The 57,671-nt window shown below is 33.2% G+C and carries 39 protein-coding genes and 1 pseudogene (2 of these 40 running past the window's edge); 18 read left to right on the top strand and 22 right to left on the bottom strand.

Going from position 1 to position 57,671, the window contains the following annotated elements:
* The 9 genes from M4I21_RS09945 to M4I21_RS09905 all read right to left on the bottom strand — a co-directional run.
* A protein-coding gene (locus M4I21_RS09945; protein WP_249558987.1) for an aminotransferase class V-fold PLP-dependent enzyme crosses the window boundary here: on the bottom strand, window positions 1–585 show its beginning. The gene continues 903 nt to the left of window position 1, outside the view; 585 of the gene's 1,488 nt are visible here — the first part of the coding sequence; its start codon is at window positions 583–585; its stop codon lies beyond the left edge, outside the window.
* A 530-nt stretch (window positions 586–1,115) separates the two neighbouring features.
* Window positions 1,116–2,498, bottom strand: coding sequence for a TlpA family protein disulfide reductase (locus M4I21_RS09940; RefSeq protein ID WP_249558986.1), 1,383 nt, complete (start codon window positions 2,496–2,498; stop codon window positions 1,116–1,118).
* Between the two features lie 14 nt (window positions 2,499–2,512).
* Window positions 2,513–3,703: a TlpA family protein disulfide reductase gene (locus tag M4I21_RS09935; protein ID WP_249558985.1), complete on the bottom strand. Its 1,191-nt coding sequence runs from the start codon at window positions 3,701–3,703 to the stop codon at window positions 2,513–2,515.
* 7 nt (window positions 3,704–3,710) lie between these two features.
* Window positions 3,711–4,871, bottom strand: a complete 1,161-nt coding sequence (locus tag M4I21_RS09930) for a TlpA disulfide reductase family protein (RefSeq protein ID WP_249558984.1) — start codon at window positions 4,869–4,871, stop codon at window positions 3,711–3,713.
* 49 nt (window positions 4,872–4,920) lie between these two features.
* Window positions 4,921–5,601: a hypothetical protein gene (locus tag M4I21_RS09925; protein ID WP_249558983.1), complete on the bottom strand. Its 681-nt coding sequence runs from the start codon at window positions 5,599–5,601 to the stop codon at window positions 4,921–4,923.
* A gap of 56 nt (window positions 5,602–5,657) precedes the next feature.
* A complete protein-coding gene (locus M4I21_RS09920) occupies window positions 5,658–7,139 on the bottom strand; it encodes a RagB/SusD family nutrient uptake outer membrane protein (RefSeq protein WP_249558982.1) in 1,482 nt (493 codons plus the stop codon).
* A gap of 12 nt (window positions 7,140–7,151) precedes the next feature.
* Window positions 7,152–10,655 (bottom strand): SusC/RagA family TonB-linked outer membrane protein, encoded by a 3,504-nt coding sequence (locus M4I21_RS09915; protein ID WP_249558981.1) that lies wholly within the window; start codon window positions 10,653–10,655, stop codon window positions 7,152–7,154.
* Window positions 10,656–10,758: 103 nt separating this feature from the next.
* A complete protein-coding gene (locus M4I21_RS09910) occupies window positions 10,759–11,958 on the bottom strand; it encodes a FecR family protein (protein WP_249558980.1) in 1,200 nt (399 codons plus the stop codon).
* Window positions 11,959–12,025: 67 nt separating this feature from the next.
* A complete protein-coding gene (locus M4I21_RS09905; protein WP_249558979.1) occupies window positions 12,026–12,583 on the bottom strand; it encodes an RNA polymerase sigma factor in 558 nt (185 codons plus the stop codon).
* 463 nt (window positions 12,584–13,046) lie between these two features.
* On the opposite strand from M4I21_RS09905, the gene M4I21_RS09900 reads away from it, so the two are divergent.
* From M4I21_RS09900 to M4I21_RS09890, 3 genes are read left to right on the top strand one after another with little or no spacing between them, the layout of a single operon-like run.
* A complete protein-coding gene (locus M4I21_RS09900; RefSeq protein ID WP_249558978.1) occupies window positions 13,047–21,422 on the top strand; it encodes an Ig-like domain-containing protein in 8,376 nt (2,791 codons plus the stop codon).
* A 9-nt stretch (window positions 21,423–21,431) separates the two neighbouring features.
* Window positions 21,432–22,385 carry a PorP/SprF family type IX secretion system membrane protein gene (locus M4I21_RS09895; RefSeq protein ID WP_249558977.1) on the top strand — a complete coding sequence of 318 codons (954 nt, stop codon included), beginning with the start codon at window positions 21,432–21,434 and terminating at the stop codon, window positions 22,383–22,385.
* Between the two features lies 1 nt (window position 22,386).
* Complete coding sequence (locus M4I21_RS09890; RefSeq protein WP_249558976.1) at window positions 22,387–24,330, top strand: OmpA family protein; 1,944 nt, start codon at window positions 22,387–22,389, stop codon at window positions 24,328–24,330.
* Window positions 24,331–24,407: 77 nt separating this feature from the next.
* Here M4I21_RS09890 and M4I21_RS09885 read toward each other — a convergent pair whose 3' ends face one another.
* Window positions 24,408–25,571 carry a THUMP domain-containing class I SAM-dependent RNA methyltransferase gene (locus tag M4I21_RS09885; RefSeq protein WP_249558975.1) on the bottom strand — a complete coding sequence of 388 codons (1,164 nt, stop codon included), beginning with the start codon at window positions 25,569–25,571 and terminating at the stop codon, window positions 24,408–24,410.
* A gap of 86 nt (window positions 25,572–25,657) precedes the next feature.
* Here M4I21_RS09885 and M4I21_RS09880 point away from each other — a divergent pair, with 86 nt between their 5' ends.
* Window positions 25,658–26,335 carry a ZIP family metal transporter gene (locus M4I21_RS09880; protein WP_249558974.1) on the top strand — a complete coding sequence of 226 codons (678 nt, stop codon included), beginning with the start codon at window positions 25,658–25,660 and terminating at the stop codon, window positions 26,333–26,335.
* Between the two features lies 1 nt (window position 26,336).
* Entirely contained in the window at window positions 26,337–26,765 is a 429-nt protein-coding gene (locus M4I21_RS09875) for a DUF4268 domain-containing protein (RefSeq protein ID WP_249558973.1), read from the top strand.
* 24 nt (window positions 26,766–26,789) lie between these two features.
* Here the strand turns inward: M4I21_RS09875 and trhA are convergent, their stop codons facing one another.
* The 3 genes from trhA to M4I21_RS09860 form a co-directional block, all read right to left on the bottom strand.
* Entirely contained in the window at window positions 26,790–27,398 is a 609-nt protein-coding gene (trhA, locus tag M4I21_RS09870) for a PAQR family membrane homeostasis protein TrhA (RefSeq protein WP_249558972.1), read from the bottom strand.
* Window positions 27,399–27,490: 92 nt separating this feature from the next.
* The gene (locus tag M4I21_RS09865) at window positions 27,491–35,917 is read right to left on the bottom strand and encodes a T9SS type B sorting domain-containing protein (RefSeq protein WP_249558970.1); all 8,427 of its coding nucleotides are present in this window, start codon (window positions 35,915–35,917) and stop codon (window positions 27,491–27,493) included.
* Window positions 35,918–36,358: 441 nt separating this feature from the next.
* Window positions 36,359–37,174, bottom strand: coding sequence for an N-acetylmuramic acid 6-phosphate etherase (locus tag M4I21_RS09860; protein ID WP_249558969.1), 816 nt, complete (start codon window positions 37,172–37,174; stop codon window positions 36,359–36,361).
* 131 nt (window positions 37,175–37,305) lie between these two features.
* Here M4I21_RS09860 and M4I21_RS09855 point away from each other — a divergent pair, with 131 nt between their 5' ends.
* Entirely contained in the window at window positions 37,306–39,039 is a 1,734-nt protein-coding gene (locus M4I21_RS09855) for a glycoside hydrolase family 3 protein (protein ID WP_349628861.1), read from the top strand.
* Between the two features lie 3 nt (window positions 39,040–39,042).
* Entirely contained in the window at window positions 39,043–40,119 is a 1,077-nt protein-coding gene (locus M4I21_RS09850; protein WP_249558967.1) for an anhydro-N-acetylmuramic acid kinase, read from the top strand.
* A gap of 8 nt (window positions 40,120–40,127) precedes the next feature.
* On the opposite strand, the gene M4I21_RS09845 is transcribed toward M4I21_RS09850, so the two are convergent.
* Entirely contained in the window at window positions 40,128–41,336 is a 1,209-nt protein-coding gene (locus tag M4I21_RS09845) for a multidrug effflux MFS transporter (RefSeq protein ID WP_249558966.1), read from the bottom strand.
* Between the two features lie 157 nt (window positions 41,337–41,493).
* On the opposite strand from M4I21_RS09845, the gene udk reads away from it, so the two are divergent.
* From udk to M4I21_RS09790, 11 genes are all read left to right on the top strand, one after another.
* The gene (gene udk / locus M4I21_RS09840) at window positions 41,494–42,102 is read left to right on the top strand and encodes a uridine kinase (RefSeq protein WP_249558965.1); all 609 of its coding nucleotides are present in this window, start codon (window positions 41,494–41,496) and stop codon (window positions 42,100–42,102) included.
* Window positions 42,103–42,109: 7 nt separating this feature from the next.
* Window positions 42,110–42,442: an FtsB family cell division protein gene (locus M4I21_RS09835; RefSeq protein WP_249558963.1), complete on the top strand. Its 333-nt coding sequence runs from the start codon at window positions 42,110–42,112 to the stop codon at window positions 42,440–42,442.
* Window positions 42,435–43,799, top strand: coding sequence for a methylmalonyl-CoA mutase subunit beta (locus M4I21_RS09830; protein WP_249558962.1), 1,365 nt, complete (start codon window positions 42,435–42,437; stop codon window positions 43,797–43,799). The genes M4I21_RS09835 and M4I21_RS09830 overlap by 8 nt, the downstream gene beginning before the upstream one ends.
* Window positions 43,792–45,939: a methylmalonyl-CoA mutase gene (gene scpA / locus M4I21_RS09825; protein WP_249558961.1), complete on the top strand. Its 2,148-nt coding sequence runs from the start codon at window positions 43,792–43,794 to the stop codon at window positions 45,937–45,939. The genes M4I21_RS09830 and scpA overlap by 8 nt, the downstream gene beginning before the upstream one ends.
* A 190-nt stretch (window positions 45,940–46,129) precedes the next feature.
* Window positions 46,130–46,903, top strand: a complete 774-nt coding sequence (locus tag M4I21_RS09820) for a ParA family protein (protein ID WP_249558960.1) — start codon at window positions 46,130–46,132, stop codon at window positions 46,901–46,903.
* 2 nt (window positions 46,904–46,905) lie between these two features.
* A complete protein-coding gene (locus M4I21_RS09815) occupies window positions 46,906–47,811 on the top strand; it encodes a ParB/RepB/Spo0J family partition protein (RefSeq protein WP_249558959.1) in 906 nt (301 codons plus the stop codon).
* Entirely contained in the window at window positions 47,804–48,451 is a 648-nt protein-coding gene (locus tag M4I21_RS09810; protein WP_249558958.1) for a DUF5683 domain-containing protein, read from the top strand. The genes M4I21_RS09815 and M4I21_RS09810 overlap by 8 nt, the downstream gene beginning before the upstream one ends.
* A gap of 2 nt (window positions 48,452–48,453) precedes the next feature.
* Entirely contained in the window at window positions 48,454–49,155 is a 702-nt protein-coding gene (gene dapB, locus M4I21_RS09805) for a 4-hydroxy-tetrahydrodipicolinate reductase (RefSeq protein ID WP_249558957.1), read from the top strand.
* A gap of 102 nt (window positions 49,156–49,257) precedes the next feature.
* Complete coding sequence (gene lepB, locus M4I21_RS09800; protein WP_249558956.1) at window positions 49,258–50,952, top strand: signal peptidase I; 1,695 nt, start codon at window positions 49,258–49,260, stop codon at window positions 50,950–50,952.
* Window positions 50,953–51,055: 103 nt separating this feature from the next.
* Window positions 51,056–51,688 (top strand): WbqC family protein, encoded by a 633-nt coding sequence (locus tag M4I21_RS09795; protein WP_249558955.1) that lies wholly within the window; start codon window positions 51,056–51,058, stop codon window positions 51,686–51,688.
* Window positions 51,681–51,995 carry a DUF6122 family protein gene (locus tag M4I21_RS09790; protein ID WP_249558954.1) on the top strand — a complete coding sequence of 105 codons (315 nt, stop codon included), beginning with the start codon at window positions 51,681–51,683 and terminating at the stop codon, window positions 51,993–51,995. Before M4I21_RS09795 ends, M4I21_RS09790 begins: the two co-directional genes overlap by 8 nt.
* On the opposite strand, the gene M4I21_RS09785 is transcribed toward M4I21_RS09790, so the two are convergent.
* The 8 genes and pseudogenes from M4I21_RS09785 to M4I21_RS09755 all read right to left on the bottom strand — a co-directional run.
* Window positions 51,978–52,769, bottom strand: coding sequence for an endonuclease/exonuclease/phosphatase family protein (locus tag M4I21_RS09785; RefSeq protein ID WP_249558953.1), 792 nt, complete (start codon window positions 52,767–52,769; stop codon window positions 51,978–51,980). The two genes, M4I21_RS09790 and M4I21_RS09785, sit on opposite strands and share 18 nt — an antisense overlap.
* A 3-nt stretch (window positions 52,770–52,772) precedes the next feature.
* A pseudogene (locus tag M4I21_RS18685) lies at window positions 52,773–53,012 on the bottom strand (endonuclease/exonuclease/phosphatase family protein); the annotation flags it as partial.
* Entirely contained in the window at window positions 53,012–53,890 is an 879-nt protein-coding gene (locus M4I21_RS09780; protein WP_283771775.1) for a rhomboid family intramembrane serine protease, read from the bottom strand. The gene M4I21_RS09780 and the pseudogene M4I21_RS18685, both read right to left, overlap by 1 nt.
* 2 nt (window positions 53,891–53,892) lie before the next feature.
* Window positions 53,893–54,636, bottom strand: a complete 744-nt coding sequence (locus M4I21_RS09775) for a rhomboid family intramembrane serine protease (RefSeq protein WP_249558951.1) — start codon at window positions 54,634–54,636, stop codon at window positions 53,893–53,895.
* Complete coding sequence (mutL, locus tag M4I21_RS09770) at window positions 54,636–56,513, bottom strand: DNA mismatch repair endonuclease MutL (protein WP_249558950.1); 1,878 nt, start codon at window positions 56,511–56,513, stop codon at window positions 54,636–54,638. The genes M4I21_RS09775 and mutL overlap by 1 nt, the downstream gene beginning before the upstream one ends.
* Complete coding sequence (locus M4I21_RS09765; RefSeq protein WP_249558949.1) at window positions 56,513–56,803, bottom strand: riboflavin synthase subunit beta; 291 nt, start codon at window positions 56,801–56,803, stop codon at window positions 56,513–56,515. Before M4I21_RS09765 ends, mutL begins: the two co-directional genes overlap by 1 nt.
* A gap of 185 nt (window positions 56,804–56,988) precedes the next feature.
* Entirely contained in the window at window positions 56,989–57,471 is a 483-nt protein-coding gene (gene ribH, locus M4I21_RS09760) for a 6,7-dimethyl-8-ribityllumazine synthase (protein WP_249558948.1), read from the bottom strand.
* A gap of 7 nt (window positions 57,472–57,478) precedes the next feature.
* A protein-coding gene (locus tag M4I21_RS09755; protein WP_249558947.1) for a tetratricopeptide repeat protein crosses the window boundary here: on the bottom strand, window positions 57,479–57,671 show its 3' end. 569 nt of this gene lie beyond the right edge of the window; 193 of the gene's 762 nt are visible here — the last part of the coding sequence; the start codon falls outside the window, past its right edge — the gene reads right to left on this strand; it ends in the stop codon at window positions 57,479–57,481.

The raw sequence follows: 57,671 nt of genomic DNA, 5'->3' as shown, positions 1-57,671 counted from the left end.
TGTAAATGCTCCTATTTTCATAGGGCGATCTGCATATTCTAATAATTTTTGTTCTAAATTATTTACAGCTACAAGTTTATTTTCATCGCACTCTAAAATAACAACATCTGCTAAGGTTTCCATCCAAGAAACGTGGTTAGAGTGGTGCTCCATATGTGTAATAAAAACAACTGGCCTGTCTACTCTATTTGGTTTGTGTTTAAAACTTTTACGTAACCCTATTAAACGTTGAAGCTTAACAATTGCCCCAGTCATACCAGTACCAGTTGTTACTAAAATATCATCATCATTAGCATTAACATGCTCTTTAATTACTTTACGAGCTAATTTATATGCATATGTAGATGCCTTACCTGTTTCACTAGAGAAAGAATGCGTATTAGCAACCATTGGCCCTATTTTATGCTGCATTTTTTCTTCAATAGGAGCATATAATCTTCCACTAGCTATCCAATCTGCATAGACTAATTTTTGTTCGCCATATAATGTTTTAAAATAATGATTGCTACCAATTACTCCGTTCGAAAATTGCTGAAAATAATTCTCTAAATTTTCTTGTACTAAAACTTCTTCTTTAACATTCACAACGTTTATATTTTAATCGTTCTTTAGTCCGATTTTTCCAATTACTTAAAAAGGGCTACCCACTAATAAATAGCCCTTTAAACAACATTCTTTCATTTTTTATTGATTGACTAATTCAAAAATTTATACTGAAAACAAAGCATAAAGAAAGGTGTTGTTAAAAACTTACTTTACATAAAAAAATGCAAAGTTTTATATTTTCATTTTAGAAATTACACTCTATACTATTAAGACGATTAATATTCCTTTAACCCTTACTTTTGTATTGTTAATTTTATATTATTGTTAAATTAAATAGAATAAAATACTTCTGTAACTCTTAGACTTAATAGATAAGTTGATGTTTTTTTTTTTAAATAAAAGTTATAAAATGACATAAATACTTATTCTATTACAAAGAAAATAGCAGTTAACAAAAGTGTGTATTGGAGTCTTATCTTTATATAATTATTTCTACTAATTTATAGCTATAGTTTTTTAACCCTCCTTAGAAAAAGAGGGTCAAAAACTTGTAATCATTAAGCTTTATTTTAGATTTCTAATTGATTAAATAAATCAATTAATTTAGAATCTGAAGGTCTAGGTGCACTAGAATTAACAATGTTTCCGTTTGGATCTAGTAAAATAAATTTAGGAATACCCATAACAAAATAGTCTTCAATAAATTTAGTTTTAAACGCATCACCTGTAAATAATTGCGTTCCGCCTAACTCTTCATCTTTAACCATAGATTTCCACTTATCATGGTCTTCTTTATTATCTACAGAAATGCTAACAAATTCTATGTTTTTACCATGATATTCTTTTTCTACTTTCTGTAAAAAAGGAATTTCTGCTTTACATGGTCCACACCAAGTTGCCCAAACATCTATATACACATACTTACCTTTTAAATCATCTAAAGAAGTAGTACCTCCTGCATAATTTTCGTAATCTACAAACTTAGGAGATGGTTGCCCTGGAGCTATAGTTTTTAACTCATTATACTTAGCTGTAAGTATTTTTTTATGTTCATCATTAGTAGATTCTTTCATAAAAAAGTCATAGTATTTTTTAACATCACCAGTAAAAGTAATACCAGTATTGGCAGCTTTAAAAAGAAGGTCATTTTTAATATAATTATCCTTTACCTCTGCAGCTGCAACAACATTTGCCATATCAAAAGAAATAGAATCCCTTTTCATTATTTTTTGGGCCTCTTCCATAATATGTCCGTTCACCAATTGCTTATAATTAGATGATGCTAAATAATGCTCTTTATTGTCATAATCTATATTTTTAAGTTCTGCCAATAAAGATTCTGAAGCAACATAGTCTGGTTTTTCTGCATAAAATGCATGGTAGTTACTGTAATTATTTAAACTAGATAAATATTCATAATGCAGGTCTAATTTTTCATTTGCTGCAAATTTTTCAGAAATACCTTTTGTCTCAGAAAGTAATTTTGTTAATGTACTTTCAACTTCTATTACTTTAGCCTTAAAACTAGGCTCTTCTAATGCAAAAAAGCTTTTTTGATCCCCAGTTAACTCACTCCTTGTTTTTTCTTTAGCAGTTATGTACGTACTAGCCTCAGCTCCTTTTCCTTTAAAAGAAAGCGTTTCATCAAATTTAGAAGCATCTGCCGAAACTATTATATTACTACCTTGCTCTATATATAGTTTAGTAACATTACTATCTTTAAACATCATATACACTGCATCATCTAACCTAAGAGTATCTAAAAAACTACCATCATCAGCTAGTTTAATACTATATTTAAAAGAACGATCTGCGGGATTTGACAAAGTAAAGTCCCCGTTACTATTTGTTATTTTACCCGATAAAATTGCGTAATCTATAGGTGTTTCTACTTTATCCTTACAAGAAGTAAAAAGTACCGTTAATGCTAATAATCCTAAAATATTTTTCATTTTATTTTCTTTATTTATTTATTACCTAGTAATTCATCTAACTTAACAAAAGCATCTTCAGAACTTCCAATATGTTTTTCTAGAATAATACCTTCTGGACTAATAATAAATTTTGTTGGAAAACCGCTAATATTAAATTTTGAAACTAAATCATTCTGATTATTTCCTTTTTTAGACATTAATTGTATCCAATTATATCCTTTAGATGTAATAAAATCAATCATTACTTGTTTTTTATCTCCGCTGTTAATACCAACTACTACCAAATTATTTTTATAGTTTTCTTGGTATTTTTTTACAGTTGGCATTTCTGCAATACATGGACCACACCAAGTTCCCCAAAAGTCAATAAGCACGTATTTACCTCGTAAAGATTTTAAGTCAAATTCTTTACCATCAATAGTAGTATTTGTAACAAGTTCTGGTACCCTATTACCAACTTTAGTAGCATCTACTGCTTTTAACCTAGTAGCAGCTTCTATATAGTATTGATTGGCCATAACCGTATCATCAAAATTAGTAAGTAATTCTAATGCTTCTTCTTCAGATATTGTCTTCCTTGTTAACAAACCAGATAAATAATAGGCAGCCACTTCTGAGTTTGGATGCTCTTTAATAAAGTTTTTCTTAATTGTATTTATTTCTACTTCAACTGGCGCTACTTTGGCTGTTAAAGATTTGTACAACTCATCAGCTTTAGGGTCATTATATTTTAATGATTCTAAAGGTTTCATGATCTTGGCTATCTTTTTATTTAATGGAATAATACTTTTGTCATAAGCATTCATATCATCACACAATGTTGTACCAGTAGGTATAGCATTAAAAGTTTCTGTAACATTACCCTTAAAAACAATTTTATCTCCTGGTCTTGCCAAGAACTCTACATTAGCATTTTTACCCATTGCTTGAGATTTAGATCTTCTTGCCAATAATGGCCAAATAGCTATACGTTTGGTCTTATTAATTTTAGTTATATAAGAAAATTTTTCATTTTTAACATAAATAGTATCCCAAACTCTGTCTCCTGTTTTATCATCTGTATAGTCTATAAAGAGATAAGGAACATCTAAGCCTTTTAAATGTCCAGAAACTATTGTTTCTGAATTACTAGACTCTTGTGAATATCCAAAGTTTACTACCGATAAAAGAAGTGTAAGACTCAAAAAAGTTAGTCTTAAGCCGTGTTTGTTTTTATTTTTCATTTCTATATTATTTTAGTAGTTCTTCTAATTTATTGTCTAAAGCCTCTTGTCTTAAGTCCTTTGCAACAATAGTACCTGTTTTGTCTACCAGAAAGTTAGCTGGTATACCTTGTACGCCATACATTTTTACAACCGGACTTTGGTGCGCTTTTAAATCTCCTGTATTTATCCAAGGTAATTCTTCTTCTTTAGATGCTTTTTGCCATCGCTCCATTTCATGATCTAATGAAAAAGAAACAATTTGAAAACCTTTACCCTTATAATTCTCATATGCTTTTTTCATATGAGGAATTTCTGCTCTACAAGGACCACACCAGCTTGCCCAAAACTCTACCAAAACATAATCGTTATCTTTTAATACATTAGATAGCTTAAATTCTTTACCCTCAATATTTTTGGCAGTAAAGTCTTTTATAGCACTACCAACACCAACTACGCTTATTTTAGATCTTTCTTTTATCGATTTATATACACCTCTTAGGTTATCTATCTCTGGATTATCTTTTCCAAATTTAGCTTCAAACATATCTAGGTCTTTCTCCAACTCCTCTGGAAAACGAAGTTTAGAAAAAACCAATAAGCTAGCTAATGTATCTTGGCCATTATACGTTTCTAAATATTTACTTTTAGTGTAATCTCCAAAAGATTTATTAAGTTCTTGATATTTTTTTGCAATACTATCTACCTCATAACTTTCTGCTGTAACAGCGGCTGCATAATCAGAAAATTGCTTCTTTTTACTTTTATAAGTAGCATCATCTGTAATAAAACCATATATCAATTTATTATACTTACCTCCGGTTACTACTGCTTTGGATAACTTATCTTGTAATGTAAAATTTAAAGTTCCTGGCTCTAAAATAAATTCTTGCTTGTAAACAAAATCTCCTTTAGGGTTATACAAGCCAAAAAAGGCATTTCTAACATTTTTTAAAGTATCAGAAACCTTAAATGTACCATCCTTAATTATTACTTTTTCTGTTACAGAATGTGTTCTGGCAACAGAATTATCTAAAACAACTATATCTAAGGTATGACCGTTATATTTATCCCAGTTTGTGCCTGTTATTGTAAAAGAAAGGTCTTCTTTTTGTGCTTTTTTATCGGTACAACTTACAATTGTGAGCAATACCACTAAAGCCGCAAGTATTAATTTATTTAATTTCATTATTGTATATTTTTAATTTTTTATGAAGTAATTTATAGAAGTCTATACTCTAATTTCCTGTATTAAGTCCGTTTATCTCTGTAATTTCTATTCTAATATTCCAAGAACCTGCATTAAACAACTCAAACTCTACATACTCTTGCTTATATTGTACTCTTGCTTTAAATGGATAGGTAACATGTACCAACTCATAATATTCTCTTCCCTTGTTTACACTTGTAAAATTACCATGGTGTGGTACAATATTTAGTTGTGGATTAGTTACCATTGTCTGATTTTCTTTAATATAAAAACGTATTGCATTTACATCCTGTGAAGCTTCCTTTAAGGTGTAAGAGGATACATTTGAAGATTTATCAATCTTTTTTGAAGAAAATTGATATTGTCCTAAATATTTATCTTCTTTCCAAAAGCCTTTAACAGTTACTTGCTTTTCTTCTTCAATGTTGATTAAAGTTCCCTTACCCTCTTTTTTTCCTTTTTTAAACTCACCAGTATATACACTTCCGTTTTCCCAAGTATATACACCATTACCCTCTGGATAACCTTTTTTAAATTCACCTTTATAAGAGTCTTTACCTACTGCGAGACCATTGCCATTTGCCTTGCCTTTTTTGCACTCACCACTATAGCTTTTGTCAATACTTTTAAGTAAAACGCTACAATCTTGCGCACTAATTTTAGAAGAAAAAAACACCAAGGTTATGTACAAAAAAAATAATTTTCTCATAATAAATAAGTAAAAAAAACCAACTCTATAACGAGTTGGTTTTTTTATTTAAATTTTTAGTAACTAGGGTTTTGTAGAACAACATTGTTGCTTACTTCTACTGACTGTAAAGGTATTGGAAGTATAAATTTATCAGGATTTGTAGCTGTAGGTTTATGGTCAGATACTTTAAAACCGGCATCAAAACCATCTATATAATCGTAACGAATTAGATCAAACCAAGTTTCACCTAACTCCGTAGCTAACTCCATTGCTTTTTCTACACGTACAGCTTCTAAAAATTCTGGTAGTGTTATACTAGCAGGGTAGGTCTCAAAACCATCTGCTCCTGTAGTTGTTGCTCCTGCTCTAACACGTATATCATTTAAAGCATTTAAAGCAGCTGTACTAACACTATTTGTAGCACGTGCATCTGCTTCTGCAAAAATTAAATACACCTCTGCCATTCTCATAAAGTAAACCGTATCAAAAGATTCTCCTAAAAATAAGTTATTGTACTTAGAGTTAAATCCAAAGAAACCTTGCATACCTGCTACTCTATTACCGTCAAAAGAAATTTCTTGTCCTGCTATAGTAGTTGTACCCGCAGCAGCCCAATTAATATAATTTGGAGAAATAGAATTGTACAACCACCACTGAAGGTTATTATCAGTACCTTCTGAAGGATCTGAATAAACCGCAAAAATAGATTCAGAATTGTCTAAGGTTGCAATACTAGAATGATCAAAAAGTTCATTAAAAGTAGGTGTTAATTTAAAATTAGCATCAGAACTATTTATAACCTCACTTGCCAATGTTGCTGCTTCTGCATACCTACCCATAAATAATAATACCTTAGCTTTTAAAGACTTTCCAAATGTTTTATTCATATAATATTTATGTCCATCTCTAAGATCTGGTGCATTAGCTATTACATCATTTAAATCGTTTAAAATTGCCGTATAAGCTTCCATAACAGTACCACGAGGAAGTACTTCTGACGTTTTTGCAGGAGACAAACGAATGTTTACTCCATATTCAGAATTTAAGTCATAAAACTGACCCCATAAACGTAGTAACTCAAAATTAGCTTGAGCTCTAATTGCCTTTGCCTCAGCAACGATACCTAACCTTCTACCTGCTTCAAAACCAGTATCTGGTAATTCCGTTACTTTTTCTATAATCCAATTAGCTCTATTTATTTGCTCGTATAAATGAGTATACATTGATTTAAGGTTAAACCCTTCTTTTAAAGGATTGTTAGCCTCAAAACCAGCTATTTCAACATTTGAAGCAGTTTGAGCTGTGGGAACTGCTGTAAAACTCATTAAAGCAGGAACCGTTGTTAACCAAGGTCGTCCATCAAAACCAGATGACATTTTAGAATAAGCACCTGTTAAGGCCAGTTCTGCAGATACAGGACTATTAATAGCTTCTTCTGCTTCCAGTACGTATAAAGGATCAAAACTATCTAATTCATTAGCTACCTCACAAGATGTTAAACTTACTAGTGCAATACCTAATATACTTGCATAAAATTTTATATATAAAGTTTTCATATTTGTTTCTTTTTAAAATGTAACATTTAAACCTAAAGTAAATGACCTAATCGTTGGATAGCTAGATCCATAATCTTGACCTAATTCTCTTGTTTCACCATTTATAGGAGATGAATTTGAGTCTGGATCTAATCCAGGATAATTAGTTATAACAAATAAATTGTTACCCGATAAGGTTAACCCTAAGCTATTAATGCCTATTTTATCTAAAACGTCTTTAGAAAAATTATAACCAATTGATGCAGATCGTAATCTAATATAAGAACCGTCTAATACCTGTGTAGAATTTGTAAAACTTAATTGCTGAGCATTATGGTTTAAATTACCAATACGTGCATATTTTGCATCTGTATTTGTTGGTGTCCACAAAATATCTTGTATAAAAGTTGGATTATTAATTGTAAAAGAACGTTGCGTTAAATCATAAGAAACAAACTCATGCCAAGCTTTATCTACACCACCCACATATTGAAAATTGAAAGATGCATTCCAATTTTTATAATTAATATTGTTATTCCATCCTCCAAAATAATCTGGGTTTGTATTTCCTAAAATCTTTCGATCCTGATCTATTCCGCTAGCTATATCACCACTGTTATCTACATCTTCCATAATGTAGTCTCCAGGCTGATTTAAATTACGATCGTAAACACCAGTTGGAGCACTTGCATTTAAAGCGTCTATTTCTGCTTGTGTTTGTGAAATACCAACAACATTATACCCCTCTATTATACCTATAGGATACCCTTCTCTTAAACCTGTACCAAATGCAGTACCTCCATTTAAGGCATCTAATTTGTTTGTAATAAATGATATATTAAATGAAGAATTCCAACTAAAGTCTTTGTTTCTAAAAACATCTCCTCCTATTGTAATTTCCCATCCTTTAGTTGTAACATCTGCTAAGTTTGAATTAAAAGTATTAAAACCCGTTTCTAAAGGTGCAGGAGCATTAAGAATAATGTTGCTTGTGTTTTTCTCAAAGTAAACTACTTCCCCAGTTAGTCTATTATTAAACAATCCAAATTCTAAACCTAAGTCTAATTGGTCTGTAGACTCCCATTGTATATCTCTATTAGGTAATCCTGTAGATGCAATACCGTTTACGCCTGCATAATCTGAACGTCCAAAAGTACCCGCTGCAATATAATTTCTAAAGGTAAATGCTGCAAGGTTATCTGCTCCTGTACGTCCTATACTAGCACGCAATTTTAACTGACTTAGTGCTTTATTATCTTCTAAAAAGCTTTCGTTATGCATGTTCCAAGCAACAGCACCAGAAGGGAAAAAACCATATTGTTTTCCAGGTCCAAACTTAATAGAACCATCTCTTCTCCCTGTAAAAGTTACTAAATACCTATTGTCATAGTTATAATTAACTCTACCAAAAATAGAGTTTAAAGCATTATTAATAGATTGACTATCTTGATTGTAAACATTACTAGCAGATCTAATATCTGTTAAAAATTCATCATCAGGAAAACCATAATAACTATGCTCTTCCAAATCAATTCTAGATTGATCCCAAGAAAGCCCAGCAACAGCATCTATAGTATGCTTATTTGCTATTACTGTATTATAATTTAATGTATTTGTAAAAGTAGAACTACGACTATTTGTTCTGTTAACGCGTAAAGCTCCACTTAAAGATGCCGTTGGGTAGTAACTATCTCTAGTTCTGTATGCAACTTCTGTAAAAGAAGGCGAAAAGTTATCTGTTTTATTATTACTTACATTAACACTAATGCTTGATCTAAACTTTAAACCATCTAGAATCTTGTACTCAGCAAAAATGTTAGCCAATAAATTATTGCTTATTGCCTCATTAGTAATTTTAGAATCACCTAAAACAGGGTTTCTTAAAAAAACATCAGAACTAAAACCAGTCCCTACAGGCAATGCATATCCAGAAGGGTTACCATTTGCATCATAAAGTCCTAAATCTGGTCTAAATAACACCCCGTCAGTAAGAGAAGTTATTCCGTTACTATTATTAATTACATAATTATAATTAATAGACATACCGGCACTTAGCTTATCTGTAACTCTAGAACTTATGTTAGAGTTTAATGAATACCTTTTTAACTTATGCCCCTTAATAACACCTTCTTGGTTAGACGATCTTACAGATAAAGAATAACTTGTTGTATTAGATCCTCCATTAACACCTAAATTATGCTCTGTCCAAATGGCATCTTTATTTCTTAAAAGATCTTGCCAGTCTGTATTCGCATTTCCAAAGTAAGCATCAGGGTTTGTAAGTATTGTATTTATTGGCTCTTGTGTAGGATCTGTTGCCAAATTAGCATTTGTAATTACACGAGCTCTAAACTCATCTGCACTCTGTGCTTTTCTAAGCTTTGTAGGATTCTGAATTGTAGTATTTAAAGAATAAGTAAATTTTGCTTCTTGGTTAAGCTTTCCTTTTTTTGTAGTTACCAAAATAACACCATTAGCAGCTCTTGAGCCATAAATTGCAGCAGATGATGCATCTTTTAAAACATCTATCCTTTCTATATCTTCTGGGTTAATAGACAATAGCGGATTTTCTCTTGGGGCTCTTCTTCCTAAACCATCCTCAAATTGAGGGTTCATTATAATAGGAACACCATCTATAACGTATAACGGTTGGTTATCTCCGTTAATTTGACTTAATCCACGTATATTAACATAACCAGCATCTCCAAGTCCACCACCAGAAGTACCAACAAATACTCCAGATATTTTACCCGTAAGTGCTTGGTCTATAGACTGTGTTTTTATCTGCACAATATCTTTACTCTCTACAGAACCAACTGTACCGGTTAAATCCCTTTTTTTAGTAGTACCATAACCTACTACCATTACCTCGTCTAATTCTGAAGCTCGTTCCTCTAAAACAATTTTTATTGATGTATGATTTAATGATACTTTCTGAGAATAAAAACTATACCCAATACCAGAAGCTCCTATATAATTACCTACCTCTGCTTTTATGGTAAAATTACCATCAAAATCTGTAGCTGTACCTCTAACAAAAAAATCTGCTGAAGAATTAATACTTTTAGGTTCCCTATCTGTAACCATTATTGTTATACCTGGCAAAGGAACTCCGTTTGTATCTGTAACTACACCAGTAATTGTAATTTGCTCCTGAATCTTTTGTTTAGGTGAAGCCTTTCTTATAACAATATTATTTTTATTTACATCTATAACGTAATCATCACTAGTTAAACTATTTGCTAAAAGAGTATTTATTTTAATATCCCCTCTTTTTAAAGATACTTTAGGTGTGTTTTTAAACATATCTACCTGGTAGACAAAGTTATAGTTGGTTTGTTCCATTATAAGGTTAAAAACCTCATCTACGGTCATTTCCCTATCCTCCAAAATACTGACTTTAGCATTTTGAGATAAGACATCATTGGACGTTAGTCCAAATACGGTGGTACAAAAGAAAATAATAAAAACTCTCATAATGTTTAGTAGCAGCTCCTTCTTTAAAAAAGAGCAGCCGTTCATAAGTTTAATTTTCATAAATTAGCGTGTTTTTGGTTGATTAAAATTTTAATTGATCATTAATTGTAATAAGGGAGGACGTTAGATGCTACTTTGGTCGGTGTATACTATGTCCTCTTTATTAGTTTATTAGCACTGTTTTTTCATGTATTGTAAATTGATTTATAAAGTTTGTATTTTTTATTAGAGTTAAAACTTCTTCTATAGTTTGGTCTTTACCAAAAACACCTTTAAATTCTATATTTTCTAATTCTTTGTTTACAATAACAACATCTACATCATACCAACGAGATAGTGTTTTCATAATATCCTTTAAAGATTCTCTTTTAAAGCTAAACAATCCTTTTTTCCACGAAATTTCTGCTGCTACATCTACTTTATGTACAGAAAAGTCATCATTATTATTTTTACCGGTAATAGATTGGTAACCTGGCATCAGGTAAGATTTAAAACCTTCTTTTTGTAGCGCAACTTTACCCTCTACTAAAGTTGTATATAGGTTTTCATCGTCTTCATATGCTTTTACATTAAATTCTGTTCCTAAAACTTCTATATTCTGGTATTTAGAAAGCACCTTAAAAGTTGCTCCTTTATGTGCTGTACTCGGAGACACATCAAAATAAGCTTCACCATAAACCAATTCTACGCTTCTAGCTTCGCCCTCAATAAAACTCTGTGGATATTTTAATTTTGAGTCAGAATTTAGCCAAACTTTAGTACCGTCTGCTAATTGTATAAAAAACTGTCCGCCTCGTGGCACCGTTAAATAATTAAATACTATTTCTGTAACGTTCTCATCGGTATAAACTAATTCCTCACCGTTACTATTAAGGTTTTCTTTTTTATAGTTTTCACCTTTTTCCAAAGCAATAGAAGTTCCATTTGCTAAAGTTAAAATAGCCTTATCAGTTCCTGGTAAAATAGGGTCTTGAATTACAACCTCTGTTGGTGTTATGTCAACATCCGTTTTATTAATTGAGTTTTTATAAAATAACCCTGCTATAAAAATAATTGAAGCTGCTACAGCATATTTTATAAATGGCTTCAGTGTATTCGTTTTTTTCTTTTTAGAATTTGCAGCGAACTCTGCTACATTATCTAATTTAGCAACTATAGCTTCCCAAGCTGTATCTGTATTTACATTTTCTAAAAATGTAGCTCCTTTAGCTTTTTTGTATATAGCAACGTAAGAATTAAAAATTGCTTTATGCTCTTGATCTGCATTTACCCAATCTTCAAGTTCTTTTAACTCTTTTAGACTAATTTCTTTAGACGTATAGTCTGCAATTAGTCGTAAAATATGCTCATTAGTTTTATCCATTAAATACCTATTATATTATAGAGATAGATAAAAACTACATATGGGTGACAAAAAAATTAATTATTTTTTAATACAAAAGCAACAGTATAATAACATCTAAAGATTTTCTTAGCTTTTTAAGTGCTCTAGAATAATGCGTTTTTACTGTATTTACAGTAATACCAAGCTGCTCGGCAACTTCTTTATACTTTAAATTATCTAATACAATAGCTTTAAAAACTTCTTTGCTTTTTTCTGGTAAGGAATCTATTTCTTGCAGTAATTTCCGTCTTTCCTTTTCAATTGTTAAAGTATCATATTCTTTTTCTTCCGTAATAAAACTTTCTACTATTACATCTAGTTTTTCAAAACTAAAACGATCTTTCTTTTTTAAAGCCTGCAGTGTATTATTCTTAACAGCCTTAAAAAGATAACTACTAACAGAGCCTTCTATTTTTAAATATGTCTTTTTGTTCCAAAAGCTAACAAAAAGTTCTTGCACAACATCTTCAGAAAAATCATATGAATCTGAAAACTTTAGAGAATAAACGCATAAAGGCATATAAAACATATCAAATAAATCTTTGAATGCTTTAGGGTCTTCTTTCTTTAAGCGTTGTATTATTTCTTGTTCTCTAAGGTTCATTAATTTTTTGGGATTACCTCAGTTATACTTTATAACAACTACTATTATTATGATATAAAATAAGAGGTATATTTCTAATAATAAAGCTATATAAAAAACCAAATATAGAGGAATGCTAAATAAAAAGGACCAAATCCCTAAATTTTTAATGTAATTAATATGTTATATTTTTTCATATATTTTAAACGTATGAAAGCCCCTACTTCTAGTAAAAAAAAGTACTAAGTAATAATATCATAAAAATTTAATAACTGTTAACTCTATAAAAAACAAGTGTTAATATTTAATTCTTAGAATAATATCTATTACATAAATAAAATAGCAACAAACTCTATTACGCATACAAAAGACTAGTATTCACAACATTAATACACTGTTCGGTATTTTTCCGCCTAATTTAGCTTTTAGATATTGAATAACTTTTTTAACCAACCATTAGCTTATTCATAAAATATATTTTTTTATGATAAAATTGAATCAAAAATTCACTCTCATAAATAGGGTAAAACTTATAAAATATTTTACTCTTTTAGCTTTCTTATTTTTTACACAGTTATTTTTTGCTCAGACTTCTGGAGTATGGACAGATGCTGGTAGTGGAAAATGGGTATCTACAAGTTCTGACGGTTTAGTTAGAATTGAGATAACCGTTACTGGCTACGTCGATATTCTTGGCGGTGATACTATGCTTTGTTCTCCTGATGCTTTTAGTGACCCTACAATAACCGGGACTCCTTCTTTAGAAGTAGCAATTACTGGTGATGAAAATGCTGGCTTAATTACTTTTGAGTTTTACGATACAAGAACAAATGCATTAGCAGACATACAAAACCCTATTTTACACGTGGATAAAGTTGGTGAAACAAAGCCAGGTCTATTGGGTCCTAACTCCAAAGGTTATTTTGATTTAGTAGGCGGCAACCAATGGAATAAATTAAGCTCAAATGATAATTTTGAAGCTTCAAATACACATTTTTCAGGAACTAGTAACCCAACTTTGATAACTTTATTTGATGTTGAAGAATGTGATAATAAGGCTGGAGGGAGCTTACAACTTAATACTTTCGTTCATGCTTTTAGTTTAGAAACAAAGTTGCAACGATTTTCTTTTTTTCCTCTTAATAATGCTCCAACACAAGATAAAGTAGAATTCGCTTTTTCTAACCTAGTAATAAACCCGTGTACCTCTGGTGCTACTGTTGGCACACCTACAGATAACGACACAGATGGTGATGGTATAAATAATAGTTGCGATTTAGATGATGATAACGATGGTATTTTAGACACAGAAGAAGGTATTTGTACTCCTCTACAGTCTGCTGCTTGGACAATTGCTGGCACTACTGCTTCTTTTGACTATGGTAACGGAGTTATTGCTAAGGTTACCACAACAAACTCTACCAACTTTGTAAGCGGTAATTTTACAAGTCCAGCTTCAAATTTCTGGACAAAAAATTTAGCAGGAAATACATCTCTAGAAGCTAGTTATGACGAAGGTAGCATTGTTACCGTTACTTTTGTTGATGCCTCTAATAACCCTGTTTTTGTAGATAAACCTACGCTTCATTTTGATAGAATTGGCGGTAACGATGGCAGCGATCAAACCTCAGCAGAAATAACCCTTTTAAATAGTTTAACCTGGTCAAAACTTGCCGGTACATTCGATTTTGTTTCTACAGGAACCACTGTAAGAGATGGCGGAACAAGTTTACCATCAGATGGTTATGGCCCCGAAAGTTCTTTAAAAGATAGTGATGGTTCTGCCGCTGGAACATTACAAATTAACCAAAGGGTATCTACTTTTACTTTACAATTAGCTCAGACTTCTGCAACAGGAGTAGAAGATGAAATAGAACTTATCCTTTTTGCTTGTAAGGACAGAGATTCTGATACAGATGGCGTTCCAGACTTATTAGATTTAGATTCTGATAACGATGGCATTTTTGATGTTATTGAAGCCGGACATAAACAACCGCATACAAATGGAATACTTGGCACGACTGTTAGTGACGATGGTATTTTTGATGCCTTGCAAACAACTAGTGGTGTTAATAGTGGCACTGTAGATTATACTTTAGCTGACTCAGAAACCACACCAAACGGAACACCCGATTATTTAGAATTAGATGCAGATGGCGATGGTTGTAATGACGTTTTAGAAGCAGGATTTACAGATCAGAATAACGACGGATTACTGGGTAATTTACCAACGATTATTGCAGCAAATGGTACTGTTATTACTAGTATGGTTGTAGATGGTTATACCACGCCTAAAAATGAAGATAGTGGTTCTGGAAATACAGTGTTAGATTTTCAACAAGTCGGAGAAGCACCTACAATTGTAAATACTACAGACCAACCACAAGATATTTTAACCAATGGTACAAACCCAGAAACTTTTGTGGTTACAGCAACCGGACAGGCTTTAACTTACCAATGGCAAGTAGATATTTTAGATGGTAATGGTTTTCTAGATATAGACAATACCAATACGTCTGACATTTACACTGGAAGTACAACTAACACACTTACACTAACTGGAATTACAGCTAGTTATGATGGGTTTTTATATCAGGTTATTATTAATGATGAAACTTTTTCTTGTGACAATCTTACTTCTGATGATGCTACAATTACTTTTGATGATACTCCGCCTGGAGACCCTACAGTTGTAATTACAGAAGACACAAACAACAATGGTTACTTAACTTCAACTGAATTAATAGGAGATATAGATGTTACTATCACTTTACCAACTGATGCTGTTGCCGGTGATATTTTAACTATAAACGGAACAGACCAAACCTTAACTGCTGCAAATATTACCGCAGGTGAGGTTACAACTACTTTTACTAGTCCTGGTGAAGGAAATACACTAACTGTTACTGCAACTGTAAAAGACACTTTAGGAAACACAAGTAACCCTAGTACAGACGAGGTAATTGTAGATACCAATGCAGCTGGTCCGCCTACTGTTTTAATTACAGAAGACACAAACAACGATGCTATTATAAATAGTACCGAATTAGTTGGCGATATTAATGTAACTATTGGCTTACCTACAAACGCCGTTATTGGTGATGTTTTAACCATAAATGGGACAGGCCGAAATTTGACCGCTGCTGAAATTACGCCTGGTGAAGTTTTAGTCACTTTCCCTAGTCCTGGTGAAGGAAACACACTAACTGTTACTGCATTTGTTACAGATATTGCTGGTAATACAAGTACAACAGCAAGTGATGCTGCAACTATAGAAACTATTGCTCCTTCTACTCCAACTGTTACTATAACTGAGGATGCAAACAATGATGCAATTATAAATAGCACAGAATTATCTGGTGATATTAATGTAACAATTGATTTGCCTGGTGATGCCGTTGCTGGTGACATTTTAACCATAAACGGAACAGATCAAACTTTGACCACAGCAGAAATTACAGCTGGTGAAGTACTAGTAACTTTTCCAGATCCAGGAGAAGATAATACAATTACTGTTACTGCAACAATTACAGACATATCTGGAAATATAAGCGCTGAAGGAAGCGATTCTGCTACGGTTAACACAACAGCAACCTCAGCTCCTACAGTATTAATTACTGAAGACGCAAACAATGATGCTATTATAAATAATACAGAACTAGTAGGAGATATTAATGCAACGATTACATTACCTTCTGAAGCTGTTGCTGGTGATATATTAACCATAAACGGAACAGATCAAACTTTGACTACTGCAGATATTACAGCAACAGAAGTAACAACTACATTCCCTAGTCCAGGCGAAGGAAATACACTAACAGTTACTGCTACTGTAACTGATGCTGCTGGTAATACAAGTGCTAATGGTACAGATGCTGCCTTAATTGATACTACTACTCCTACTGCACCAACAGTTACAATTACTGAAGATACAAACAACGACGCTATTATAAATAGTACTGAATTAACGGGAGATATTAATGTAACAATTGATTTACCTGGTGATGCCGCTGCTGGTGATATTTTAACCATAAACGGAACAAATCAAACGTTAAATGTTGCTGAAATTACAGCTGGTGAAGTGCTAACAACTTTCCCAAATCCAGGTGAAGGAAATACAATTACGATTACTACATCAATTACAAATACATCAGGAAATACAAGTCTTGAAGACAGTGATGCTGCTCTAATTGATACCACAGCAACCTCTGAGCCAACAGTTACAATTACTGAAGATGCAAACAATGATGCTATTATAAATAATACAGAACTAGTAGGTGCTATTGATGTAACTATTATATTACCTGCTGAAGCCCTTGCTGGTGACATATTAACCATAAACGGAACAGATCAAACTTTAAGTGCTGCAGATATTACAGCGGGTACGGTAACAACAAGTTTTACAAGTCCTGGTGAAGGAAATACACTAACAGTTACTACTACTGTAACTGATGCTGCTGGTAATACAAGTACTAATGGTACAGATGCTGCCTTAATTGATACTACTGCTCCTACTGCACTAATAGTTACAATTACTGAAGATACAAACAACGACGCTATTATAAATAGTACCGAATTAACGGGAGATATTAATGTAACAATTGATTTACCTGGTGATGCCGCTGCTGGTCACATTTTAGCCATAAACGGAACAGATCAAACTTTGACTCCTGCCCAAATTGCAGCTGGTGAAGTGCTAGTAACTTTCCCAAGTCCTGGTGAAGGAAATACAATTACGATTACTGCATCAATTACAAATGCATCAGGAAATACAAGTCTTGAAGACAGTGATGCTGCTCTAATTGATACCACAGCAACCTCTGCGCCAACAGTTACAATTACTGAAGATGCAAACAATGATGCTATTATAAATAATACTGAATTGGTAGGTGCTATTGATGTAACTATTACGTTACCTACTGAAGCCGTTGCTGGTGACGTATTAACTATAAACGGAACCGATCAAACTTTAACTGCTGCGGACATTACCGCTGGTGAAGTAACAACTACATTCCCTAATCCTGGAGAAGGAAATACACTAACAGTTACTGCTACTGTAACTGATGCTGCTAGTAACACAAGTATTAATGGTACAGATGCTGCCTTAATTGATACTACGGCACCAACTTCAACAATAACAATTAATGATGTTACTGCAGATAATATTGTGAACTCAACAGAGGCGGCTGGTAACATTACAATTACTGGTACTGTTGGCGGCGAGTTTACTACTGGCGATACAGTTACGCTTTTAATAAACGGTGTTTCTATTACTGGTAACGTAGATGCTACGGGTAACTTTAGCATTGCTGTAATTGGTAGTGATTTGGCAACTGATACAGATACGACTATAAACGGTAGTGTTAGTACAACTGATGCAGCTGGGAATATAGGAACAGCTACAACAACAAAACCGTATAATGTAGATACTACGCCACCTACTCCTGTTCTAACAGTTAATGATGTTACTGCTGATAATATTGTGAATAGTACGGAAGCAACAGCAACCATAAACATAACTGGTACTGTTACGGGAGAATTTAATCCTGGTGATACAGTTACACTTGTAATAAATGGAGTTTCTACTACTGGTAATGTAGACGCTACGGGTAACTTTAATATTGTTGTAAATGGTAGTGATTTAGCTACTGATACAAATTCTATTATAGACGCTTCAGTTACAACTACAGATGCTTCTGGTAATACAAATACAGTAGCAACAACTAAAGTATACAACGTAGATATTACTGCTCCTACTCCAACTCTAGTTATTGATAATGTTACTGCTGACAATACTGTGAATGCAACAGAAGCAACAGGAAATATTACAATTACGGGTACTGTTACAGGCGAATTTAATACTGGCGATACAGTTACACTCGTAATAAATGGTGTTTCTAGTCCTGGAACTATAGATGCTTCTGGTAACTTTAGTATTGTTGTAACTGGCAGTAATCTAGTTGCTGATGCCAATACAACAATAGATGGTAGTATTAGTACAACAGATACGTCTGGTAATACAAATACCGTAACTGCTATTAAGGCATATAATGTAGATACCACTGCACCTGTTCCTACTTTAACAATTGATGATGTGACATCTGATAATGTTGTTAATGCAACGGAAGCGGTATCAACAATAAATATTACGGGTACTGTTACGGGAGAATATACTACTGGCGATACAGTTACACTTGTAATAAATGGTGTTTCTACTACTGGTAACGTAGATGCTTCTGGTAACTTTAATATTGCTGTAAATGGTAGTGATTTAGCCTCTGACTCCGCCTCTACTATAGATGGAAACTTTACTACAACTGATGCGGCAGGTAATACAAATACTGTAGTTACAATTAAGGCTTACAATATAGATACTACTGCTCCTATTCCAACACTAACAATTAATGATGTCACAGCAGATAATACTGTGAATACAACGGAAGCTGCAGCAACTATAATTATTACGGGCACTGTAGCGGGCGAATTTAATACAGGCGATATAGTAACACTTGTTGTTAACGGTAATTCGTTTTCTACTACAGTAAATGCTTCTGGTAATTTTAGTATTTCTGTTCCAGGTAGTGATCTTGCTGCTGATTCTGATACAACAGTAGATGGTAGCGTTAGTTCTACTGATATCGCTGGTAATATTAGTACGGCTACTGCTACTAAAATTTATACTGTAGATACAACTGCACCTACTCCAATACTTACTATAAATGATATAACACTAGATAATATTATAAATAGCACAGAAGCTACAGCCACCATAAATATAACTGGTACTGTTAGTGGTGAATTTAACACAGGCGACACTGTAACACTTGTTATTAATGGCAATGCATTTTCTAATACAGTTGATGCTTCTGGTAATTACACTATTAATGTTCCTGGTAGTGCTCTTGTTGCTGATTCTGATACAATTATAGACGGTAGTGTTAGTTCTACTGATAACGTTGGTAATATTGGTACAGCTACAGCTACTAAAAATTATACTGTAGATACCACTGCTCCTGCTCCAATACTAACAATTAGTAATGTAACAATAGACAATATTGTAAATAGCATAGAAGCTACAGCAACCATAAATATAACGGGAAATGTTACAGGCCAATTTAATACAGGTGATACAGTAAACCTTACGGTGAATGGTACTTTATACACAGACACTGTAGACGCTTCTGGCAATTACTCAATTTCTATTCCTGGTAGCGAACTAGTTATAGATACAGATTTAACTATAGATGGTAGTGTTAGTTCAACCGATACCGCCGGCAATATTGGTACAGTTACTGCCGCTAAAATTTATACTGTAGATACTACTTTACCAATACCTACATTAATTATAGACGACATTACAACCGACAATACCATAAATGCTATTGAAGCCTCCGGAACTATTACAATTACGGGTACTGTTGCTGGCGAATTTAATACCGGAGATACTGTTTCTCTTTTAATTAACGGAGTTACTACTACTGGAACTGTAAACAATACCGGTATTTTTAGCATTGTAGTTTCTGGAAATAATCTTGCCTTAGATACAGATACAACTGTAGATGCAAGTCTTACAACTACAGACGTTGCTGGCAATACAAATACAGTTTTAACTACCAAGGTATATAACGTACAAACGGCTACCATTGCAACCCCCGTAATTACAGCTATTAGTACAGATACAAATGTTCCTGATGACGGAATTACATCTGATAATTCCTTAACAATTTTTGGAACATCTGAACCTAGCAGAACAATTGATGTATATATTGATGGTGCCTTAGTTGGAACTACAACGGCAAACGCATCTGGTAACTGGTCTCTAGATTATACTGCTACTATTTTAGTAGACGGTACTTACGATATTACTGCCATTGCTAGTGATACTTTTGGCAATATTAGTTTTGGTTCTTTGGTTTTTAAAGCTGAAATAGATACACTGTCGCCTATAGTAAATGATGCTATTACAGACAATCTTACGCCAACAATAACAGGTGAAGGTTCTCCTAATGAAACATTAATTGTTCGTATAGATTCTGATGGCGATGGTACACCAGAAGTTACATACACTGTTAAAACAGATGCATCTGGCAATTATAGCTTAGATACAACTACGGCTACACCAGATAGTGGCTCTTTACCTGTGTTGACTTTTCCTAGTACATTAGATGTTACTGCTACAGACATAGCTGGTAATACAAGTACTGCTATTATTTCTATTACAAATGATTTTGATAATGATGGATTAACTAATGACGATGAAGCTGCACTTGGTACAGATCCTAACGATGCCGATACAGATGATGATGGCGTTACAGACGGACAAGAAGTCATTGATAATACAAATCCTTTAGACGATTGTGATTCTCTAAACGGTACGCCTTTAAGTACATCTGACTGTGATGACGACGGATTAACTAATGCTGAAGAAAATGCTATTGGTACAGATCCAGAAGATCCAGACACAGATAAAGACGGAATTTTAGATGGTAAAGAAGTTATAGACAACACAGACCCATTAGACGCTTGTGATTCTATTGGTGGTACGCCGCCATTGGGTGTTGCCTGCGATATTAAAATTCAGAATGAAAACATTACACCTGGTACAGCAGACGGCACATTTGTAATTGTAAACATTGAAGCCTTCCCAGAAAATACTGTAGAAATTTTTAACCGATGGGGTGTAAAAGTTTACAGTGCTAAATCTTATGATAATGCATCTAGAGCATTTACAGGAGTTTCTAATGGTAGAGCCGTTGTTAAGTCTAGTAGTACATTACCAGCTGGTGTGTATTACTACATCATTAACTATGTAAAAAAGGGAGAACCAAAAACTAAAAACGGCTACTTATACCTTAATTAATTGTATAAAATGATATCAATTTTAAAACATAAAAAACACGTATTTAGCCTTATTGGGCTGCTGTTATTTGCTCTTGGAGTAAACGCTCAGCAAGATGCGCAGTATACGCAATATATGTACAATACAATTTCTATAAATCCGGCTTATGCTGGTTCTAGAGGTGCGTTAAGTATTGCTGCATTACACCGCTCACAATGGGTAGGGTTAGATGGTGCACCAGTTACTCAGACTTTTAATATTCACGCTCCGGTTTCAGCTAAATCTGGTTTGGGCTTGACTGTTATTAATGATGAAATTGGTAACGGCACCAATCAAGACACCTACATAGATGCCTTATACTCCTACACTATTAAAGCATCAGAAAAAGGTAAAATCTCATTTGGATTAAAAGCAGGTGGGCATTTTTTAAATATAGATCATAATAAATTACGTGCTAACAACCCTACAGTTGCCGCACCAGATAATGGTGTAGACAAACAATTTTCTCCTAATTTTGGCGCTGGTATTTATTACCACGAAGATCAGTTTTATGCAGGTATTTCTATTCCTAATTTTTTACAGACTAAACATTTTGATGAATCTTCTACAAGTACATCTTACATTTCTGAAGAACAAGTAAACTGGTACTTAATTACAGGGTATGTTTTTAATTTAAATAGCGATTTAAAAATGAAACCTGCCACATTACTTAAAACAACTTATGGCGCGCCATTACAAGTAGATATATCTACTACATTTTTATACAAAGACAAGTTTTCTATGGGTGTCGCTTACAGATGGGATGCTGCTTTAAGTGCCCTTATTGGCATACAAGCTACAGAAAGATTAATGCTTGGTTTGGCGTACGACAAAGAAACTACTGCTTTAGGAGGAACCAATTTTAATGATGGTTCTTTTGAGGTTTTCCTTAGATATGATTTTAAATCTAAGACTAGAAATGCACTAACACCAAGATTCTTTTAATATGAAAATAGATAAAATTATAATTGGTATGTTTTTGTTTGTAATTGCACATTTTTCTGCTGTTGCACAAACAAAACAGTTAGCAGAAGCAGACAGACTTTTTAACACTAAGGCCTATGCCCTTGCAATTAAAGAATACAATAAATTAATTAGCAAAGGAGAAACCTCTTTAGATATTTATAAAAAATTAGGTGATGCCTACTACTTAAATGCCAATTATAAAGACGCTGCCACTTGTTATGCAAAATTAATGAGTCCTACTATTAAAAATTCTGATTCCGAATACTTATTTAAGTACGCACAAACGCTGAGGTCTAACGGTAATTATGAAGAAGCAGAAAAAATAATGCTTCAATTTAATAAAATAAAAAACCAAGATTTAAGAGCTTCTAAGTTTACTGAAAAATCGAATTACTTAGAAAGCATTAAAAATATCAAACAAAAATATATTTTAACTAATTTAGAGTCTAACTCAGCAGAGTCGGACTTTGCACCATCATTCTATAAAGACACACTGGTTTTTTCTAGTGCAAGAGATACTGGTTTTCTTGTAAATAATGTGCACGAGTGGAACAACAGACCTTTTCTAAATTTACATACTGCCGTTAAAAAAGACAGTTCTAGTTTTATCTATGAAGGTAAATTTGCAAAAGAATTAAATACTAAAACTCACGAGTCTTCTACCGCTTTTACTAAAGACGGCAAAACGGTTTACTTTACCAGAAACAACTCTGAAAAGGGTAAGTTTTCTCCAGATAAAAACGGTTTAAGTCGACTTAAAATTTACAGAGCTACGCTAGAAAATGGAAAGTGGACAAACGTAACCGAATTGCCTTTTAATAATGATGAATATTCTGTTGCTAACCCTAGTTTAAACTATGCAGAAGATAAACTTTATTTTGCTTCTGATATGCCTGGTACACTAGGTGCATCAGACATTTTTGTAGTAGCTATTAATACAGATGGTAGTTTTGGAACCCCTGAAAATTTAGGAGCTGAAATTAATACAGAAGGTAGAGAAACTTTTCCTTTTATATCTGAATTCGAGACATTGTACTTTGCTTCGGACGGGCACCCAGGATTGGGTGGTTTAGATATTTTTTATATCGATCTAACAAAAAAAGATGGTGTACATAATATGGGAAAAGGTATTAATAGTAGGCAAGACGATTTTTCTATAGTAATAGATGAAACAAAAAATGAAGGTTTTTTAGCATCTAACAGACCTAATGGTAAAGGAAGCGATGACATTTACAGTTTTATTGGCGATCCAAATTTAATGCTAAAAACAAGTACCATAAAAGGTACCGTAATAGACAAAGAATCTAACAATGTTATACCAAATGCAGCTATAACAGTTTATAATTATACCACAAATGCTGTAGTTGGCACAGCAACTAATAAAAATGGATATTTTACATCAAAAATAGAACTTCCCGAAAAAAAATATAAAATAACCGCAAAAGTTCCTGGATATGCGAATACTGTTATTTATGTAACCACACCTGGAATTAAGGACCCAATTGAAGATTTAGTATTAGAAATGGAAAAATCTAAAGCAGATACCTCCGTCGGATCAGATTTAACAAATTACTTAAAATTAGAGTCAATTTATTTTGATACAAACAGCTCCTATTTACGAGTAGCATCCTACCCAGATTTAGACAAGGTTGCTAACTTTATGAAAGAAAACCCAACTGTTGCCATTGAAGTTGGTGCGCATACAGATAGTACAGAAAGTGACACCTATAATTTATGGCTATCTAAAAGAAGAGCAAAATCTACCGTAAATTATTTAATTTCTAAAGGTGTAGATTCTAGTAAAATTACGGGAGTTGGTTTTGGAGAATCTCAGCTACTTAACAAATGTAGTAATGGTGTTACGTGCTCTAGTACAGAACACGCAATAAACAGAAGATCAGAATTTATTATTATAAATAAGTAAAACACTAAAAACTGTTTTACTAAAAAAAAGGTCAAAAACAGAAGTTTTTGACCTTTTTTACGTTATAATTCGTAGTTTTATTGCATATCCTTGTTATACTTGGCTTTTTTACTACCCTCGTACATTACATATTTTACCAATCTAGATTCTAAGTGACTATTAAACACTTTAATTTTTCTAGAAGGTCTTAAACCAACGTATTTTAATGCTTCTAAATTAGAGGTTATAAACCAAGAATCTGTTCCTGGGTAATTCTTCTTTAATGTATCCCCTATACTAGCATAAAACTCTTCCATTTCTATATTAAGTCGTTCTCCATATGGCGGATTAAAAACCATATGCAACTGACCTTCAGTTTCCTTTTCTGTTTCAAAGAAGTTTTTACGCTCTACAGAGATATAGTCTGTTAGGTTAGCATTTTCAACATTGTCTATTGCTTTTTTAACAGCAGACGGAGCTTTATCAAACCCTTTAATTTCAAATTTAAAATCTCTAGTTTTACTTAAACTGCTATCTACGATTTTTTCAAATAAATCTTCATCAAAATCAGACCACTTTTCAAAGGCAAATTCTTTTCTATTTATGTTAGCCGGTATATTACAAGCAATCATTGCTGCTTCCGTTAAAAAAGTACCACTACCACACATAGGATCTATAAAGTTACATTGACCATCCCATCCGCTTAATAACAAACAACCAGCTGCTAAAACTTCGTTAATAGGCGCTATGTTTGTTGCTGTTCTATAACCTCGTTGGTGTAAAGATCTACCAGAAGTATCTATGGCAACATTACAAGTTTCATTTTGTATATGTATGTTAAAACGCATGTCTGGGAATTTAACATCGACACTAGGTCTTTCTCCTTCTGTATCTCTAAATTTATCTACAATAGCATCTTTTACCTTTTGTGATACATATAAAGAGTGCGTAAACATATCAGACTTTATGGTCGTATCTATAGCAAAAGTAGTATCCGTAGTTAAATACTCTCCCCAATCTATTGCATAAATTTTTCTATACAAATCTTGTTCGTTATAAACCTGAAAAGACTTTACTGGTTTTATAATTTTTATTGCTGTACGTAAACACAGGTTAGCTTTGTACATAAACCCCTTATCGCCTTCAAAAAAGACACAACGTACCCCTTCTTTTACATTTACTGCGCCTAAGTTGCGCAATTCTTTTGCTAAAATCTCTTCAAAACCAAATAAGGTTTTGGCTATCATTTTATAATTATCCATAGGTATATTAAAGAATACGCAAAAATACATTAATTTTGCCCCTTATTACATTTTGTCGACAAAATTGTGTAACATCCATATTTAATATGATCTACATTTTACCCATTCTTGGTGTATTACTTAGTTTTATTTTTGTTTATATAACTAAGCCTAAAAATAAAGAAATATTTAAATTGCTACTCGCTTTTAGCGGTGCTTTTTTATTAGCTATTACCGTTTTTGAACTTTTCCCGGAAGTCTATGAACACGGAGATTCTAAAGAAATTGGAGTCTTTATTATGTTGGGGATTCTTTTACAAATATTTTTAGAGTTTTTCTCTAAAGGCGCAGAGCACGGCCATGTACATTTAAACACCGAGAGTGTTAATTTACCTTGGATGCTTTTTTTAAGCTTATCTATACATTCTTTACTAGAAGGTATGCCGTTAGGGCATCACCACAACCATAATTTTATTTATGGTATTCTGGTACATAAAATTCCAATTGCAATTATCTTAAGTATCTTTTTACTTAACTCTAAAATAAAGTTAGCACAAGCAATATTATTTATTAGTTTATTTGCAATAATGACTCCATTAGGAAGTTTATTAGCTAATAGCCTGACTTTTTTACAAACGTACCATATACAAATAACAGCTTTAGTTATTGGTGTTTTATTACACATATCTACTGTTATTTTGTTTGAGAGTTCTGAAGGTCACAAATTTAACCTTAGAAAACTAGTTGTTATTATACTAGGCATAACCATAGCTTATTTTATCTAATATGTTTAGTAGAGAAGAGTCTAAAAGGCTAAGAGAAGAGTTCTGGATTTCTTTTGGAAAGTCTTTTCCTAGAAAATGGATTTTGTACAATACCAAAATCAAGAATTTATCTTTTAAGTTTTATTTTGATAAAAATACCGCAATGGTATCTTTAGATTTAGAACATACAGATTTAGAAAAACAAATAGATACTTGGGAGAAATTAATTTCTTTAAAAACAGTAGTTACATCTAGCTTTTTACCCAATGCAATTTTTGAAGATTCTTATGTTTTAGAAAACAAAAAAGAGATTTCTAGAATTTATGTGATAAAAGAAAACGTAAGCATACACAACAAAAATACGTGGCAAGAAACTATGGTTTTTTTTAAAGAAAATATGCTACAGTTTGAAGCTTTCTTTGAAGATTATAGTGATGTAATTAGATACTAATCTCTATTTTTATTTAGATAAACGTTATATTAAACGTAGAATAAAAAAGAAATGAGCAATACTACCGCCCAGCACAAATAAATGCCATATAAAATGATTGTAAGGTATTTTTTTAACAGCATAAAAAATTATACCTACAGTATAGAACATACCGCCTATCATTAACAGGTTTAATGAAGTAGCACTAATACTTGCTACCAAATTAGCATAGTCTAGTATAATTAGCCAACCCATTGCTAAATACAGTAATAACGAAACAGCCTCATATTTACCTGTAAAAAAAAGCTTTAAAATAATACCTACCAAGGCAATACCCCAAACAACCCAAAAGATAAGCCAACCATTACCATTCTCTAGCGTAATTAGTGCAACTGGCGTATATGTACCTGCTATTAAAACATAAATACTACTGTGATCTAAAATTCTATACTTCTCTTTTAAAACAAGATCTGTAGCTGCGTGGTATAAGGTAGATGCTGTGTAAAGCAAAATAATAGAAATACCATAAACTATAAGACTAAATACTGCAAATGTTGTTTTATTAGTATTAAAAAACAATAGTAAAAACAGCCCTATTATTCCTAAAATAACACCAATAGCATGCGATGCTGTATTTAACTTTTCTTCTTTCATAATTTCTTTAAAGTGAATTGCAAAATTACCATATTGTTTAATGTTATAAAATGAAAAAGGCGCTAAAAGCGCCTTTTTTTTTATTTTATTGTTTATCTATACAATGTAAAGTGACCAACATAACGTTGTTTCTCTTTATCATTTGCATTAATTACATACCAGTAATCTCCTGTTGGTACCTCTTTACCTTCATAAGTACCATCCCAAGCAGTAACATCATCTAACCTAGCTACTACCCTACCATATCTATCATAAATAATAATTTCTATGTCAGGGAAAAATTCTCGGTTCGTTGGTGCCCATTTATCATTTTCATTATCTCCGTTAGGAGTAAAGAAATTAGGAATTTCAATTCTTCCTGTAAATTTAAATTCTAATACCACCTCTGCTACACAACCTTGTGCATCTTCTACACGTATAGTAACTGCATCATCTTCATTTAAAGTGTATATATTATCATTTCCTTGTGAGTTTCCTTGGAAGAAAAATGTATATCCTCCATAACCACCTTCTGCTAAAGCAGTAATCTCATTTGGACCTGTTTTAATTGCTGATAATGATAATGGGTTATAAGCATCTAATGTAAAATCTACAGAAGTAGAACAACCATTACTATGGTATATATAAACCGTATGCGTAGTATCTGGCGCTAAGTCTCCGAACACATTTTGCGTTGTCGCTAAAGTTAAATCATCTACATCTAAAGAAAACATTAGGTTAGACATTAAGCTCTTATCTGCCATATCTATAGTTACAGTACTAAAAGGGAAAATACCTCTACACCCGTATTCTATAATAGGAGTTGCACTTAAATCTACACCATAATCTATATTAATTATAGCATTGGTATCACATAAATTAGCGTCTCTTATAAATACTACATACGTTTCTCCACCAACCAAATTATCAAAGAACAAACTATCATTTCTTACAAAATCTGCATCATCAGATGAATTTAAACTAGTTTCATAATACGTATCTCCAGTTACTGGATCTACAAAAGGAGTACCACCATTAATAGTTAAAGTTGCTGTACCATCTGCTGCGTTTATACACAATTCTGGTGTTGTATCTACATCTGCAACTATAAGTGTTTCTGGCTCTGTAACTGTAATTTCTCTAAGTATGCTACAACCAACCTCATCTTGTACTAAAATTGAGTATGTACCTGGTGCTAAATCTCTAAATGTTATTGTATTAGGATCTACATCACCCACAAAAAACTCACTTAATGTATCTGATATAGAGAACTTTATCTCCCCTGTACCACCTCTAGCTTCTATGGTAATAGTACCATCAAAATCACCCGTACAACTAACAGGATTGGTCTCTAAACTTATTAGTTCTAAAGGCACTTTAGGTTCTATTTCTATAATAGAAGATATTGCTGTACAACCACCACTTGTTGCGTATACATAATATGTACCAGGACCAAGGTTTCTAAAAACACCCGATGCTTGTTCTGGTCTAACTATATCTGCTGCTGTTGGAGCTGTTGGCACACCTCCTAAGTCATTATTAACTAACGTATATTTATAGTTACCTATACCACCAAAGGCTTCTGATCTAATAATAGCTGTTGCTTCACCTTGACATTTAATTTCTGCATCTACTAAATCTAGTGCAACAACTAATGGTAAAGCTTTATCTAAACCAATTTCGTTAGATTGTTGTTCTGGACAACCATTTCCATTTTGCACATCGTACTGGAATGGTCCCGGATCTGCATCAATATCTGGAATAGTAATTATTACTGATAAAACATCTGGACCACCAAAGCTAACAAAAGCGTCTGCCGTTCCTGCTCTTCTATAAAAATATTCCATTCCTGCAACCGGGTTTGTAACACTAAGTCGCATTCTTCCTAAGTCTCCACAGCCTGGAGGTGTAACCTCTACTAATTCCGCATCTACTGGTTCTGGATCTACAATATATATTTCTGAAGTAGTGTAATCACAACTCCACCCATCAAAAATAGTAATCGTATAATAACCAGATGGTAAATTAGGGAAGCTTGCCGCCTCTTGTAAACCACTTGTGTTTGTTATAGCGCCTCCTGGACCATCTAATCTATTTAATTGAAATAAATACTCTTCTCCATCTCCGTCTAAATCTTCACCACCACTAACATTAAATGCACGTATAACACCATCATTTGCTCCTGGACAAAGTAAAGGTTGCACAATTTCTATATCGGCATTAATTGCAACAGGTAAACTTAATCGAATATCTTCAAAAATAACACAGCCACCAGAATCTCTGGTACTAACTCTATAATTCCCTTCAGATAAATCACTAAAAATATTAGATGAAGCAAAAGGAACCTCTATAGTAAATGTACCTGCTGTTGCTGTTTCTTTTTCCAATTGATATTCATAAGTACCCCAACCACCATCTGCAGTTGCTGTAATTTCTCCTAATCCTGGTATAGCACAAGTAACATTAGATGTTTGATCTGGCACTAAAGTCAAGCCTCTATCTGGAGATCTAACTGGTGCTGTATTACTTGTTGTATCACAAAACGGAGAAGCTAAAGCTTCTACTCTTACAATTAAATTACCTGCAGGTAAACCTGTTATAATTTCTGGTGTTGCTATTGGTGCAGTAGTATCAAAAGAACCAGTAACACCTGTTGTTACTTCTGTCCCTGTAGCATCTACTAAAAACACTTCGTAATTGTAAGCTCCTGAATAATTATTTACTTCTATACTTATTTCGCCATCACTTGCTCCAAAACAAGATACTGGTTTAACCTCGCCTATTACAGCTTCAATAATATTAAAATCTGGAACATTAAATGTTGGTGTTACAAATAAACAAGCACCTTTATCTATGTCTCTTACTGCAAAAATATAATCTCCGGGAACATCAACATCCCAAACTACACGGTCTGTACCGTTAGATAATTTTGCTGGTTGAGAACCTAAAGGCAATACTTCTACCTCATAATTTCCTGGCCCTTGATCTATAATTATTTCTAATTGACCTGCAGAAGCTCCAGAACCTGTAGCATCACAAGTAATACCATTTAATAAATTAAAATTAAACGTTAAGTCTGTTGGCGCTAGTATTGTTATGGTCTCTGTAGTTTCACACCCCTCGCCATCTCTTACAATTACGTCTATAGTTTGATCTCCTCCACTATCTATAATTTCAAAAGTATTAGAAGACTGAAAATTAGTACCGTCATAAAAAGGAGTACCATCATTTAAACTATAGCTGTAAGAGCCGTTACCTGTTGGTGTTCCAGTACCATCTCCATTATCATCTGTATAAATAGTAATAGTTGTTGTACTAAATGAACTTGCAGAAGGATTACATGTGAAATCTGGCGCTACAGGAGTTACTTCTAAAACTGTAGGTTCTTCCACTAAAATATCTAGAGATCTATCAGAACATCCTCTGTCTGACACTACTTCAACTTGGTATGTGCCTGGTGCTAAATTTTCAAAAGTAGCATCTATTATAGATTGTAATGGTGTTGTGCTACCACCTACATAAATATTATAGGTAAAAGGTGCATCTGTTGCTGACGCAGGATCTAACTCTACTGTTATACTACCATCTGATGCTCCGTTACAAGATACATCTTCAACAAAAGTATTAGCTATATCTGGTGTATTAACTGTAATTATTTCTACCGTTGCTATATCTGAACATAATGGAATTGTGTTAGAATTTAAATCTGTTACAGTAATACTATAGCTCCCTGGTGCCAAACCAGTAAAAATTTCTGGGTCTGTATCAGTTGGTTCATGAGTTGTTGTGGTTGAACCATCATTTAACTCATACCTAAAATTACCACTACCACCTGTAGTCTCTACTTTTACAATGCCATCTGCATTATTACAAGACGGTTCTGATGTTGCACTTGCAGAGATTGAGAAGAAATCGAATACCTCTACAGTAGTAGTACTTGTACATCCATTACCATTACGAACTGTTACTGTGTAAGTACCTGCATTTGGCACTACAAAATTTGGACTATCCTGAAAACCATTACCAATATCATATTGAAACGTAGTTTCTGGTCCGCCAGGTGTTGTTAAAGGCGAAGTAACATCTATGGTATAATTTGCTACAGCATTACATTGGTTGGTAACATCTACAGTTGGATCTGCTAAATCTGGATCTGCATCTATTACAACCCCTGTTAATATGGTACTACAACCTTTACTATCTTCTATATATACATCATAAGTTCCTACAGGTAAATCGTATACATTATTTGTTGTAAGTGTAGGCGCAGGATCTCCTGTTGGCACTACACCAAAAGTATATGCTGGCGAACCACCTACTCCACGTAACACTAATTGTCCATTTAGATTTAAACAGTTTGCATTTGTATTACGCTCAACAACTGGTGTTGGATTATCGTTTGTAATTGAAACTAAAGCACTAGCGTTACAATAGTTTGCTGTACCTGTATCTTCTGTTACTATTACTTGGTAATTACCTATTGGTAAATTTGTAAACGAACCTGTGTATGGGAAGGTTACATTTGTTATAGTTGTAGGGCCACTAATTACGGCTCCTGTATCTGTATTTGTTAAACTGATAATAATATCAGAACCATTTGGTAAACCATCTATTACATAATTAACATCTGCATCGTCTGGCGTTGCACAAGATGCTGCCGAAGATGTAGCCGTTACTGTTAAAGGATCTAATGTTGGTAATGGATCTATTTGTTGTATGTATCTACAACCTAATGCATCTACAACTTCAACAAAATATGTAATTCCGTACTCAACTTGTCCTGTAAAATCGTGCGTATCTGCATCTACATTTGGAGATACTAATGTTTCACCAACCAAACCTATTAAATAAGGTGCTGTACCTCCTGCAATGTCTACCATAAAAGTAAAAGCAGTAGAACAATCTGGTCCTGGTGTTGGTATTGGAGTTATTGTTAAGCTATTTTGTCTTAAAATAACTACATCTCTATCTTCACAACTACTTGCATCTGTAGTTTCTACAACATAATCTCCTTCTGCTAAACCAGGGAAATTAGCTGTTGTAGCTGCTGTAGGGCCAACTACTGCTAGAACGTTACCTGCTGTATCTAATAATGTATATGTAAAAGGTGCAGTTCCGTTAGATACCGCTGTAACATTTATTGCTCCGTCTGCTGGTACAATGCCGCAAGTTGGCGGTGTAAAATCTACCGTAGCATCTACAGCAGGTGCCGCAGGACCTACAGTAAAATTAACTGGTATATTACAACCTCTACTATCTCTTACGTAGTACGTATAATTACCCGGAGATAAGTTACTAAACACAGGCTGATTTGTGTACGTACTATTATCTGTACTATATTCATAAGGAGCAACACCAATTGTTGTATCTGGTATTAACTCAACACTACCTGTGCTATCGTCTCCACAAGTAGGGTCTGTAACATTTGCCGTTGCAGCAATAACTTCTGTAGGGTTAAGCGTTATAACGTTGGTCTCTACTGCACAAGTTTCGTTATCTACAATTCTAAATTGATACGTTCCTGGTAGTGCCGTTGTATATACAAAAGAACTACCAGCAATACTTACAGGAGCCGTATAAGCACCTCCATTATAACTTACTTCGTATGTTTGGTATGGTGTATTTCCATTAGCAATATTTACCCTGATCTCTGCGTCTCCATCTGCTGGAACCAAACTACAGGTTAATTCTTTTTGTATTGCAACTGTTGTAGTTGTCTGTGGTCTAATATTTCTAAAAACCATATCTGTACAACCATTACCATCGCGCACTTGAATTACATAACTTCCTGGACCTGGAGCGGGAATATCCTCTGTAGCAGTACCCGCAAACCAAGCACCATAATTTACACGATATTCATAATTACCATCCCCGCCGGAAGCAGTTACATTTATAGATGCAGCATCTGTACTATCAAAACAAAAATCTGATGCACCACTGTTTATTATTAATGATGGCGAGCTTAAAGATGTTAAAGTAAAGTTGAAAGATGTTGTACATCCTTCACTATCTTCTACAGTTAAAACATAATTACCTGCATCACTTAAACCCGTAAAATTAGGATTACTTCTTGGTCCTATATCCGATAATGTTCCTGGGATGTCTAAAGTATAAGTATAACCTCCCCAACCACCAGTTGCGTTAGCTCTTATAGATCCTCTATTATTATTTGCACAACTCATTGGCGTAAGCGTAGGTGCCATAGCCAAAGCTGTTGTAGGTTCGTTTATTGTTAAAGTTGCAGTTTCTACACAGCTGGTATCATCATCTGTTACCGTAATTGTATAAGTACCCGCAGCTAAACCATTTACATTTATAAATTTACCTGTTTGTCCTGTTACCGCAGGATTTGCATCAATTTGGTAAGTGTACGTAGACGTAAAACCATCTACAACATAGCGTCCACGACCATCTGTACCACCTACACAGGTAACATTATCTTGTAATTGTGCTGTTGCTTTAATAGAACTAATATCGTTTATTGCAAAACTTTCTGTATATGAACAACCACCAGCATCTGTAACTCTAAAAGTATAACTACCTATTCCTAATCCTGTAAAAACATTACTTCCTCCGTTTGCAACTGCACTTGGAGCTAGAATTTCATAATTTGTTATTGTACCACCACCTGTAACCGCTAATGTTACAGAAGCTGTTCCTGTAGCGCAATCTATGCTAGATACGGTAAAATCTATATCTGTTGGTTTATTTAAAGCTGTAAAAGTAATATCTGCTAATGTTTCTACACAACCATTAGCATCTCTAATTTGTGGTGTATATGTACTACCTTGAGAAAGTCCAGGGAAAACCGTAGTTCCTAATATAAAACCAGATCCTATACTATATTCGTAAGGTCCTGTTCCTCCACTTGCTGCTGCAAATGTTATTTCTCCTCCATTTTCATTCGCGCAATTTGGATCTGCGGTTACTGTTGCCGAAGATATTATTGAAGATGGTGTACCTATAGTTACTGCAACTGGAGCTGTAGAACAAACAAAAGTATCTTGTTGGTATCTAATAACTACATTATAAGCACCTGGAGCTAAATTAGAAAATACATTTCCGTTTTTAAAGGTTGCTCCGTTATCATTACTATACTCTAACATGTAACCATTACTATTGGTTACATTAATAGTTAATCTACCATTATCCGCTCCACCACAATTTGCATCTTCTGTAGTTACATTAAAAACTGGAGGCGGAATATTCTGTACTTCTACAGCTGCATTTTTAGAACAACCATTGACATCTTCTATTAAAATATTATATGTTCCTGCTGTACTAACAGCAAAAACTACGGAACTAGCAAAAGTACTGCTGTACGTACCACCACCATCTAGGCTATAACGATAAGGAGATGTACCACCTGCAACATCTAAAGTAACATCTACACTTGTTGCACCACAACCAAAACTGTCAGTTGCAAAAGCCGTTGCATCTATTGGAGCTAAACCATTACCTATTATTATTGGGTCACCTGCTATTTCTGTAACTGTAACATTACAATCGTTAGTTTCTACTTGTACGGTATATGTACCAGAACCTAGATTATTAAAAGTATGACTCGTATTTGCACTTGGACCAAAAGTATCTAATGTAACCCCACCTTTTAAAAGTCGATAACTATAAAAACCAGTAGCTCCAGAAACTGTAACTCCTACATTTCCTTTTTCTCCACTACAAATAATATCTGTTTTGGTAACATCTACCGTCATAGATTCTTCTGATATTGTTATTATCTCAGAAGGAAAAATACAAGAAGTAGCCGGTGCATCTTTTAACTGTGCAAAAACTTGGTAATCTCCTGCTACTGTAATATCAAAAGACGGACTATCTTGAAAAGGTCCGGTTGAAGAATTTAAACTATACTCGTACCCAGCAGGCACATTTGTAACTTCTATATTTCCTGAATTACCACAAATAATATTTTTTGATGTAATCTGAGGATCTAATGGGTTTGAAGATACTTTAAAGTGATAATATACACCAGAATTTACACGAACTCTATATTCTCCTGCAACCCCAGCATTACTAGCATCTAAAAAAAATGTGGAAGAATTACCTACAGTTACCCAATTACTACTACAAGTTGTGCTGTAAGTAGGACAATTGTCTGTGCCAACAAAAGTACAACCAGCTCCCAATTTTTGCCAAACATATGAACTTCCCGATGTGCTTAAAGACACCGTTCTATCATCTCCCGTACCGCACAAGAAAAACTTAGCTAAGGTACTGTTATCTATAGAACAAGTTTCTTCTAGATCTGCCCCATTAATAATTGTTGCAAACATAACTGGTGCAGTCAATGTACTTTGCTCTGAAGTTTGTTCTTTGGGAATTGATGAAAAACTTGTTTTTACATCTTTAGGAATTTCTATTTTATCCTCAGTTGTTAACTCCTTAAACGTTTCATCGTTTAACGATATAACATCTGTAATAAAACCGTAAATCTTAGGGTTCGCTATTGCGGTACTGCACACTACTAATCCAAAAATTAATAGTATAGCATATAACGCAAGTCTTTGTTTACTTGGTTGCATAGGTTAAGTCAATTTGTTTTAAAAGGATAAAGCAACTTGGGGAATTGCAATACACCTAAGGTATTTTATAAAATGGGTCTTTCTTAAAATTAAATAATAACTCTTTAGTCTATTAAAACGTCAAAAAATACAAAATAGTGTCCTCTATATGCTTTTAATCTATAAAGTCAATACATACAACTATTACCAGCGTAACAGACAATACGTTACAATTACAAAACGTACGTAAATCACTACAAAAATAACAAATTAAAATAAAAGAATTTTACTTTAGGTAGTATAAATACATCTTACACAGATAAAATAGTGGTAAATAATAAGAAAAAGGACTCCTCTATTGAGTCCTATAAACACAACTAAAATATGGTATTTATAATGATCCTCTAAACTGATAAATCAATAAATGAATACTTGAGTTCTATAAGGTATTTGGTATAAAAATTAGCCTTTGTAAGCATCTACAGCATCTTTAACAGATCCGTGTTTTTTAAGCAATATTTCTGCTTCTTCATAAGGTATATTTAATGCCTCTACTACATAACGTGCACCGCGGTCTACAAGCTTATCATTACTAAGTTGCATATTCACCATTTTATTACCTTTAACTCTACCTATTTTTATCATTAATGCTGTAGAAATCATATTTAGCACTAATTTCTGTGAGGTTCCACTTTTCATACGAGTACTGCCCGTTACAAATTCTGGTCCTACTAAGGCTGCAATTGCAATAGCTACCTCCTTGGTTAGCGGTGAACCAGGATTATTGGTAATACATGCAGTTAATAATCCGTTTTCCTTAGCTTTTTTTACGCCACCTATTACATAAGGCGTAGTTCCTGATGCTGCTATACCCACAACGGTATCGTTCTGGTTAATATCATAAGCTTCTAAATCTTTCCAAGCTTGTTCTTTGTTATCTTCTGCGTTTTCAACCGGTAGCCTAATCGCAGTATCGCCACCTGCTATCATCCCTATTACTTTGGTATGTGGTAATCCAAAAGTTGGTGGTATTTCAGAAGCATCTAAAATACCTAATCTACCACTTGTTCCTGCTCCAATATAAAACAAACGACCTCCTTTATTAAAGCGTTCTGCCAAAGCATCTACAAGTAATGTAATTTCTGGAATACATAAAGCTACAGCATCTGCAATTTTTTTATCCTCATTATTCATACTAGTCAAAATAGTACTCGTATCCATTAATTCTAAATCTGAGTAGTTTGATGAGGTTTCGGTAACTTTAGTGAAGTCTAGCATCTATTATAAGGTGGTATTCGATTAATAATTTTTATCAAATTTAAGTGTTTTTATCTTCTTAGTTTAATTTTTACAGAAGTCCATTTAGTATCACGCTATAAAAAGTCTATTTTAGCATAACAACTTATATTATGACTATGCGCAGTTACTTTAAATTTTTATCAGCCTTAAAACCTATTCATTTTTTCTTTGCTTCTATATTGATATTACTAACGAGTTGCAACAATAAACCAAAAGAAAAAGCAGAAAATACTACAGAAGTAAAACCAACAAGCTTAAACGTTATTAAAACGTACGATGAGGTTACAGAACAACTTACGAATGCTGAAAAAATAGGCCAATTATTTATGCCTGCTGCATACATAAATGATACCGAAGAAGACATACAAAAATTAGAACGACTTATAAAAGAACAACACGTAGGAGCGCTATGCTTTTTTAAAAGCAGAAGTAGTGCTGCAGCAAATTATGATGGTCAAAACAAGAGCGATACACTTAGTTTAGCCAATCTAAAAAGACTAATAAAAAGATACCAAAAAGCAGCTAAATATCCACTAATAATTGCCATAGATGCAGAATGGGGTTTGGCAATGCGTGTAGACAACACTCCACAATACCCTTATGCAATTACCCTGGGAGCTATGCAAAACAAAGATTCTTTAATTTTTGAGGTTGGTAAAAATATAGCTAAAGATTGTAAAGATGCTGGTATTCACTGGAACTTAGCTCCTGTAGTAGATATAAACAACAACCCTAAAAACCCAGTAATTGGTTATAGATCTTTTGGAGAAGATAAAGAATTGGTTACTAAAAATGCTATTGCTTTTGTAAAAGGTATGCAGAGTCAAGGTATTATTAGTTGTCTAAAACATTTTCCTGGACACGGAGATACTGCTACAGACTCGCATATAGGTTTGCCGGTTATAAATAAAACAAAAGAGGCCCTATTAGCGAATGAATTGTACCCTTTTCAGCACCTAATAAATAAGGGTGTAGAAAGCGTAATGATTGGTCATTTGGCAGTACCCGCTTTAACCGAAGAAAAGAACACCCCCACTACCCTTTCTAAAAAAACAATAAAAGGCCTTTTAAGAGGTGAAATGAATTTTAAAAACGTGGTTATTTCTGATGCCTTAAATATGAAAAGTGTTTCTAAATTATATCCTGTTAAAGGGGAATTAGAATGGATTGCTTTTGATGCAGGAAATGATGTACTATGTTTTGCAGAACACACCAAAGAAGGCATAGAGACTATTCTAAAAAATGCAACACCAGAACAAATTGAAGAAAGTTTTAAGCGCGTTTGGAAGCTAAAAGAAAAAGCTTTTAATACCATTATTAAGCCTACTACAAACTACTATACTTCTAGGAGTTTAAATACTCTTTTAGCAAACCAGAGTTTAACGGTTGTTAAAGGAAATAGAAATACAATAGCTAATTTTAAAACTGATGGCTTTGTTGGTGTAGAAATTACCAAAGGTGAAGAAAATGCTTTTTTCAATTCGATAAAAAAGAATCATAAATTCAGCAACTACAGTACTAAAAACACCACTTTTTCTAATATAAAAAATGCTATTAAAACAGAAGAAAACGTTGTCATCGCTTTATACCCACCAAGTATAAAACCTAAAAATAATTTTGGCTTAAGCACTGACGAGTTACAATTGTTAAAAGAGGTTATAAACACCAAAAATGTAGTTTTATATGTATTCGGAAATCCATATGTGTTAACAAATTTAGATATTACAAATGCTAAAAATGTAATTGTAGCGTATCAAGATTTTCAAGTTTTTCAGGAAAATGCAGCAGATCACTTTTTAGATAAAACAGATGCTAAAGGAAAACTTTCAGTTTCAATAAACTAATTTATGCAAACGTACAAAGTAATAGGATTAATGTCTGGCACTTCTTTGGATGGTCTAGATCTAGCATATTGTCATTTTTACCAAGAGAATACAAATTGGAAATTTACTATTGTAACTACCAAAAGTATAGACTACACACCAGATCTTAAAGAGCAACTTAAAAATGCTATTCTCTTACCTGTACCAGAATTTACGGAATTACACAACTGGTATGGGACTTGGCTTGGTAAACAAGTAAAAGAATTTGTAAACGAATATAATTTAGACGTAGATTTTATAGCCAGCCACGGACATACAACACACCATAAGCCAGAAAAAGGATTTACGCTTCAAATTGGTTCTGGACAACATTTAGCTAACAGTAGTGGTATTAAAACTATTTGTGACTTTAGAACTAACGATGTAGCTCTTGGCGGACAAGGTGCTCCGCTTGTACCTATTGGTGATATGTATTTATTTTCTAAATACGATTTCTGTTTAAATCTTGGAGGTATAAGTAATGTCTCTTTTCAACAAAAAGATAAAAGAATTGCTTATGATATTGGTATTGCTAATATGGCACTAAATTATGTAACGCAAAAAATAGATTTAGGCTACGATAAAAACGGAGACCTAGCAAAAAGTGGTGCTATAAACACAACATTATTGTCTAACTTAAGTAACATTGCATACTACCAATTACCATATCCAAAATCTACAGGATACGAGTGGTTTAAAAAAGAAATTGTTCCGATTATAGAAAGTACAGACGATACCATAGAAAACATATTACACAGTATAGTATTACATATTTGTGATACTATCTCTAATGATTTATTGACCGAAGCTCGCAAACCTAGAAATACACTATTAGTAACTGGTGGTGGTGCTTTAAATGGCTTTTTAATGCATACTTTAAAAGAAAAATTAGGCAGTTCGTTTATTTTAGAAACACCTTCTAAAACTGTAATAGAGTTTAAAGAAGCTTTAATTTTTGCTTTTATGGGTACATTAAGGCATTTAGAAAAACCAAATGCTTTAGCAACTGTTACTGGCGCAAAAAAAGATTCTAGCTGTGGTGTTATTTACATTCCACAATAGAAAGCTAATTAAGCTAAAGCTGCTGTTCTGGTTTTTTTAATTGACATAAAAATAAAAAGAGACAAACTACCACATACTGCTAAGCCTAAAAATAATGGCAAAACAGTAGTATCTATATAACTACCTATTAAAGTAGCTATTGGTATAGAAACTACAGTAGCTACAAAACCATTAATAGCTGCTCCTACTCCAGCAATATGTCCAATAGGTTCCATTGCTACAGATCTAGAATTACCCCAAATAAATCCTAAACAGAAAAATTGGGCTGCTAAAAAAACAATTAATACGGGTAAAGATGGGTTTGCATCTCCCCAAAATAAGATAACATATAATAATCCTATACTACAAAATGCACATAGCGATAAAAAGATAAGTTTACGCATACCAAAACGTAATACCAACGTACCATTTAAAAAAGTTGCAGAACCTATAGAGATGGCTAAACCTGCGAAAATGTATGGAAATTCTTCAACTAAATTAAATTGATCTTCAAAAATATGTTGTGCAGAACTTAAATACACTAAAAAGGCTCCTGTTATTAGCCCAGATATTAATGTAAAAGCAACAGTTTCTTTATGCTTCACAAATTCTTTTAATCCATCTACAAAAACACTTCTTGTAAAAGGTATTTTAAATTCAGGCTTAAGCGTTTCTTCTTGTCGTTTCCAGAACCAAATTGAAACTATTAGAGCAAAAAGTAATTGCACATAAAAAATAGCTTGCCAATTATAATTATCTAAAACAGCTTTACCAACTGCAGGTGCTATTACCGGTATTAAAATAAAAAATGCCGTTACAAAAGACATTATTTTAGCCATATAATCACCTTTATATAAATCTCTAATTATAGAAATTGTAATAGTTCTTGGTGCAGACAAACCTACTCCTTGAAAAATGCGACCAACAATCATTACTTCTAAAGAGGTTGCATTTACACAAATAACACTAGCTAGCGCAAAAATGGTAAAACCTGCATATACAATTGGTTTTCTTCCATAGCTATCAGACAAAGGGCCAAAAAATAATTGACCTACTCCCAATCCTAAAAAAATCATAGTAATTAACAACTGGTTTCTAGTTGGATCTACACTATTAATTGCTTCGCCAATATGAGAAATTGCAGGTAAGAGCGCATCTATTGTCAAAGCTACAATAGACATTAAAGATGCCATTAGGGCTACAAATTCAAATTGCTTTTTAGATGATTTTTTTTGCATCCGGCAAAAGTAATCTACTTACAGTAAAACAGCAGCCTAACTGCATTTAATTTTTAGTTAAAGTATCTGTATTTACAGCACTAAAAACAATACTAAATATAATATATCAATAATATATAATAGCAAAATCGTATTTTTGACAAAAAAAACTAAATTTATGTTAATAATTGGGATAGCTGGCGGAACAGGTTGTGGTAAAACAACTGTTGTAAACCAGATTATTAATGAGTTACCGGATGATGAAGTATGCGTAATTTCTCAAGATTCTTATTACAATGACCTTTCCCATCTATCACTAGAAGAAAGAAGAAAAACAAACTTTGACCATCCGCTTTCTATAGATTTTAAGCTATTAAAAGAACATTTGGAGGAGTTAAGAAAAGGAAAAACCATACAACAGCCTGTTTATTCTTTTTTAGAATGTAATAGAACAGATAAGACAGTACCTACAGAACCTAGAAAAGTTGTTATTGTAGAAGGTATCTTAATTATGACCGATCCTGAAATTAGAAAAATGATGGACATTAAGATTTTTGTTCACGCAGATTCTGATGAGCGTTTAATAAGAAGAATTAAGAGAGACGTTAACGAAAGGGGTTGGGATCTAGATGAAACACTAGAAAAATACCAAACTACTATAAAACCAATGCACGCAGAGTTTATAGAACCAAGTAAAGAATACGCAGATATTATTATACCCAATAACAAACACAATACCGTTGCAATAGATATTGTACGCACTATTATAAATGAAAAATTAGTTTAATTATTAGATGATTTTTAAAAAACTTAGGAGTAAAAAATGGTTTGGTATAGCAACAAATATGTATGTGCTTGTGCTCACTGTTTTTGTAATTTGGATGATTTTTTTTGATACAAATTCTCTTTTTATACACAACGAGCTGCAAAACCAGATTGAAGGTTTAGAGAAGCAAAAAGAGTATTTAAAAGATGAAATTGCTAAAGACAAAAAAATTATAGAAAAACTAAAAGATCCTAAAGAATTAGAAAAATTTGCTAGAGAGCATTACTATCTAAAAAAGAAGAACGAAGAGATATACTTAATAGAATACCAGGACAGCCTTAAAACTAAAGAAGATGAGTAAAAAGAATTTATTTAACGATTTTTCAGCAGTTTCAACAAAAGAATGGAAACAAAAAATTCAGGTAGATTTAAAAGGAGCCGATTATAACGATACGCTTGTTTGGGAGTCGCCAGAAGGTATTAAGGTTAAACCTTTTTACAATACAGAAGACATTGCGTCTATTGTAACAAATATTGCTACGCCAGAATGGAAAATTGGTCAGGCTATTTTTGTGCATAATGAAGCTGCAGCAAACAAAAAAGCAGTAAACGCTTTGGAAAGAGGTGCTGAAGATTTAATTTTTACTATTCCTAATGATGAAATTAAAATACATGTTCTTTTAAAAAATATAGACCTAAAGCATAAAACAGTTTACTTTTATCTACAGTTTTTATCATCAGAATATATTTCTAAGATTGAAGATTTTTGCAAAAAACAAACTACAAGTATACATTATAACGTAGATATTATTGGAAACTTAGCTAGTTCTGGCAACTGGTTTACCAACCTAGCCAAGGACCATCAAGAATTAGATAAAATTACAAAAACGACCAACGCCCAAAATACTATTGGCGTAAATGTTAGTACATACCAAAATGCTGGTGCCACAATGGTACAACAGTTAGCCTATGCAATGGCACACGCTAATGAGTATCTCAACCATTTTAAAGACAGTAGCATTCCTAATTTTACTTTTACGGTAAGTATTTCTGGAAATTACTTTTTTGAAATAGCAAAACTTAGAGCGCTCCGTTTACTTTGGAAAACATTACAAACGGAATATAATACAAGTGCAAATTGCAGCATTTTAGCTGTACCAAGCAAACGAAACAAAACCTTATACGATTATAATGTAAATATGTTACGTACAACTACAGAATGTATGGCTGCTAGCATAGGTGGCGCAGATACCATCTGTAATTTAGCTTATGATGCTATTTACCACAAAGACAATGAGTTTGGTGAACGTATTGCAAGAAACCAATTGCTTATTCTTAAAAAAGAAAGCTATTTAGATGTAGTTACAAACCCTGCAGATGGCGCTTATTATATAGAATCTATAACCCATCAATTAGCAGAAAAAGCATTAGACCTTTTTAAATCGATAGAAGCAACTGGCGGATTTTTATCAAACTTAAAATCACACCAAATTCAGAAAAAAATAAAAGAAAGCGCTGCTAAAGAACAAGCGCTTTTTAATACTGAAAAAGAAGTTCTGGTTGGCACCAATAAATACCTGAACAAAGAAGATAAAATAAAAGAAGATTTAGAGTTGTACCCGTTTGTAAAAACAAATGCACGCAAAACTCTAATAATACCTATTATAGAAAAAAGATTAGCAGAAACAGTAGAACAAAATAGATTAAAAGATGAGTAGAAAAGATTTACAACACTTAGAACTTAATAAAGAAGGCAGTGGTAAAAAATCTGACTCTTCTATTTTTAACACAGCAGAGGGTATTGCTGTAAAAAAGACCTATACCAAACAAGATTTAGAAGGTTTAGAACACTTAGATTTTGCTGCAGGTTTAGCTCCAAACCTACGTGGTCCCTACTCTACTATGTATGTACGTAGACCTTGGACAATTAGGCAATATGCCGGTTTTTCTACAGCAGAAGAAAGTAACGCTTTTTACAGACGTAATTTAGCTGCTGGCCAAAAAGGATTGTCTGTTGCTTTTGATTTACCAACACACAGAGGGTATGATAGTGATCATGACAGAGTGGTTGGTGATGTTGGTAAAGCTGGTGTTGCTATAGATTCTGTCGAGGATATGAAAATTTTATTTGGTGGTATTCCACTAGACAAAATGTCTGTTTCTATGACTATGAATGGGGCTGTTTTACCCATTTTAGCCTTTTATATTGTCGCGGCACAAGAGCAAGGAGTTGCATTAGACCAATTAGCTGGTACTATACAGAACGATATTTTGAAAGAATTTATGGTGCGTAATACATACATTTACCCACCAACACCATCCATGCAGATCATTGCAGATATTTTTGAATACACCAGTAAATTTATGCCTAAATTTAATAGCATAAGTATATCTGGTTACCACATGCAGGAAGCTGGCGCTACTGCAGATATAGAGCTTGCTTACACCTTAGCAGATGGTTTAGAATATATAAAAACCGGACTTAAAACCGGAATGGATATTGATACTTTTGCTCCTCGCTTGTCTTTCTTTTGGGCTATAGGAATGAATCATTTTATGGAAATTGCAAAACTAAGAGCAGGCCGTATGTTATGGTCTAAATTGGTAAAACAATTTAATCCTAAAAATCAAAAATCCTTGGCTCTACGTACACATTGTCAAACTAGTGGTTGGAGTTTAACTGAGCAAGATCCTTTTAATAATGTGGCCAGAACAACAATAGAAGCTGCCGCAGCCGCTTTTGGAGGTACACAAAGTTTACATACCAATGCTTTGGATGAAGCTATTGCATTACCAACAGATTTTTCGGCTAGAATTGCGCGTAATACACAGATCTATTTACAGGAAGAAACCAAAATCACTAAAACGGTAGACCCTTGGGCTGGTAGTTATTATGTAGAAAAACTAACTGAAGAAATTGCACAAAAGGCTTGGAAACTTATTGAAGAAGTAGACGAATTAGGAGGTATGACTAAAGCAATTGAAGCTGGAATACCAAAGATGAGAATTGAAGAGGCTGCTGCTAAAAAGCAAGCACGTATAGATAGTAATGAGGATATAATTGTTGGTGTAAACAAATACCAATTAGAAAATGAAGATGATTTACATATTCTAGAAGTAGATAATGAGCAAGTGCGTAAACAACAAGTAGAAAGACTTGCACATATTAGAGACACTAGAGATACTAAATTAGTAACACAAGCATTAAACAACCTAACTAAGGCCGCAGAAGCAAGTAAAAACACAACAACTAGTAGTGGTCCTGATCAAAATTTACTAGCTTTAGCTGTAGAAGCTGCCAAATATAGAGCAACATTAGGAGAAATTAGTGATGCTTTAGAAATCGTTTTTGGCAGACATAAAGCAAAAATACAATCATTCACAGGCGTGTATTCTAAAGAAATTAAAAACGATAAGAGTTTTAAAAAGGCATTGGCCATGGCAGATGCTTTTGCAGAGACAGAAGGTAGAAGGCCAAGAATAATGGTAGCTAAAATGGGGCAAGACGGTCACGATCGTGGAGCTAAAGTTGTAGCTACTGGTTATGCAGATTTAGGTTTTGACGTAGATATAGGCCCCCTTTTTCAAACACCAGAAGAAGCGGCAAAACAAGCTGTAGAGAATGATGTACATATCCTGGGGGTATCATCATTAGCAGCGGGACACAAAACATTAGTCCCAGCAGTAATTGAGGAACTAAAAAAACACGGCAGGGAAGATATTATGGTAATTGTTGGTGGTGTTGTCCCTAAACAAGATTATCAATTTTTATTTGATGCAGGTGCAGTTGCCGTTTTTGGTCCTGGAACAAAAATAAGTGAAGCTGCTATTCAGATTTTAGAAATTTTATCAGAATAAATACTTCTAATTATTTTTTATTAAAACAGATTGAGAATGAGTGAAAAATAAGATTTAGAATCTATTTTTAACCCTTGAAAAATAAAAGCAGCTATCTATAGCTGCTTTTTATTTTGCAAACTATTAACAGCTTCGGTTTTATATAGTCGTAAAAAAGTGTATTTTTAGCCTCACTAAACTTACTATGACAATGGGCAAAATAATAGCCATCGCTAACCAAAAAGGGGGAGTTGGAAAAACGACCACCTCTGTTAATCTAGCCGCTTCCCTAGGCGTACTAGAAAAAAAAGTATTGCTTATAGATGCAGATCCACAAGCAAATGCAACTTCTGGCTTAGGCATAGATGTTGACAGTGTGGAGATTGGCACCTATGAATTGTTGGAGCATACCAAATCTGCTTCTGAAACAATTATAAAAACCACTTCTCCTAATGTAGACCTAATACCGTCTCATATAGATTTGGTTGCCATAGAGATAGAACTAGTTGATAAGGAGGAACGCGAATATATGATGCGTAAGTCTATTGGTCACCTTAGAGATGAATACGATTATATTTTAATAGATTGCGCACCATCATTAGGACTTTTAACTCTTAATGCTTTAACTGCTGCAGATTCTGTTATTATACCAATACAGTGCGAGTATTTTGCGCTAGAAGGACTCGGGAAGTTATTAAACACGATAAAAAGTGTTCAAAAAATACACAATCCCGAACTAGATATAGAAGGATTGTTATTAACGATGTTCGACTCTAGGTTAAGGTTATCTAACCAAGTAGTAGAAGAAGTTAAAAAGCACTTTTCCGAGATGGTTTTTGAAACTATTATTCAAAGAAACGTTAGACTTAGTGAAGCTCCAAGTTACGGAGAAAGCATAATTAAGTATGACGCAAGTAGTAAAGGAGCTGCCAATTATTTAAATTTGGCAAATGAAGTAATGAAAAAAAATAAGGAAAAAGTATAATAATGGCGAAAGCAATTAAAAAACAGGCTCTAGGAAGAGGTCTATCTGCTCTTTTAAAAGATCCTGAAAATGATATTAGCTCTGCAGAAGATAAAAATGCAGACAAAGTTGTTGGTAATATCATTGAACTAGATTTAGAACTAATAGAGGTTAACCCTTTTCAGCCAAGATCTCATTTTAACGAAGAAGCATTAATAGAATTATCTACTTCTATTAAGGAGTTAGGCGTTATACAGCCTATTACCGTTCGTAAAATAGAATTTAACAAGTACCAACTTGTTTCTGGTGAACGTAGATTTAGAGCATCTAAATTACTAGGTTTAGAGACTATACCTGCGTATATAAGAATTGCTAATGACCAAGAGTCTTTAGAAATGGCTTTGGTAGAGAACATCCAAAGACAAGATTTAGACCCTATAGAGATTGCTCTGTCTTACCAAAGACTTATAGATGAAATTCAGCTTACTCAAGAAAAATTAAGTGAGCGTGTTGGTAAAAAAAGATCTACCATTACAAACTATATGCGTCTACTAAAATTAGACCCAATTATACAAACTGGTATTCGTGACGGCTTTGTAAGTATGGGCCATGGTAGAGCTTTGGTTAATATTGACAAAAAATCTGATCAGATAGATTTATACGTTAAAATTGTAGAAAACAATTTATCTGTTAGAGATACAGAAAAAGCTGTAAAAGAACATCAAGAAGGTGGTAATACTCCTAAGGCTACAGCCAAAAAAGTTACTAAATCTCCAGAATTTGTTAAAGAAGGTTCTCATAAGATTGAAAAACATTTAGACGCTAAAGTAGCTGTTACAGCAAGTGAGAAAGGAAAAGGGAAAATTACTATTTCTTTTAACTCCCCTGAAGATTTTGAGAGACTAAAAAAACTAATTACTAGTGCTTAAAAACCTTATTTCTATACTATTTTTTAGCTTTATTGTTGCAATAGGCTGGTCACAAGACCCTGTAAAACCTAAGCAAGAAAAAGATTCCCTAACCCAAGATTTAAAAGGAAAAGGCATTCTCGTAGATGAAGTTCTTTTAAGTAATAACAGAAGAATAGATCCGCTTGCACCAAGTAAAGCTGCTTTTTATTCTGCTATATTACCAGGTTTAGGTCAGGTTTACAATGGAGATGTTTGGAAAGTTCCGTTAGTATATGCTGCTATTGGCACAGGTGTTTACGCCTATAGCTTTAATAACAAACAATACAAAAGAACTAGAGATGCTTTTAAAAGAAGAAAAGCTGGTTTTATGGATGATGAATTTTATGCTTTTAACGGGCAAGAAATAGATCCCGGAAATCCTAGACTAGGTGATGACGATTTGCAACGTGCACAAGAAGGTTACCAAGAAGATCGAGATTTGTCACTATTAATTACCATTGGTCTTTATGCTTTAAATATTATAGAAGCAAACGTAAAAGCACACCTTAGACAGTTTAATGTAGATGACAATCTTAGTTTTAACGTTAAGCCTTATTTAGAGTTCAACCCTATTACAGCAGAACCTAATTACGGCTTTGCTTTACAAATAAAATTTTAAGTATGAATATTGCATTGTTCGGTTACGGAAGAATGGGTAAAATGATTGAAGGCGTAGCCCTAAACCGAAATCACACCATAGTTGCAAAAATAGATACAAATACAAAAAACATAGACTTTTCTAAAATAGATGTTGCTATAGACTTTAGTCTGCCTAGTGCTGCTTTTGGCAATATAGAAAAGTGCATAAACAACAACGTACCTATTATCTCAGGAACAACAGGTTGGTTAGATAAGTATAATGATGCCGTTACATTGTGTAACGAAAAAAAAGGTGCTTTTATCTACGCATCAAATTTTAGCTTAGGAGTTAATATTTTTTTTGAACTAAATAGCTATTTGGCAAAAATGATGAAAACCTTAGATCAGTACGCTGTTACGATGGAAGAAATACATCATACAAAAAAACTAGATGCACCAAGCGGAACTGCAATTACATTAGCTGAAGGCGTTTTAGAACATTCTAAATACAAAGGATGGCAACTAGACAAAGCAGATGAAAGTCATATTCCAATAGTAGCTAAAAGAATACCAGAAGTACCAGGCACGCATACCGTTAGTTATAACAGTAATGTAGATGGTATAGATATTACACATACAGCACACAATCGTGAAGGTTTTGCATTAGGAGCCATAATAGCCGCTGAATGGATTGTTGGAAAAACAGGTGTTTTTACAATGAAAGACGTTCTTGAACTTAATTAAAAGTTAAAAAATAATATAAAGTAGACTGTTTCGTAAAAAATAATTTAGTTTTAAAAAATACGACAATCAGATACAGTTGACTTAAACCCGTAAATTAAAAAAATGAATATATCTCAGTGGATCATTTTTATCCTAATAGTACAAGTTATACATTTCCTAGGAACTTGGAAATTATACGTAAAAGCTGGTAGAAAATCTTGGGAAGCAGCAATACCTGTATACAATGCAATTGTATTAATGCAAATTATTAGAAGACCAAAGTGGTGGGTTATTTTACTATTTATTCCAATAATAAACCTTTTAATGTTTCCTGTAATATGGGTAGAAACAATTAGAAGCTTTGGAAAAAACACTCTTTTAGATACTTGGTTGGTTATCCTTACTTTAGGTTTTTATACCTATTACGTAAATTACGCTTTAGATGTAAAATACATAGAAGATCGTAGCCTACACCCAACAACAGGATTAGGGGAATGGGTTAGCTCTATTGTTTTTGCTATTGTTGCCGCTACTTTTGTACACACCTATTTTATACAACCATATGTAATACCTACATCTTCATTAGAAAAAACACTTCTTGTTGGTGATTTCTTATTTGTTAGTAAATTTCACTATGGTGCTCGTACTCCTATGACAACAGTTGCTGCTCCAATGGTGCACGATACACTTCCGTTATTAGGATTAAAATCATATTTAAACAAACCACAATTACCTTATTTTAGACTACCTGGTTTTCAGAATATAAAAAGAAATGACATTGTTGTTTTTAGCTGGCCAGCAGATACTGTTAGACAGTTTTACGTAAGAGAAAAAGGCGTACAAAAACCTATAGATAAAAAATCTAATTATGTAAAACGATGTGTAGGTATACCTGGAGATACATTATCTGTAGTAGATGGTTATGTGCATATTAATGGCAAAAAAACCGTATTGCCAGACAGAGCAAAACCATTGTTTTACCACGTTGTAACAACAAAAGCTCCTATAGACAATGCTGTTCTTAATGTTCTTGGTCGAAAAAACTTTACGGGATACACAGTTCGTATTCCTTTAGAAATTTTACAAAAAAACAAGGTTAGTGAGTTAATGAATAAAGGAGCTAACTTAGATGAAATTAGAAGAGATTCTGCTTACGTATACTACGCAGGTAGTATTGGTGATAAACGAATAAAAGACTACTTACAAGCTGAAGACGTAAGAACAATGAACTTGTTTAATCTTACAGAAGAAGAAGCTAAAAATGCAGCAAAACTATCTGCTATAGTTAGCGCTAAAAAGTTTAGCTACAAAAAACAGTCTACTAAAATATTCCCTCAAAATGCTAATTTAGCTGGTACAGAGGACAATTTTAGTCCAATATACATACCAAAAGCAAATGCTACAATTAGCTTAAATGCTAAAAATTTACCACTTTACAAGAAAATTATAACAGAATACGAAGGCAATACACTTGCCCAGGCGGGTAACCAAATAACTATTAACGGTAAGGTTACGGACAAGTATACTTTTAAGCAAGATTATTACTGGATGATGGGTGACAATAGACACCAATCTGAAGATAGTAGATATTGGGGATTTGTTCCAGAAAATCACGTTGTAGGTAAACCTGTATTTATTTGGATGAGTATTGATGGTATTAATGATGGTTTCTCTAATTGGAAACCTCGTTGGAACCGATTCTTTACTACAGTTGGTGGTTCTGGAGAACCTATTTCTTATTTAAAATATTTTCTACTAGCACTAGTTGGATATTTTGTTTTTGATTACTTTAGAAAAAAGAAGAAGAAAACAAGCTAAAATGCTAATTCATAAATAACTAAGGTGAAAGTGTAAAACTAGTTTTTTATATTTTCACCTTTGTTAGCTAATACATATACGTAAACTAAAAATAATTTCACAAATGTCTATTTTACTACATCCCGGATATTTTTTAAACATTGCAAATTTTGTTGTCATAGCGAACAATGATGTTTGTTGGGAAGTAAATGATAATTACCAAAAACAAACCTTTAGAAACAGAACTTATATTGCTGCAGATGTCGGCAAACACATGCTTAACATACCTATTAAGCATGTTAGTAAAACTGAAGGCAAACAGAAGTACAAAGACATTAAAGTAGAAAACGATTATGCTTGGCAGCGCCAACACTGGCGAACTTTAGAAACAGCATATAGAACATCTGCTTTTTTTGAGTTTTATGAAGATGAAATTGTTGCATTATACGAAAAGAAACATACCTTTTTATTAGATCTAAACTTGGAAACAACAGCCCTTATTTGCGATTGTCTTCAAATAGATATGCCAACCCAAAAAACTGCAATTTTTGAAAAAGAAGCTCACAATCTTATAGATGGTAGGTTTTTAATTTCTTCTAAAACTAAAATCAAGTTTAATCAAGAAAATTATTTTCAAGTATTTAATGATCGTAATGGTTTTACAGAGAATTGCAGCATTCTAGATTTACTTTTTAATGAGGGCACAAATGCGTTATCGTATTTAAAAAATCATTCTATAGAATTTAAAAATGCTTAGATTTTGTTTGCACTACGGCATACACTTTATTATGCCAATTATAATAGGATACTTCTTTTTTAAAGAGCAACGCTCTAGAGCTATTATAATACTTTTAGCTGCCATTTTAATAGATTTAGACCACTTACTTGCTACACCAATTTTTGAAGCTAACAGATGTAGTATTAATTTTCATCCATTACACACCTATTGGGCTATGGGTGTTTATTTTGGCTTTTTATTTTTTAGAAAAACTAGAATTTTTGGCGTAGCACTATTGCTGCATATGATAGCCGACTTTGTTGATTGTCTATTTATTAACTCCTAAGTTAAAGCTAGCCATTACAGGGAAGTGATCAGATAATTTTATATCGTAATTCTTATGACTCGTTACAGCTATAGTATTACTTGCTAAAATAAAATCTATACGAACGGGGTAGTATTTAAAATTATATGTTCTTCCATACGTTGTTCCTTTCTCATTAAAAGTGTCTAACAAATCACCCCTTATAACTCTATACACATTAGAGTACTGGTTGTTATTAAAATCACCACAAACAATAGTTTTATAGGGCGTATTTTTAATATGATTTTTAACGATTAAAGCTTGCTCTTGTTGTCTTTTAAAAGATTTGGTAATTCTGCCATACAACTTAGAAGATTCTTCATTAGAGATAGCCTCTATGTCTGGTACAACCTTTAAAGATTCTAAATGCAAATTATAAACCCTTACAGTATCATTATTACACAAAATATCCGCAAAACTTGCTATATTATTGGTATGCTCAAAGGGTAACTCTCCTGTTTTTAGTATTGGATATTTTGAATATATACCCTGAACAACCTTACTTACATTATAATCTGGTGCCACGAAACTATAATTATAATTATCTTTTAATTGTGCATTGCGTATTCTACTATACTCTTGGATACAAACAATATCTGGATCTTCCTTTAATACAAAATCAATAATTTTATCTCCTATAGTACTATCATTAGACCATTCGTTTATATTAAAACCCCTGGCGTTATACGTCATCACTTTTAAATCGTTCTCTTTTGGCTCTTCTTCTGACACATCAAATTTTATAAATGAGTCCACCAAAAAATAACCTAGAACAAGAACAAGTGCAGATAAAAAAAACCTCTTGCTTTTAGCTAATAACCAGTAAAAACAGAAGATAACATTCACCAATACCAATAATGGCAAAGACAAACTAAAAACAGATAAAAATGGAATTAATTTTACAGATACGTACGGGGCTAAATAAGAGATACAAAGCAACACTGCAAACAAGTAATTGAGAACAAATACAATTCTATTAAAAAATGATTGCTTTTTCACTAGTCTTCTTTACCTGCTATAAATAAAAAGTCTTTTTCGTCTTTTGACAAACTCTCGTAACCCGACTTGCTTATTTTATCTAAAATAGCATCAATTTTACGTTGCTTATCAACTTTTTTTCTATCTACTGTAGTAGTTTTTGTAGCTACCGTTTTTTTAGGAGCTGTATTTCTATATACCGTTTTCATTGGTGCTTTTTTCTCTCTGCTAAACATATTTGCAACAGAATCCATAAATTTACCAAAACCAGCACCAATATCGTTCCCTTTTAACAACTGTTTGGCATAGAAAAAACCTAATGCAGCACCTCCTAAATGAGACAGCATTCCGCCTACATTCTGCCCTGTAGATAATCGTAACAAATCTAAAATAACTATTACAACACCTAAATGCCATAATTTTATATCCACTATTAATAAACGTACTGTTTGGTTAGGCAAATAGGCACACACAAAGATTAAAATTGCTGTTACACCAGCAGACGCTCCAATTAACACACCATTTTCATTTATTAAGGCAGGCAATGTATTATACCCCAACATAAAAAGGAGTCCACCTGCTATAACACCCAAAAAGTATACGTTCAAGAATTTTTTAGGATCAAATAAGTTTAGAAAAGTTCTTCCAAAGAAGTATAACATTAACATATTCCAAAAAACGTGACTAAAGCCACTATGAAAAAAAGAATAGGTAAAAATAGACCAAGGTTGAGTTATAAAATCACCTAAATTCTCAGGAAGCTGAAACCATACAGTTATGCTCGGTAACCTAAATAAATTGACTAGAATTAAGGAAACAAGATAAACTATAACATTAATTGCTATTAATTTTTCTGCTATACTTAACCTTGCATACTGTTGTTTTAAATCTCCTCCCATTATTAATCCCAACGCTTATTGTTAAACTGATTCTTCTTCCAGTACCACATCATTATAAATCCGAATATTGCACCACCAACGTGCGCAAAATGTGCAATTCCACCACCGAATAAAGAATATCCTGTTACTCCAGAAAATAAATCTATTCCAATTAATACTGGAATAAAGTACTTTGCTTTTATAGGAATTGGTAAAAATATCATCATTAATTCTGCATTTGGGAACATCATCCCAAAAGCTACCAAAACACCATATATAGCCCCAGAAGCACCTACAGCCGGAGTGTTATATGCGCTTAAGAAATTATCAATTGTACTTTTAGAAGCTAAATTATACCAATCTGGCATATATTTTCCTTCTGCAATAATACTAATTACTTGATCTTTAGAAATTCCAGAATTTACAATTGCATCTAACCCTTTGTTAAAGTAATAATAGTTAACTCCCGAGTGTATTAGCGCTGCACCAATACCTGCTGAAAAGTAGAAAAATAAGAACTTCTTTTTACCCCATATTTGTTCTAGTGGTGAACCAAAAGCATACAATGCATACATATTAAACGCAATGTGCATAATACCACCATGCATAAACATATGAGATACCACCTGCCATAATTGAAAATTTTGATTCTCTGGAAACCATAGTGAAAACCATTGGTACATCTGATCTCCTAAAACCTGAGTGGCTAAAAAGAAGATTACATTAATTATAATTAAATGTTTAATAACACCTGTAATTCTACCCATTATATAAATTTTTTATCAATATCGTTTTCTGTTATAGTAACATAAATTGGTCTATTAAATGGACTAACCATAGACTCCGTACAGGCAAACAAATCGTTTACCAATGCAGCCTGAGATAGTTTATCTAAAACATCTCCTGTTTTTACCGCCAATGATTTACACAATGCTTTACTTAATACATCTGCTTGCGAAAAACCATCTGCACCAACATTTTGTTGACAATCTGCCATTAATTCATCAAAAATAGAACCCACTTCTGCTTCTGCAACCATTGGTGGTATTCCGTTTATTTCTACAACACTTTCGCTTATTTCACCAAAAACAAAACCCATTGTGGTTAAATTGTCTTTAATTTCATTTAATATATCTATTTCTGATAACGAAAAAGACAACTGTATAGGAAACAGTAATTGTTGACTTAAACCTTCATTTAAAGTAACCGTTTTTAAAAATTTCTCGTACAATACACGTTGATGTGCTCTTCCTTGGTCTATAACAACCATACCAGATTTTATAGTGGTTACAATATACTTTCTTTTTAATTGAAAAGTGATTGCTGCCGTATCTAAATCATCATCAGACCCATCAAAAATTGACTTTGTACTAACTTCAGATTCAAAACTTAAGTTTCCAAAATCTGAAGATCTATCTTCTCTAGATGGCGTTTCTACATACAAGCTTTCCCAACTTTGCGTACTTGGTTTTTTATAAGATGAAAAAGAGGACGTAGAAGATTTGGGAGAACTACGAGAGGCTACCTTGGTTTCTTCTGCAAACGGATTAAAAGTAGAATCTACAGTTACTTTTGGCAGTACTGCATTCTTATCCTTGTAACCATATGGTGTTTGCAAATTACTGTCGTGCTCAAAATCTAGCGTTGGCGCTACATTAAACTGTCCTAAACTATGTTTAATAGTAGATCTTAAAATTGCATATAAGGTCTGCTCATCATCAAACTTAATTTCAGTTTTAGTAGGATGTATATTTATATCTATTGATGACGGATCTACTTCCAGGTTTAAAAAATAACCAGGATGCATACCAGGTTTTATTAAACCTTCAAAAGCAGCCAAAACAGCATAATGCAAATAGTGACTTTTAATAAATCTATTATTTACAAAAAAATACTGCTCTCCTCTACTCTTTTTAGCAAACTCCGATTTACAAATAAAACCAGAAACCTTTACAACTTGAGTTTCTTCTTCTACTGGAACTAATTTTTCGTTCGCTTTTTTACCAAATATATTTACAATACGCTGCCTAAAATTAGACTGTGGTAAATTAAATAACTCACTACCATTATTGTAATAATTAAAAGCTATTGATGGATGTGCCAATGCAACTCTGTGAAATTCATCTGTTATATGGCGAAGTTCTACTGAGTCTGACTTTAAAAAGTTTCTACGAGCAGGAATATTAAAAAACAAATGCTTTACCGCTAAAGATGTTCCTTGTGGAGTAACAACAACCTCCTGAGATTTAATTTCACTTCCTTCTATCTGTATTGCAGTACCAATTTCCTCGTCTGCCGTTTTTGTTTGCAAGTCTACACGTGCAATTGCTGCTATTGAAGCTAAAGCCTCTCCTCTAAAGCCTTTTGTGTTTAGATTAAATAAATCTTCTGCACTTTTTATTTTAGACGTAGCGTGACGCTCAAAACTAAGTCGTGCATCTGTTGCACTCATACCTACACCATTATCTACAACTTGTATTAATGATTTACCGCCGTCTTTAATTATTAATTTAATAGCTGTTGCTCCTGCGTCTATTGCATTTTCTAGCAGCTCTTTAACTACAGATGCTGGTCGCTGAACAACTTCACCCGCTGCAATCTGGTTTGCAACGTGGTCAGGTAAAAGTTTAATGATATCTGCCATTATTTTATGGAGAATATTGAAAGATCAAAATCTATAATGTATAAAAAAGCAAAAAGAAGAATACCAATAATAATGGCCATTCTAATGTTCATATTTCTGTCCCCCTTTTTTCGTAAATCTGAAAAAGCGTTTCCAAATTTACCTTTTATGCCTTGTCTTGGACCAACAGTTGAACGGTATTGATCTAGCTTATGTTGAATTTTATACGGGTTCCCCTCGCCTTTATCGTCAAAGTAACGAGGCTGATAGTCGTACGACCTATTCTTCCGTAATCTTGTGAATTTTCCCATAATAACTAGATTTTCAAAGGTACTTAAAAACACAAAAAATAGCACAGATACTGTGCCAAAACTTGTTAACAAGTCAAATAGTCCTAAAAGAAAAAAAACAAATTAAAAAAAATACTCCTAAGAGTCTGTTTTACAAAGACTCTTAGGAGTATAACATTATACTGTTAGCACAGCAATGACCAAAACTAGTTTCCTAATACTGCCATTTTTATAGCTGCAATAGCAGCTTCTGTCCCTTTATTGCCGTGTTTACCCCCGCTACGGTCTATAGCTTGTTGTAAATTATTATCTGTTAACACACAAAAAATAACTGGCGTATCTGTCTGTACATTTAAGTCTTTTATACCTTGTGCAGTTGCACTACATACAAAATCGAAATGCTTAGTTTCTCCCTGTATAACACTACCAATGGCAATAACAGCGTCTACCTTTTGGGTTGCTATCATTTTTTTACTACCATAAGTAAGTTCAAAACTCCCAGGAACATCCCAACGAATTATGTTCTCTTGTGCAGCACCACAATCTAATAATGCCTCTATAGCGCCATTAAAAAGTCCTTCTGTAACCTCAGTGTTCCATTCTGAAACAACAATCCCAAACCGAAGATCTTTCGCGTTTGGGATTGATGCCTTATCATAAACTGATAAATTTTTATTAGCCGTGGCCATATATTTCTTATTTAGCTTTACCTATGAATGCATCTATTGTAGCTGCTTCTTGAGATGATGCAAAATCGTTTTTAACTCTTTCAAAGAATTTTAACGCCTTGTCTTTTTTACCCAACTCTAATGCAGCAACCCCTGCTTTGTATAAATATCTAGGAGTTGTAAAATCATTCTCTCCTTGTGCAATTGCTTTTTCGTAATAC

It is taken from the genome of Cellulophaga sp. 20_2_10, assembly GCF_023476645.1.
Classification (GTDB): domain Bacteria; phylum Bacteroidota; class Bacteroidia; order Flavobacteriales; family Flavobacteriaceae; genus Cellulophaga.
The sequence above is the reverse complement of the archived record's forward strand: the minus strand, read 5'-3'. Positions and strand labels throughout refer to the sequence as shown.

What these genes read in the sequence shown, in the direction of transcription:
- M4I21_RS09940 (WP_249558986.1), bottom strand. Translation starts at nt 2,498, where the DNA reads ATGAAAAATATTTTAGGATTATTAGCATTAACGGTACTTTTTACTTCT.
- M4I21_RS09935 (WP_249558985.1), bottom strand. Translation starts at nt 3,703, where the DNA reads ATGAAAAATAAAAACAAACACGGCTTAAGACTAACTTTTTTGAGTCTT.
- M4I21_RS09930 (WP_249558984.1), bottom strand. Translation starts at nt 4,871, where the DNA reads ATGAAATTAAATAAATTAATACTTGCGGCTTTAGTGGTATTGCTCACA.
- M4I21_RS09925 (WP_249558983.1), bottom strand. Translation starts at nt 5,601, where the DNA reads ATGAGAAAATTATTTTTTTTGTACATAACCTTGGTGTTTTTTTCTTCT.
- M4I21_RS09920 (WP_249558982.1), bottom strand. Translation starts at nt 7,139, where the DNA reads ATGAAAACTTTATATATAAAATTTTATGCAAGTATATTAGGTATTGCA.
- M4I21_RS09915 (WP_249558981.1), bottom strand. Translation starts at nt 10,655, where the DNA reads ATGAAAATTAAACTTATGAACGGCTGCTCTTTTTTAAAGAAGGAGCTG.
- M4I21_RS09910 (WP_249558980.1), bottom strand. Translation starts at nt 11,958, where the DNA reads ATGGATAAAACTAATGAGCATATTTTACGACTAATTGCAGACTATACG.
- M4I21_RS09905 (WP_249558979.1), bottom strand. Translation starts at nt 12,583, where the DNA reads ATGAACCTTAGAGAACAAGAAATAATACAACGCTTAAAGAAAGAAGAC.
- M4I21_RS09900 (WP_249558978.1), top strand. Translation starts at nt 13,047, where the DNA reads ATGATAAAATTGAATCAAAAATTCACTCTCATAAATAGGGTAAAACTT.
- M4I21_RS09895 (WP_249558977.1), top strand. Translation starts at nt 21,432, where the DNA reads ATGATATCAATTTTAAAACATAAAAAACACGTATTTAGCCTTATTGGG.
- M4I21_RS09890 (WP_249558976.1), top strand. Translation starts at nt 22,387, where the DNA reads ATGAAAATAGATAAAATTATAATTGGTATGTTTTTGTTTGTAATTGCA.
- M4I21_RS09885 (WP_249558975.1), bottom strand. Translation starts at nt 25,571, where the DNA reads ATGGATAATTATAAAATGATAGCCAAAACCTTATTTGGTTTTGAAGAG.
- M4I21_RS09880 (WP_249558974.1), top strand. Translation starts at nt 25,658, where the DNA reads ATGATCTACATTTTACCCATTCTTGGTGTATTACTTAGTTTTATTTTT.
- M4I21_RS09875 (WP_249558973.1), top strand. Translation starts at nt 26,337, where the DNA reads ATGTTTAGTAGAGAAGAGTCTAAAAGGCTAAGAGAAGAGTTCTGGATT.
- trhA (WP_249558972.1), bottom strand. Translation starts at nt 27,398, where the DNA reads ATGAAAGAAGAAAAGTTAAATACAGCATCGCATGCTATTGGTGTTATT.
- M4I21_RS09865 (WP_249558970.1), bottom strand. Translation starts at nt 35,917, where the DNA reads ATGCAACCAAGTAAACAAAGACTTGCGTTATATGCTATACTATTAATT.
- M4I21_RS09860 (WP_249558969.1), bottom strand. Translation starts at nt 37,174, where the DNA reads ATGCTAGACTTCACTAAAGTTACCGAAACCTCATCAAACTACTCAGAT.
- M4I21_RS09855 (WP_349628861.1), top strand. Translation starts at nt 37,306, where the DNA reads ATGACTATGCGCAGTTACTTTAAATTTTTATCAGCCTTAAAACCTATT.
- M4I21_RS09850 (WP_249558967.1), top strand. Translation starts at nt 39,043, where the DNA reads ATGCAAACGTACAAAGTAATAGGATTAATGTCTGGCACTTCTTTGGAT.
- M4I21_RS09845 (WP_249558966.1), bottom strand. Translation starts at nt 41,336, where the DNA reads ATGCAAAAAAAATCATCTAAAAAGCAATTTGAATTTGTAGCCCTAATG.
- udk (WP_249558965.1), top strand. Translation starts at nt 41,494, where the DNA reads ATGTTAATAATTGGGATAGCTGGCGGAACAGGTTGTGGTAAAACAACT.
- M4I21_RS09835 (WP_249558963.1), top strand. Translation starts at nt 42,110, where the DNA reads ATGATTTTTAAAAAACTTAGGAGTAAAAAATGGTTTGGTATAGCAACA.
- M4I21_RS09830 (WP_249558962.1), top strand. Translation starts at nt 42,435, where the DNA reads ATGAGTAAAAAGAATTTATTTAACGATTTTTCAGCAGTTTCAACAAAA.
- scpA (WP_249558961.1), top strand. Translation starts at nt 43,792, where the DNA reads ATGAGTAGAAAAGATTTACAACACTTAGAACTTAATAAAGAAGGCAGT.
- M4I21_RS09820 (WP_249558960.1), top strand. Translation starts at nt 46,130, where the DNA reads ATGGGCAAAATAATAGCCATCGCTAACCAAAAAGGGGGAGTTGGAAAA.
- M4I21_RS09815 (WP_249558959.1), top strand. Translation starts at nt 46,906, where the DNA reads ATGGCGAAAGCAATTAAAAAACAGGCTCTAGGAAGAGGTCTATCTGCT.
- dapB (WP_249558957.1), top strand. Translation starts at nt 48,454, where the DNA reads ATGAATATTGCATTGTTCGGTTACGGAAGAATGGGTAAAATGATTGAA.
- lepB (WP_249558956.1), top strand. Translation starts at nt 49,258, where the DNA reads ATGAATATATCTCAGTGGATCATTTTTATCCTAATAGTACAAGTTATA.
- M4I21_RS09795 (WP_249558955.1), top strand. Translation starts at nt 51,056, where the DNA reads ATGTCTATTTTACTACATCCCGGATATTTTTTAAACATTGCAAATTTT.
- M4I21_RS09790 (WP_249558954.1), top strand. Translation starts at nt 51,681, where the DNA reads ATGCTTAGATTTTGTTTGCACTACGGCATACACTTTATTATGCCAATT.
- M4I21_RS09780 (WP_283771775.1), bottom strand. Translation starts at nt 53,890, where the DNA reads ATGGGAGGAGATTTAAAACAACAGTATGCAAGGTTAAGTATAGCAGAA.
- M4I21_RS09775 (WP_249558951.1), bottom strand. Translation starts at nt 54,636, where the DNA reads ATGGGTAGAATTACAGGTGTTATTAAACATTTAATTATAATTAATGTA.
- mutL (WP_249558950.1), bottom strand. Translation starts at nt 56,513, where the DNA reads ATGGCAGATATCATTAAACTTTTACCTGACCACGTTGCAAACCAGATT.
- M4I21_RS09765 (WP_249558949.1), bottom strand. Translation starts at nt 56,803, where the DNA reads ATGGGAAAATTCACAAGATTACGGAAGAATAGGTCGTACGACTATCAG.
- ribH (WP_249558948.1), bottom strand. Translation starts at nt 57,471, where the DNA reads ATGGCCACGGCTAATAAAAATTTATCAGTTTATGATAAGGCATCAATC.